At 72.8% G+C, this 57,438-nt stretch carries 49 protein-coding genes and 1 riboswitch (2 of these 50 only partly in view); of the genes, 28 read left to right on the top strand and 21 right to left on the bottom strand.

Going from position 1 to position 57,438, the window contains the following annotated elements:
* Positions 1-1,129, bottom strand: partial view of a dihydrolipoyl dehydrogenase gene (gene lpdA, locus ABZ576_RS01245; RefSeq protein WP_360734360.1) — the 5' portion only. Its footprint begins 260 nt before the window's first position; 1,129 of the gene's 1,389 nt are visible here — the first part of the coding sequence; it begins with the start codon at positions 1,127-1,129; its stop codon lies off the left edge, out of view.
* Positions 1,130-1,396: 267 nt separating this feature from the next.
* Positions 1,397-2,935: a leucyl aminopeptidase gene (locus ABZ576_RS01240; RefSeq protein ID WP_360734357.1), complete on the bottom strand. Its 1,539-nt coding sequence runs from the start codon at positions 2,933-2,935 to the stop codon at positions 1,397-1,399.
* Positions 2,936-3,278: 343 nt separating this feature from the next.
* Here ABZ576_RS01240 and ABZ576_RS01235 point away from each other — a divergent pair, with 343 nt between their 5' ends.
* Positions 3,279-5,315 carry a hypothetical protein gene (locus ABZ576_RS01235; RefSeq protein WP_360734355.1) on the top strand — a complete coding sequence of 679 codons (2,037 nt, stop codon included), beginning with the start codon at positions 3,279-3,281 and terminating at the stop codon, positions 5,313-5,315.
* 161 nt (positions 5,316-5,476) lie between these two features.
* On the opposite strand, the gene ABZ576_RS01230 is transcribed toward ABZ576_RS01235, so the two are convergent.
* Positions 5,477-6,274, bottom strand: coding sequence for an adenosylcobinamide-GDP ribazoletransferase (locus ABZ576_RS01230; RefSeq protein WP_360734353.1), 798 nt, complete (start codon positions 6,272-6,274; stop codon positions 5,477-5,479).
* A gap of 60 nt (positions 6,275-6,334) precedes the next feature.
* On the opposite strand from ABZ576_RS01230, the gene ABZ576_RS01225 reads away from it, so the two are divergent.
* On the top strand, positions 6,335-7,099 hold the full coding sequence (locus ABZ576_RS01225; RefSeq protein ID WP_360734350.1) for a hypothetical protein: 765 nt from the start codon (positions 6,335-6,337) through the stop codon (positions 7,097-7,099).
* Here the strand turns inward: ABZ576_RS01225 and ABZ576_RS01220 are convergent.
* From ABZ576_RS01220 to cobT, 3 genes are all read right to left on the bottom strand, one after another.
* Entirely contained in the window at positions 7,039-7,773 is a 735-nt protein-coding gene (locus tag ABZ576_RS01220) for a hypothetical protein (protein WP_360734347.1), read from the bottom strand. The genes ABZ576_RS01225 and ABZ576_RS01220 overlap by 61 nt on opposite strands.
* Before the next feature lie 24 nt (positions 7,774-7,797).
* The gene (locus tag ABZ576_RS01215) at positions 7,798-9,594 is read right to left on the bottom strand and encodes a phosphatidylglycerol lysyltransferase domain-containing protein (RefSeq protein ID WP_360734345.1); all 1,797 of its coding nucleotides are present in this window, start codon (positions 9,592-9,594) and stop codon (positions 7,798-7,800) included.
* Positions 9,595-10,105: 511 nt separating this feature from the next.
* Positions 10,106-11,260 (bottom strand): nicotinate-nucleotide--dimethylbenzimidazole phosphoribosyltransferase, encoded by a 1,155-nt coding sequence (cobT, locus tag ABZ576_RS01210; RefSeq protein ID WP_360734343.1) that lies wholly within the window; start codon positions 11,258-11,260, stop codon positions 10,106-10,108.
* Positions 11,261-11,393: 133 nt separating this feature from the next.
* Between cobT and ABZ576_RS01205 the strand changes: the two genes are divergently transcribed.
* On the top strand, positions 11,394-12,401 hold the full coding sequence (locus ABZ576_RS01205) for a class I SAM-dependent methyltransferase (protein WP_360734341.1): 1,008 nt from the start codon (positions 11,394-11,396) through the stop codon (positions 12,399-12,401).
* Here ABZ576_RS01205 and ABZ576_RS01200 read toward each other — a convergent pair whose 3' ends face one another.
* Positions 12,402-13,604: a bifunctional adenosylcobinamide kinase/adenosylcobinamide-phosphate guanylyltransferase gene (locus ABZ576_RS01200; RefSeq protein WP_360734338.1), complete on the bottom strand. Its 1,203-nt coding sequence runs from the start codon at positions 13,602-13,604 to the stop codon at positions 12,402-12,404.
* A 79-nt stretch (positions 13,605-13,683) separates the two neighbouring features.
* Between ABZ576_RS01200 and ABZ576_RS01195 the strand changes: the two genes are divergently transcribed.
* Positions 13,684-13,893, top strand: coding sequence for a hypothetical protein (locus ABZ576_RS01195; protein ID WP_360734335.1), 210 nt, complete (start codon positions 13,684-13,686; stop codon positions 13,891-13,893).
* Positions 13,894-13,931: 38 nt separating this feature from the next.
* On the opposite strand, the gene ABZ576_RS01190 is transcribed toward ABZ576_RS01195, so the two are convergent.
* From ABZ576_RS01190 to ABZ576_RS01180, 3 genes are all read right to left on the bottom strand, one after another.
* Positions 13,932-14,999 (bottom strand): trypsin-like peptidase domain-containing protein, encoded by a 1,068-nt coding sequence (locus ABZ576_RS01190; RefSeq protein ID WP_360734332.1) that lies wholly within the window; start codon positions 14,997-14,999, stop codon positions 13,932-13,934.
* A gap of 55 nt (positions 15,000-15,054) precedes the next feature.
* Positions 15,055-15,756, bottom strand: coding sequence for a methyltransferase domain-containing protein (locus ABZ576_RS01185; RefSeq protein ID WP_360734329.1), 702 nt, complete (start codon positions 15,754-15,756; stop codon positions 15,055-15,057).
* A gap of 83 nt (positions 15,757-15,839) precedes the next feature.
* Positions 15,840-16,466, bottom strand: coding sequence for a DUF3043 domain-containing protein (locus ABZ576_RS01180; protein ID WP_360734327.1), 627 nt, complete (start codon positions 16,464-16,466; stop codon positions 15,840-15,842).
* Between the two features lie 233 nt (positions 16,467-16,699).
* On the opposite strand from ABZ576_RS01180, the gene ABZ576_RS01175 reads away from it, so the two are divergent.
* Both ABZ576_RS01175 and ABZ576_RS01170 read left to right on the top strand, forming a co-directional pair.
* A complete protein-coding gene (locus tag ABZ576_RS01175; protein WP_360734325.1) occupies positions 16,700-17,491 on the top strand; it encodes a PspA/IM30 family protein in 792 nt (263 codons plus the stop codon).
* A 34-nt stretch (positions 17,492-17,525) separates the two neighbouring features.
* Positions 17,526-17,804 carry a hypothetical protein gene (locus ABZ576_RS01170; RefSeq protein WP_360734323.1) on the top strand — a complete coding sequence of 93 codons (279 nt, stop codon included), beginning with the start codon at positions 17,526-17,528 and terminating at the stop codon, positions 17,802-17,804.
* A gap of 19 nt (positions 17,805-17,823) precedes the next feature.
* Here the strand turns inward: ABZ576_RS01170 and ABZ576_RS01165 are convergent, their stop codons facing one another.
* On the bottom strand, positions 17,824-19,194 hold the full coding sequence (locus tag ABZ576_RS01165) for a hypothetical protein (protein ID WP_360734321.1): 1,371 nt from the start codon (positions 19,192-19,194) through the stop codon (positions 17,824-17,826).
* Positions 19,195-19,690: 496 nt separating this feature from the next.
* Here ABZ576_RS01165 and ABZ576_RS01160 point away from each other — a divergent pair, with 496 nt between their 5' ends.
* From ABZ576_RS01160 to ABZ576_RS01150, 3 genes are all read left to right on the top strand, one after another.
* Positions 19,691-21,043, top strand: coding sequence for a sensor histidine kinase (locus ABZ576_RS01160; RefSeq protein WP_360734319.1), 1,353 nt, complete (start codon positions 19,691-19,693; stop codon positions 21,041-21,043).
* Entirely contained in the window at positions 21,040-21,720 is a 681-nt protein-coding gene (locus ABZ576_RS01155) for a response regulator transcription factor (protein WP_360734317.1), read from the top strand. Before ABZ576_RS01160 ends, ABZ576_RS01155 begins: the two co-directional genes overlap by 4 nt.
* Before the next feature lie 157 nt (positions 21,721-21,877).
* Entirely contained in the window at positions 21,878-24,988 is a 3,111-nt protein-coding gene (locus ABZ576_RS01150) for an efflux RND transporter permease subunit (protein WP_360734315.1), read from the top strand.
* A gap of 120 nt (positions 24,989-25,108) precedes the next feature.
* Here ABZ576_RS01150 and nadA read toward each other — a convergent pair whose 3' ends face one another.
* The gene (nadA, locus tag ABZ576_RS01145; protein ID WP_358648253.1) at positions 25,109-26,293 is read right to left on the bottom strand and encodes a quinolinate synthase NadA; all 1,185 of its coding nucleotides are present in this window, start codon (positions 26,291-26,293) and stop codon (positions 25,109-25,111) included.
* A gap of 261 nt (positions 26,294-26,554) precedes the next feature.
* On the opposite strand from nadA, the gene ABZ576_RS01140 reads away from it, so the two are divergent.
* On the top strand, positions 26,555-26,911 hold the full coding sequence (locus ABZ576_RS01140) for an iron-sulfur cluster assembly accessory protein (RefSeq protein ID WP_028422454.1): 357 nt from the start codon (positions 26,555-26,557) through the stop codon (positions 26,909-26,911).
* Positions 26,912-27,056: 145 nt separating this feature from the next.
* On the opposite strand, the gene ABZ576_RS01135 is transcribed toward ABZ576_RS01140, so the two are convergent.
* Together ABZ576_RS01135 and ABZ576_RS01130 are read right to left on the bottom strand one after the other, a co-directional pair.
* Complete coding sequence (locus ABZ576_RS01135; protein WP_360734313.1) at positions 27,057-28,649, bottom strand: hypothetical protein; 1,593 nt, start codon at positions 28,647-28,649, stop codon at positions 27,057-27,059.
* 126 nt (positions 28,650-28,775) lie between these two features.
* A complete protein-coding gene (locus ABZ576_RS01130) occupies positions 28,776-28,985 on the bottom strand; it encodes a hypothetical protein (RefSeq protein ID WP_360734310.1) in 210 nt (69 codons plus the stop codon).
* Positions 28,986-29,115: 130 nt separating this feature from the next.
* Between ABZ576_RS01130 and ABZ576_RS01125 the strand changes: the two genes are divergently transcribed.
* Positions 29,116-30,090: a carbohydrate kinase family protein gene (locus ABZ576_RS01125; protein ID WP_360734307.1), complete on the top strand. Its 975-nt coding sequence runs from the start codon at positions 29,116-29,118 to the stop codon at positions 30,088-30,090.
* Positions 30,091-30,135: 45 nt separating this feature from the next.
* Here ABZ576_RS01125 and ABZ576_RS01120 read toward each other — a convergent pair whose 3' ends face one another.
* The gene (locus ABZ576_RS01120; RefSeq protein ID WP_360734304.1) at positions 30,136-31,518 is read right to left on the bottom strand and encodes an aminotransferase class V-fold PLP-dependent enzyme; all 1,383 of its coding nucleotides are present in this window, start codon (positions 31,516-31,518) and stop codon (positions 30,136-30,138) included.
* Positions 31,519-31,811: 293 nt separating this feature from the next.
* On the opposite strand from ABZ576_RS01120, the gene coxB reads away from it, so the two are divergent.
* The 4 genes from coxB to ABZ576_RS01100 all read left to right on the top strand — a co-directional run bounded on the left by coxB (position 31,812) and on the right by ABZ576_RS01100 (position 36,317).
* Entirely contained in the window at positions 31,812-32,771 is a 960-nt protein-coding gene (gene coxB / locus ABZ576_RS01115; protein ID WP_360734301.1) for a cytochrome c oxidase subunit II, read from the top strand.
* Positions 32,768-34,501 carry a cytochrome c oxidase subunit I gene (gene ctaD, locus ABZ576_RS01110; protein ID WP_360734300.1) on the top strand — a complete coding sequence of 578 codons (1,734 nt, stop codon included), beginning with the start codon at positions 32,768-32,770 and terminating at the stop codon, positions 34,499-34,501. Before coxB ends, ctaD begins: the two co-directional genes overlap by 4 nt.
* Entirely contained in the window at positions 34,498-34,896 is a 399-nt protein-coding gene (locus ABZ576_RS01105; protein WP_360734298.1) for a cytochrome c oxidase subunit 4, read from the top strand. Before ctaD ends, ABZ576_RS01105 begins: the two co-directional genes overlap by 4 nt.
* A 158-nt stretch (positions 34,897-35,054) precedes the next feature.
* Positions 35,055-36,317, top strand: a complete 1,263-nt coding sequence (locus ABZ576_RS01100; RefSeq protein ID WP_360734296.1) for an Ig-like domain-containing protein — start codon at positions 35,055-35,057, stop codon at positions 36,315-36,317.
* A gap of 80 nt (positions 36,318-36,397) precedes the next feature.
* Here the strand turns inward: ABZ576_RS01100 and ABZ576_RS01095 are convergent, their stop codons facing one another.
* Entirely contained in the window at positions 36,398-36,799 is a 402-nt protein-coding gene (locus ABZ576_RS01095; protein WP_360734293.1) for a hypothetical protein, read from the bottom strand.
* Positions 36,800-36,965: 166 nt separating this feature from the next.
* Here ABZ576_RS01095 and ABZ576_RS01090 point away from each other — a divergent pair, with 166 nt between their 5' ends.
* The 7 genes from ABZ576_RS01090 (at position 36,966) to ABZ576_RS01060 (ending at position 46,556) form a co-directional block, all read left to right on the top strand.
* The gene (locus ABZ576_RS01090) at positions 36,966-37,586 is read left to right on the top strand and encodes a heme-copper oxidase subunit III (RefSeq protein WP_360734291.1); all 621 of its coding nucleotides are present in this window, start codon (positions 36,966-36,968) and stop codon (positions 37,584-37,586) included.
* Between the two features lie 62 nt (positions 37,587-37,648).
* Positions 37,649-38,461 (top strand): c-type cytochrome, encoded by an 813-nt coding sequence (locus ABZ576_RS01085; RefSeq protein ID WP_360734289.1) that lies wholly within the window; start codon positions 37,649-37,651, stop codon positions 38,459-38,461.
* Positions 38,458-39,516: a Rieske 2Fe-2S domain-containing protein gene (locus ABZ576_RS01080; RefSeq protein WP_360734287.1), complete on the top strand. Its 1,059-nt coding sequence runs from the start codon at positions 38,458-38,460 to the stop codon at positions 39,514-39,516. The genes ABZ576_RS01085 and ABZ576_RS01080 overlap by 4 nt, the downstream gene beginning before the upstream one ends.
* Positions 39,513-41,150, top strand: coding sequence for a cytochrome bc complex cytochrome b subunit (locus ABZ576_RS01075; protein WP_360734285.1), 1,638 nt, complete (start codon positions 39,513-39,515; stop codon positions 41,148-41,150). The genes ABZ576_RS01080 and ABZ576_RS01075 overlap by 4 nt, the downstream gene beginning before the upstream one ends.
* 119 nt (positions 41,151-41,269) lie before the next feature.
* Positions 41,270-42,334 carry an anthranilate phosphoribosyltransferase gene (gene trpD / locus ABZ576_RS01070; RefSeq protein WP_360734282.1) on the top strand — a complete coding sequence of 355 codons (1,065 nt, stop codon included), beginning with the start codon at positions 41,270-41,272 and terminating at the stop codon, positions 42,332-42,334.
* A gap of 74 nt (positions 42,335-42,408) precedes the next feature.
* A riboswitch (SAM riboswitch) is annotated at positions 42,409-42,525 on the top strand.
* 129 nt (positions 42,526-42,654) lie between these two features.
* On the top strand, positions 42,655-44,016 hold the full coding sequence (locus ABZ576_RS01065) for an aminotransferase class V-fold PLP-dependent enzyme (RefSeq protein WP_360734279.1): 1,362 nt from the start codon (positions 42,655-42,657) through the stop codon (positions 44,014-44,016).
* Between the two features lie 86 nt (positions 44,017-44,102).
* A complete protein-coding gene (locus tag ABZ576_RS01060) occupies positions 44,103-46,556 on the top strand; it encodes a PQQ-binding-like beta-propeller repeat protein (RefSeq protein ID WP_360734276.1) in 2,454 nt (817 codons plus the stop codon).
* Here ABZ576_RS01060 and ABZ576_RS01055 read toward each other — a convergent pair.
* The gene (locus tag ABZ576_RS01055; RefSeq protein WP_360734273.1) at positions 46,553-46,834 is read right to left on the bottom strand and encodes an Lrp/AsnC ligand binding domain-containing protein; all 282 of its coding nucleotides are present in this window, start codon (positions 46,832-46,834) and stop codon (positions 46,553-46,555) included. The two genes, ABZ576_RS01060 and ABZ576_RS01055, sit on opposite strands and share 4 nt — an antisense overlap.
* A complete protein-coding gene (locus tag ABZ576_RS01050; protein ID WP_360734270.1) occupies positions 46,831-47,625 on the bottom strand; it encodes a rhomboid family intramembrane serine protease in 795 nt (264 codons plus the stop codon). Before ABZ576_RS01050 ends, ABZ576_RS01055 begins: the two co-directional genes overlap by 4 nt.
* A gap of 153 nt (positions 47,626-47,778) precedes the next feature.
* On the opposite strand from ABZ576_RS01050, the gene ABZ576_RS01045 reads away from it, so the two are divergent.
* From ABZ576_RS01045 to ABZ576_RS01025, 5 genes are all read left to right on the top strand, one after another.
* Positions 47,779-48,018 (top strand): hypothetical protein, encoded by a 240-nt coding sequence (locus ABZ576_RS01045; protein WP_360734267.1) that lies wholly within the window; start codon positions 47,779-47,781, stop codon positions 48,016-48,018.
* A gap of 44 nt (positions 48,019-48,062) precedes the next feature.
* Positions 48,063-49,406, top strand: coding sequence for an NYN domain-containing protein (locus tag ABZ576_RS01040; protein WP_360734264.1), 1,344 nt, complete (start codon positions 48,063-48,065; stop codon positions 49,404-49,406).
* Between the two features lie 212 nt (positions 49,407-49,618).
* Positions 49,619-50,662: an NlpC/P60 family protein gene (locus ABZ576_RS01035; RefSeq protein ID WP_360734261.1), complete on the top strand. Its 1,044-nt coding sequence runs from the start codon at positions 49,619-49,621 to the stop codon at positions 50,660-50,662.
* Between the two features lie 238 nt (positions 50,663-50,900).
* Positions 50,901-51,911, top strand: a complete 1,011-nt coding sequence (locus ABZ576_RS01030) for an NlpC/P60 family protein (protein WP_360734258.1) — start codon at positions 50,901-50,903, stop codon at positions 51,909-51,911.
* A gap of 27 nt (positions 51,912-51,938) precedes the next feature.
* Entirely contained in the window at positions 51,939-53,126 is a 1,188-nt protein-coding gene (locus ABZ576_RS01025; protein ID WP_360734256.1) for a hypothetical protein, read from the top strand.
* Here ABZ576_RS01025 and ABZ576_RS01020 read toward each other — a convergent pair.
* Positions 53,107-53,649, bottom strand: coding sequence for a PadR family transcriptional regulator (locus tag ABZ576_RS01020; protein WP_360734253.1), 543 nt, complete (start codon positions 53,647-53,649; stop codon positions 53,107-53,109). The genes ABZ576_RS01025 and ABZ576_RS01020 overlap by 20 nt on opposite strands.
* Positions 53,650-53,791: 142 nt before the next feature.
* Entirely contained in the window at positions 53,792-55,027 is a 1,236-nt protein-coding gene (locus tag ABZ576_RS01015; RefSeq protein ID WP_360734250.1) for a glycosyltransferase family 87 protein, read from the bottom strand.
* 119 nt (positions 55,028-55,146) lie between these two features.
* On the opposite strand from ABZ576_RS01015, the gene ABZ576_RS01010 reads away from it, so the two are divergent.
* Positions 55,147-56,289 carry a glycosyltransferase family 4 protein gene (locus ABZ576_RS01010; protein ID WP_360734247.1) on the top strand — a complete coding sequence of 381 codons (1,143 nt, stop codon included), beginning with the start codon at positions 55,147-55,149 and terminating at the stop codon, positions 56,287-56,289.
* 131 nt (positions 56,290-56,420) lie between these two features.
* Here ABZ576_RS01010 and ABZ576_RS01005 read toward each other — a convergent pair whose 3' ends face one another.
* Positions 56,421-57,438, bottom strand: the 3' portion of a protein-coding gene (locus tag ABZ576_RS01005; RefSeq protein ID WP_360734244.1) for an AMP-dependent synthetase/ligase. Its footprint extends 779 nt past the window's final position; only the last 1,018 of its 1,797 coding nucleotides appear in the window; the start codon falls outside the window, past its right edge; the stop codon is at positions 56,421-56,423.

Here is a 57,438-nt window from a genome sequence, read left to right as displayed (position 1 = left end):
GGTTGTACTTCAGGGCGACGACCTTGTCCGCGCCGTAGATCTCCTTGGCCTTGGCCTCGGTGATGCCGACGGAGGCGACCTCCGGGTGGCAGTACGTGACCCGCGGGACACCGTCGTAGTCGATCGGAACGACCTTCAGACCGGCCAGACGCTCCGCCACCAGGATGCCCTCGGCGAAGCCGACGTGCGCGAGCTGGAGCGTCGGGACGAGGTCGCCGACGGCGGAGATGGTCGGAACGTTGGTACGCATGTACTCGTCGACGAGGACGTAACCGCGGTCCATGGCGACCCCGGCCTCCTCGTAGCCCAGGCCCTGCGAGACCGGGCCGCGGCCGACGGCGACGAGGAGGACCTCGGCCTCGAACTCCTTGCCGTCCGCCAGGGTGACCTTGACACCGTCCTGGGTGTACTCGGCCTTCTGGAAGAAGGTGCCCAGGTTGAACTTGATGCCGCGCTTGCGGAACGCGCGCTCCAGCAGCTTCGAGGAGTTCTCGTCCTCGACCGGCACGAGGTGCTTCATGCCCTCGATGATCGTGACGTCCGAACCGAACGACTTCCACGCCGAGGCGAACTCGACACCGATGACACCGCCGCCCAGGATGATCGCGGACTTCGGCACGCGGTCCAGGACGAGGGCGTGGTCGGAGGAGATGACGCGGTCGCCGTCGATCTCCAGGCCCGGCAGCGACTTCGGCACGGAGCCGGTCGCCAGCAGGATGTGGCGGCCCTGGATGCGCTGGCCGTTCACGTCCACGGAGGTGGGGGAGGACAGGCGCCCCGCACCCTCGATGTACGTCACCTTCCGGGACGCGATGAGCCCCTGGAGACCCTTGTACAGGCCCGAGATCACGTCGTCCTTGTACTTGTGGACGGCCGGGACGTCGATGCCCTCGAAGGTCGCCTTGACGCCGAACTGCTCGCTCTCGCGGGCCTGGTCGGCGATCTCGCCCGCGTGCAGCAGGGCCTTGGTGGGGATGCAGCCCCGGTGCAGGCAGGTGCCGCCGACCTTGTCCTTCTCGATCAGGGCGACGTCCAGGCCCAGCTGCGCCCCGCGCAGGGCCGCGGCGTAACCACCGCTACCACCGCCGAGGATCACTAGGTCGAAAACGGTGCTGGCGTCGTTCGCCACGTCACGTCCTCCATGCATGTGCGCCGTACGCCGGTCTCCGATGACCGGCAGGCGGCTGGTGTCCGGCCGCTTGATGCTTCGGCCCTTCGGTGGGGGCCCTGTCCTGCCGGGCTCCATCTTTGCACTTGTTCGAGGCGGACGAGACGCCGGGCCTGAGTGTGAGACACCCCACTGGAGCGCCCGGAGGGGCGCGGGGAACCGCGCGGACGGTCCCCGCACCCCTCCAAGCCGCCGCACAACGGGCGGCGGTGGGCTCTCAGGCGGCCGTCAGCCCAGGTCACCCTCGGCGGTGAGCTCCGCGAGCCGCACCAGCGTGCGCACGGCCGAGCCCGTACCGCCCTTCGGCGTGTACCCGAACGGACCGCCCTCGTTGAACGCCGGCCCGGCGATGTCCAGGTGCGCCCAGGTGATCCCCTCGCCCACGAACTCGCGCAGGAACAGACCGGCGACCAGCCCGCCGCCCGCGCGCTCGCCCATGTTGGCGATGTCGGCCACGGGCGAGTCCATGCCCTTGCGCAGGTGCTCCGGCAGCGGCATCGGCCAGGCCGGCTCGCCGACCTCCTCCGCCGCCTCGTGCACCGCGGTGCGGAACGCGTCGTCGTTGCCCATGACGGCGAACGTCCGGGTGCCCAGCGCCAGCAGCATCGCGCCGGTCAGCGTGGCCACGTCCACGATCGCGTCCGGCTCCTCCTGCGAGGCCGCCCACAGCGCGTCGGCGAGCACCAGCCGGCCCTCGGCGTCGGTGTTGAGCACCTCGACGGTCTTGCCGCTGTACATGCGCAGCACGTCACCCGGGCGCACGGCCGAGCCGGACGGCATGTTCTCGGCCAGCGCAAGCCAGCCGGTGACGTTGACCTCCAGGCCCAGGCGCGCGGCCGCGACGACGGCGGCGAACACGGCGGCGGCGCCGCTCATGTCGCACTTCATGGTCTCGTTGTGACCGGCCGGCTTCAGCGAGATGCCGCCCGAGTCGTAGGTGATGCCCTTGCCGACGAAGGCGAGGTGCTTCTCCGCCTTCGGGTGCTTGTACGACAGCTTCACCAGGCGCGGGGTGGCCGCCGAGCCGCCGCCGACGCCGAGGATGCCGCCGTAGCCGCCCTTGGCCAGGGCCTTCTCGTCGAGCACCTGCACCTTCAGGCCGTGCTCCTTGGCCGCCGCCTGCGCGATGCCGGCGAAGGCCGCGGGGTCGAGGTCGTTCGGCGGCATGTTGATCAGGTCGCGGGCGCGGTTCAGTTCCTCGCAGACCGCGACCGCGCGGGCGAGCGCACCCTTGTGGGCGGCGTCGCGCGGCTTGCCGCCGAGCAGCGCGGCCTCGGCCAGCGGCGCCTTGCCGTTCTTCCCCTTGGCGTTCTGGGCGCCGCCCTTGTAGGCGTCGAAGGAGTAGGCGCCGAGCAGGATGCCCTCGCCGATCGCGCCGAGGGCGCCGGGGCCGTCGACCGGCAGCGCGAACGCGGCCTTCTTCGAGCCGGCGAGCGCGCGGGCGGCCACACCGGCCGCCGTGCGCAGCGCCTCGGCGTCGTAGCCGGCGGCCCCCTCGTCGGTGTCGTCGGGCTCGGCGCCCAGGCCCACCGCCACCACGAGCGGGGCCTTGAAGCCGGCCGGCGCGGGCAGCTTCGTCAGCTCGCCCTCGGCACCCGAGGCGCCGAGGGTCTCCAGAACGCCGGCCAGCTTGCCGTCGTACGCCTTGTCCACGGCCTCGGCGCCCGGCGCGACGACGGGCCCCTGGGCGCCCTTGGCGACACCGATCACGATCGCGTCGGCCCGCAGGCCCTGCGCCGCGGCGGTGCTGAGAGTCAGAGCAGTCACGGTGGTGAAATCTCGCTTCCGATGTGAAGTTGCTGTGGCCGAAATGGGGTGGGTCGACCGGGCCCGAGAGCCGACCCTAGGTCCAGGCCTGGGGACTGGTGGCAACCGGGGCCTTCACCCTGTCGGCGAACACCCGGGACGAGCCTACGCGCGTACGTGCGTTCGCTCATTCCTTCGGGTGTTCACCCGCGCGTGGCGTCATGGCCGCTTCTCTTCCTGTGCTCCGGTGACCTGGGCCACACTCGTCGGGTTCCGGTGGGGTACCTACCCCGCGGCTCGCATGCTTTTCCACGCATCCTCCGCGGCCCCACCGCGGTGGATCCTCTGGGGGGAGGACCCTGTCATGGCCCACCGCGCACACCGCTGGAGAGCGGCCGGTGTCACCGTCACGGCCGCGGGACTGATCGCGCTGGGGCTCGCCGCGCCCGGTGCCTCCGCGGTCACCGAGCCGCGCGTCGACCTGCGGGTGCTGGTCGTGGACGACGGCGGGGGTCCCGTCGGCGCGATCACCGCCCGGCTGCGCGGCGAGGGCGTCCCGTACACCATCGTCGACCTGGGCGATCCCGGCCGGCCCACCCTCACCGACGCCTTCCTCGGCGACACCGTCGGCGGCCGGCCCCGGGCGAAGTTCCAGGGCGTGGTGGTGCCGAACGAGGCCCCGTTCGGCGCGGGCTCGGCCGAACAGACGGCGCTGGAGTCCTACGAGCGGACGTACGGCATCCCGCAGCTCGACGCCTACACCTGGGCCCACCCCGGGGTCGGGCTCGACCCCATCGACCACGACGGCTACGTCGGCCCGCTGGACGGCCGTACGGCGAACGTCACCACGGCCGGCCGCTCCGGCCCCTTCGGCTACCTGCGGGGCTCCTTCTCCTTCGAGGACAACGCGCCCTCGGTGGACGAGAGTTACGGATTCGTCGCCCAGCCCCGCGCCGGCTTCACCAGCTACGTCGAGACGCCTGTGCCCGGCGGCGCCGGCAGCGGCACCCTGCTCGGCGAGTACGCCCACGACGGCCGCCGCGAGCTGGTGGTGACCTTCGCCTACAACCGGTACCAGCAGCAGTTCCAGGTGCTGGCCCGCGGCATGGTCGAGTGGCTGACCCAGGGCGTGCACCTCGGCCGGGCCCGCGACTACTTCGCCGTCCACGTCGACGACGTCTTCGCCCCGGACGCCCGCTGGGACACCGGGCGGAACTGCACCCCCGGCGACATCGACTGCGGCGACGGGGGCACCGACACCACCACGCCGATCCGGATGACCGCCGCCGACGCCCGGTACGCGGCCTCCTGGCAGCAGAGCCACGGCTTCACCCTGGACATGGTGTTCAACGCGGGCGCCGGCGAGGAGTGGAAGGAGGAGAACGGCGGCACGGACCCGCTGACCGACCAGCTGCTCGCGGACAGGGCGAAGTACCGCTGGGTGAACCACACGTACACCCACCTCTTCCTCGGCTGCGTCCAGGACGTCTCGGCCGTGCCGTGGTCCTGCGCGAAGAACGCCGACGGCTCCACCCGGTGGGTCAGCCGCTCCGACATCTCGGCGCAGATCTCCGACAACCACGACTGGGGCCTGCTGCACGGGCTCTCCCTGGACCGCGGCGAGCTGGTCACCGGCGAGCACTCGGGCCTGAAGACCCTGCCGCAGCAGCCGCAGGACAACCCCGAACTCGGTCCCGCCCTCGCCCTGAACGGCGTCAGGTGGACCGCCTCGGACAACTCCCGCGAGTCCGCGCAGCGGGCCGTCGGCAGCAGCACGCTCACCGTGCCGCGCCACCCGATGAACGTGTACTACAACGTCGGCACCAAGGCCGAGATGGCCGACGAGTACAACTGGATCTACACCGCGAAGGCGGACGGCGGCAGCGGGATCTGCGAGGACAACCCGGCCTCCACCTGCCTGGCCGAGCCGCTGGACACCGCCACCGGCTACACCGACCACATCGTCCCGGCCGAGGCGCGCACCGACCTCGGGCACGTGCTGGGCAACGACCCGCGCCCGCACTACGCCCACCAGTCCAACCTGGCCGAGGACCGTCTCCTCTACCCCGTGCTGGAGCGCGTCCTCGCCGGGCACCGGGCCCTCTTCGCCGACAACACCCCCGTGGTCAACCTGCGCCAGAGCGCCATCGGCACCGAGCTCCAGAACCGGGCCAGGTGGCAGGAGGCGCTCGATGCCGGCCGGGTCACCGCCTACCGGATCGGGAAGACCGTGACCGTCGGCGCACCGGCGGGCACCCGGATCCCGGTGACGGCGCCGGAGGGGACACGGCAGCAGTACCTGCTCACCTCCGGCACCTTCGGCACACCGTACGCGGGCGCCCGCTCGGCGTGGGCGGCACCGGGCACCGCCCAGACGGCCCTCACGCTGAGACTGCCGTAGAGCCACCCCGCCCGAGGCGCCGCCGACCGGGCCGCCCCGCGACGGGCCGCGGGGCGGTGCCATGCACCGGTCATCCGGTGGCGGTGGCGGTGCCGGTGGCGTTCGCGGCCGCCCGGTGCTGCCACCTCGGCGCGTCGGGGACCCTCCCGGTCCGTCCTCGGTTAGCGGCCGAGGGCGAGCACGACCAGCGCGGCCGTCGCGGCCGTCTCCGCGAGCGCGCCGAACACATCTCCGGTGACCCCGCCGAACCGGCGCACGCAGCGGCGCAGCAGCACGTCGGCGACGGCCACCGCGACGGCCACGGCCAGGGCGGTGCGCGCGCCGTCGTACCCGCCGAGGCCCGCGCCGGCCGCCCCGGCCGCCGCCACCACACCGGCCGCGAGCCCCAGCGCGGCCCCCGCCGGCACCACGCCGGCCACCGCCGCCCCCAGCCCTTCCGGGCGGGCGGCCGGCACCCCGGCCCGGGCGGCCAGGGTCAGCGCCAGCCGGGCCGTGGCCGCCGAGACCACGGCGGCCACGGCACCCCGCGCCCAGGAGTCGCCGTAGAGCTGGGCCAGCACGGCCACCTGGGCCAGCAGCACCAGCACGACGGTGAGCACCCCGAACGGCCCGATGTCCGACTGCTTCATGATCCTGAGCGCGTCCTCGGCGGGCTTGCCGCTGCCCAGCCCGTCGGCGGTGTCGGCGAGCCCGTCCAGATGCAGCCCGCGGGTCAGCGCGGCGGGTACGGCGACCGAGGCGACGGCCGCGAGCGGCGCACCGGCACCGAGGAGGAGCAGCAGCAGGCCGAGGCCGGCCGCGCAGCCGCCGACGACCAGTCCGGCCAGCGGGGCGCACAGCATGCCGCCGCGCGCGGCGTCCCGGTCCCAGCGGTGCACCCGGACGGGCAGCACGGTGAGCGTGCCGAAGGCGAAGCGGAGACCGTCGAACGGGGAGGACACCGAGGAGGACGTGGACACCGGCGCAGGGTACCCGGACGCCGCCGGGCCCTTCCCCGGAGGCCGGGATAAAGTGCGCACATGGGGCACTGGTGGGTGCGGAACATCGTCGAGCCGGGCAAACTCCCGCTGCTGCTGGCCCTCGCCTCGTTCGTCCTGACCTTCGTCGTCACCCGGGTCATCACCCGGCTGATCCGGGCGGGCAGGGGCCCGTTCGGCAACGTCCAGGCGGGCGGGGTGCACATCCACCACGTCGTCCCCGGGGTCGTCCTCACCCTCGCCGGCGGCTTCGGCGCGGTGGCCAGTGACCGGCACGGCGCCGGCGGGATCGTCTCGGCCGTCCTGTTCGGCATGGGCGCGGGCCTGGTCCTGGACGAGTTCGCGCTGATCCTGCACCTGGACGACGTCTACTGGAGCGAGGAGGGCCGCAAGAGCGTGGAGGTCGTCGTGGTCACCGCCGCCCTCGTCGGTCTGCTGCTGGCCGGCTTCGCCCCGTTCGGGGTCAACGACCTGTCCGAGGACGAGCTGGCCGACCGGGGCACGGTCATCTCCAACATCGCCGGCAACTTCCTCTTCTCCCTCGTCGCCCTGAGCAAGGGCAAGGCCCGCACCGCGGTGTTCGGGGTGATCGTGCCGCTGGTCGCGCTCGTGGGCGCGGTCCGGCTGGCCCGCCCCGGCTCCCCGTGGGCCCGCCGCTTCTACGACCGCCGTCCCCGCGCCCGCGCCCGGGCCGCCCTGCGCGCCTACCGCCACGACCGCCGCTGGGCCCGCCCGCGCCGCGCCCTTCAGGACTGGATCGGCGGCAAGCCCGACCCCCGCCCGGCGCGCCTGCCCGGCCACCGCTGACGCGGGGCCCGGCACGGCAGCGGCCGGTCGTGGTGGCGCAGCGCCGACAGCAGGCACAGCACCCCCACCGCCATCAGCGCGGCCAGGTGTTCCTTGCCCGCCAGGTTCTCCTTCACCAGTACCTCGACGACCATCGCCAGCGTCACCGCGCCCGCCGTCGCGTAGGCGCCGTACCGCCAGGACACGAACACCGCGAGCCCCACCACGGCCGCCGACGGACCGGTGTCCACCACCTGGGCGTCGGTCCACGGCAGCCCGAACGGGGCGTGCGCGCCGAGGGTGATGCCCAGGCGCGCGTACAGGGTTCCGGCGAGCGTGGCGACGTACGCGATGGCCAGCGTCCGCCACCAGCCCAGGCACAGCTCGGCGACGCCGAACACCAGCAGGATCTGCGCCAGCGCCCCCCACACCGGCAGGTCCAGCGCGGGCACGAACAGCGACAGGGGCGTGCGCAGCAGGGCCAGGGCCAACGGGTCCTCGGCGCGTACGGCGCCCACGAGCTGGACGGGGCGGTAGCCCCACGGCTGGTTCTGCACGTACTGCAGCAGGGCCGTCAGACCCACCGCGGCCACCGTCATCGGCAGCGCCGGCAGGCCCCGCTCGCGCAGGGGCTCGCGCACGGCGGCGTACAGCACTCCCCACTCCGCACGGGCCCAGCGGGCGTACGTCCTCATCAGGCGTTCCTCATCAGGCGTTCCTCATCGGTGTGTGTCCAGGTGCCTGCGGTGCAGCCACTTCGGCAGTCCCGGCGCCTCCAGGAAGCCCTCCGCGCGGGCCGCGGCGAGGCCGATGCGCGGCAGGTCCGCGCTCTTCTCGAAGAGCAGGAACCGCGGCTCCCAGATGGGCCGGTACTTCGCGTTGGCGCGGTACAGCGACTCGATCTGCCACCAGCGGGAGAAGAAGCTGAGCAGCGACCGCCACAGCCTCAGCACCGGACCGGCACCGAGGCGCGCGCCACGTTCGAAGACCGACCTGAACATCGCGAAGTTGAGTGAGACCTGCGTGATCCCGATCTCGCCGGCCCGCCGCAGCAGCTCGATGACCATGAACTCCATCAACCCGTTCTCGGAGTCGCGGTCCCGCCGCATGAGGTCCAGGGACAACCCGCGGGGCCCCCACGGCACGAAGGACAGCAGGGCCCGCAGCCGCCCCTCGGCGTCCGTGCACTCCAGCATCACGCACTGACCGTCCCCGGGGTCCGCGAGCCGCCCGAGCGCCATGCTGAAGCCGCGCTCGGTGGCGCCGTCCCGCCAGTCGTCCGCACTCCGGACGAGAGCCGCCATCTCGTCCGCCGGGATGTCCGCGTGCCGCCGGATGCGCACCCGGTACCCGGCCCGCCGCACCCGGTTGTACGCCTGCCGGACGGTCCGCATCGCCCGCCCCTCCAGGGTGAACTCGGCGGTCTCCACGACCGCCTCGTCCCCGAGCTCCAACGCGTCCAGCCCGTGCCGGGCGTACACGGTGCCCGCCTCCTCGCCCGCCCCCATCACGGCCGGGATCCAGCCGTGCGCCCGCGCCTCGGCCAGCCACGGCACGATCGCCCCCGGCCAGGCCTCCGGGTCCCCGAGCGGATCCCCGGAGGCGAGGCTCACGCCGCCGACCACCCGGTAGGCGACGGCCGCCTTGCCGGTCGGCGACCACACCACGCTCTTCTCCCGGCGCAGCGCGAAGTAGCCGAGCGAGTCCCGGTCGCCGTGCCGCTCCAGCAGGGCCCGCAGCCGCTTCTCGTCGTCCTCGGTGAGCGGATCGACCGCGCGCCGGGAGCGGAAGGCGGCGTAGAGCACGGCGAGGAGGAGGGCCGTGCTCAGCACGTTGATCACGACGTTGGCCCAGTTGGGCGGGGCGATGCCGGGGAAGCGGGATTCCTCGGCCGCCACCGACACCAGCCGCAGGGCGCCGTAGTGCCAGCGCTCCGGGAAGGTGGAGCGGGCCGCGTCCGGCGCCTGGTTGGTGACCGTCACCAGCAGACCGGCGAGCAGGCTCGCGGCCAGTCCGCCGCCGACGGCCACCGTGGCCGCGAGCCGGGGGTTGGACCGGTCGCCCTTGGCGTAGAACTCCCGGCGGCCGACCAGCAGCGCGGCCACGAAGGCGGCCGTCAGTGCCAGGGAGACCCAGTTCTGCGCGTACCGCCGGATCTCCGGGAACGTCATGGCGAACGCGAACAGCGCCAGGAAGAGCCCGCTCACCACCAGGTTCAGGATCCACGCGGCACGCTTGCGGCGGCGCATGGTGATCGCCAGGAAGGCGGTGAACACACCGGAGGCGAAGCCGGCCGTCAGCAGGTACGGCGTGAAGAAGTCGTCCTGGTTGTGCCGGCGTACGTCCTGGCCGAGCGAGACCCACACGGCGCTGAGGAAGTTGATGAAGGCGACGGTCCGCAGATACCAGACGGCGAAGGCGGCGCCCCTCCGCGAAGCCCTCCGGGAGACCCCGGCGGACCACCGCGCCCCCTCCCCCTCGACGCACCGCTCCACGGCAATTCGGGCATCTCCCATAGACCCGGATCATATGGCCGCACCCCCAACGAACCTCACCATTCAGCCCACCGCCGACACCGCTGCCCGCCGGGGCGGGTGGTCACCGGGGGCAGGTGAACGCCGGGGGGAGGGACGCCCGGGGGGGGGTGAGGCTCGCCGGGGGTCGGAGGAGGCCAGGGGGCGTGGGCTCGCCGGGGGTCGGGGAGCTGCCGGAAGCCGGCTGGCCGAAATGACCGGCGGAGACCGGGGCCGGCCGGGGGAGGGGTGGGAACGGGAAGGAAGGCCGGCCGGGAGCGGGATGGAAGGCCGGCCGGGAGCGGGATGGAAGGCCGGCCGTCCGTAGCCGCGAGACTCGCCCTCGTTCACCGGTCGTCTTTTTTCCGCCGCGACGGCGCTCGGCCGGAACGGTGCGGTCCGGCGGTGCCGGCCCGGCCGCACCGCGACGGCGCTCGGCCGGAACGGTGCGGTCCGGCGGTGCCGGCCCGGCCGCAGCCCCTGCCCCGCCTTTACCCCTGCCCCGCCTTCACCTCTACTCCGACTCCTTCTCCTCCGCGGCCTCCGCTCCCTCTGCGGCCTTCGCGGCCTCTGCGGCCTCTGCGGCCTCCGCGGTCTCCGCGGTCTCCCCGGTCTCCTCGGGCTCCGGCTTTTCCGGGAGGTCCGCGGCCAGGGCGGCGGCGCTGCGGACGATCGGCAGGGCCAGTAGCGCGCCCACGCCCTCGCCGACCTTCACGCCCTGCTCCAGCAGCGGTTCGAGGGCCATCCGGTCCAGCGCCTTGGCCTGCCCCGGCTCCCCGCTGCCGTGCCCGGCCAGCCACCAGTCCGGCGCCCGGAACGCGACCCGCTGGGCGACCAGCGCACACGCGGCGGCCACGACCCCGTCGAGAATCACCGGCAGCTTGCGCACCGCGCACTGGAGCAGGAACCCGGTCATCGCCGCGAGATCCGCCCCGCCCACGGTCGCCAGCACCTGGAGCTGGTCCCCGAGCACCGGCCGGGCCCGCCGCAGCGCGTCCCGGATCGCCGCGCACTTGCGCATCCACGCCAGGTCGTCGATGGCGAGTCCGCCCCGCCCGGTCACCACGGAGGCGTCGGTCCCGCACAGCGCGGCGATCAGCACCGCCGCCGCCGTGGTCCCGCCCACGCTGATGTCACCGAGCACCACGAGGTCGGTACCCGAGTCGGCCTCCTCGTCGGCGATCGCGACCCCCGCACGCAGGGCGGCCTCGGCCTCCTCGAGGGTGAGCGCGTCCTCGACGTCGATCCGGCCGCTGCCCCGCCGCACCCGGTGCCGCACCACGTCCGCGGGAAAGGCGTCCGGCGCGCAGTCCAGGGCCATGTCCACGACCCGCACGGGAACCTCCAGCCGGCGCGCGAGCACGCTCACCGGGCTCGCGCCCTCCAGCACCGCCCGCACCAGCTGCTCCGCGCCGCCCGCGGGCCGTGCCGAGACACCCAGCTCGGCGACGCCGTGGTCACCGGCGAAGAGCACCACCCGGGGCCGCTCGACCGGCCGTACCGGTACGGCGCCCTGCGCGGCGGCCAGCCATTCGCCCAGCTCGTCCAGGCGGCCCAGCGCCCCCGGCGGCACGATCTGGCGCTCCCGCCGGCTCTCGGCGTCACGGCGCACGCCCCCGTCCGGGCGCTCGATCAGATCGGTGAAGTCGTCCAGATTAAGGCTGCTCATTCGCCGAACAGTACCGCCAGCGAGCGAACGCTCACGCGGCACGTCGCCAGCACACTCCAACGGCGTCTATGCACCTCGGACAGGCATCCCATACGTTCCGGTTTGCCGCGGAATGTCGCACAGGGAGCCGCCCATGCCGACCTCGTCCCTCACCCCGCAGACCACCACCCCCTTCGACCCCTTCCAGGAGCCCCGCCGCGCGGACTGCCCCTGGTGCGGCTCCCGGAGCCTGCGCACCCGGGTGCGCGCGCCCGACCCGCTGCGCCACCGGGCGGGCACCTTCGTCGTCGACGAGTGCGGCGACTGCGCCCACGCCTTCCAGAATCCCCGGCTCACCGCGGAGGGACTCGCCTTCTTCCACCGGGACTTCTACGAGCGGCACCTGGAGCAGTTCGCCGCCCGCCTCCTGTCCGCCCGCGCGGTCCGCGACCGGCACCGCGACACCGCCCGGCGGCTGTCGGCGCTGCGCGAACCGGAGAGCTGGCTGGACGTCGGCACCGGCCACGCCCGCTTCCCCGAGGCGGCGAAGGAGTTCTTCCCCTACACCAGTTTCGACGGGCTGGACCCGACGGCGCGGGTGGAACAGGCGCTGCTGGAGGGCCGCGTGGAGGAGGCGCACCGCGGCTACCTGGCGACCCCCGGCCTCGCAACCCGGCTGCGCGCCCGCTACGACGTGGTCACCATGTTCCACCACCTGGAACACGCCCCCGACCCGCGCGCCGAACTCCGCGCCGCGCTCACGGTGCTGCGGCCCGGCGGCCACCTGGTCGTGGAAGTCCCCGATCCGCGCTGCGCGTTCGCCGTACTGCTCGGCCGGTGGTGGCTGCCCTACGGCCAGCCCCGCCACCTGCACCTGCTGCCCCTGGCCAACCTCCGCGCCGAACTGGAGGGCCTGGGCTGCACGGTCCTCGTCACGGACCGCAAGGCGCCGCACGTCCCCTACGACCTGTCCGCGGCCGTCACCCTGGCCCTGGCCCACGCCCACCCGGCGCTCCAGCTGGCGGCGACGCCCGTGCTGGCGCTGGCCTCGGCCCTGGACCACGGGTTCGCCCCGCTGCTGCGCCGGACGCGGTTCTCCAACGCCTACCGAGTCGTGGCCCGCAAGGAGGCCCGCCGGCCACGGGCCGTGCCGCGCGGCTGATCAGCCCCGCAGCACCAGCGCCTGCCCCGCCACCACCAGCAGCACCTGCTCGCACTCCGTCCCGAACGCCGCGTTCAGCCGTCCGAGTTCGTCCCGGTACCGGCGCCCGGAGGCGGTCGCCGGGACGATGCCGGACCCGACCTCGTTGGACACCGCCACCACGGTCCGCCGCGTGGCCCGCACCGCGCGGGTCAGCTCCGCCACGCGCTCGCGCAGCGCCTTCTCGCCGCCGCCCGCCCACTCCGCGTCGTCCCACGCCCCCACGCGGTCCATCGCGTCCGTCAGCCACAGCGACAGGCAGTCGATCAGCAGCGGCGGGCCGTCCCCGGCCAGCAGCGGGACCAGGTCCGTCGTCTCCGCCGTACGCCAGGAACCCGGCCGCCGGTCCCGGTGCAGGGCCACCCGGGCCGCCCACTCGGTGTCCCCGCCGCGCGTGCCGCCCGTCGCCACGTACAGCACGTCCGGGAAGGACTCCAGCCGCCGCTCCGCCTCCACCGACTTGCCCGAGCGCGCCCCGCCCAGCACCAGCGTCCGGCGCGGCACGTCCGGCACGTCCTCGTACGCCCCGACCACCAGCGTCGTACCGTCCGGCACCGCCCGGGCCCCGGCCGCCGCGAGCCGGCGCCGCGACTCCGCGCCGGGCGGCACGTCGTGGTCCAGGTGGACGGCGAGCACATCCGTCGTCGGGCCCACCGAACCGACGCCCCGGAGCCGGGCGAGCGCGTCCGGCCGGCCCACCACGTCCGCGAGGACCATGTCGTACGACTCCGCCCTCGCCTCTTCCAGACCGGCCGGCGCCCCGCCGGGCGGCAGGTACAGCAGCCGCTGTCCGTCCGGCCCGGTCACCGCGTACCCGGTGCCGCCCGCGTCCATCGCCACCGCCCGCACCCGATGCCCCGTCAGCAGCGCCAACTCCCGCCCGTCCGGCACCCGGCCGGGCTGCGGCAGCCCGGCCGGCACCTCCACCGCCGGCCCGTTGTGCGGGTGCGACAGCAGCACCTGCCGCACCCCGCCCAGCGAACGCCCGGCGCGCGCCGCGGCGAAGGCCGCACCCGGCGTCAGGTCCAGCAGCAGCGTGCCGTCCACGAGCACCGCGGTCGCGGCCCGTGCGTCCGGCCCCAGCGCGGCCGCGCAGGCGGCACAGGGACAGTCGGGGCGAGGCAGTCCCGCGGGGGCACCGGTACCGAGCAGAGTCACTTCCACGGACTGATTTTCGCCTGTACCGGCAGGTCTTGCGCTTCCGGCTAGGCTGCCAGCAGGTGTTGGATCAAAGGAGGCCCACATGACGGCATGGACGTGGCGGTTCGAGAAGGCCGACGGGACGGAGGTCCAGCCCGCGGTGCAGCCCGAGGAGTTCACCACCCAGGGGGATGCCGAGTCCTGGATCGGTGAGCACTGGAAGGCGCTGGCGGAAGGCGGGGCCGACCAGGTGCGGCTGTTCGAGGAGAACAGCGAGATCTACGGGCCGATGAGCCTGCACGCCGACGCCTGACCGGACCGGGGCGACGTGAGGAGGGGCCGCCGCCCTCCTCACTGTTCGCCGAGCGTCACCTCCACCGTCTTCTCGACGCCGTCGCGCAGGTACGTCACCGACGTCCGCCGGCCCGGCTCGGATGCCGCCAGCGCCTCCGACAGCGAGGTGATGGTGGTGATCGGACGGTCGCCCACCGCGGTGACGATGTCGCCCGCGCGCAGGCCCGCCCGGTCGGCGGCGCCGCCCCGGCGGACGGTGACCACCGCGACCCCGATGGGCTGGTAGCGGTCGTCCACGACCGTCCGCGCGGTGATCTCCAAGGCCGCCCGCCCGGAGTCGACGACCTTGCCCTCCCTGACGATCTGGTCGGCGACCGTCCGCACCATCGACACCGGGATCGCGAACCCGATGCCCGGTGCCGTACTGCCCCCGAGGCTCGGGTCGGCCGCGGCGAGCGTCGGGATGCCGATCACCCGCCCGTCGAGATCGACCAGGGCGCCACCGCTGTTGCCCGGGTTGATCGCGGCCGACGTCTGCACCATGTTCGCGATGGTCGCGCCCGTACCGCCGCCCTCGTCGCCCTCGCTGACGGTCCGTCCGGTCGCCGACACGATGCCCTGGGTCACGCTCGACGACAGCCCCAGCGGCGACCCCATGGCCAGCACGATCTGGCCGACCTCCACCTTCTCGGAGTCGCCGAGCACCGCCGGCCTCAGCCCGGCCGGCACCCGGTCCAGCCTGATCACGGCGAGGTCCTGCTCGGGGTAGGAGTACACCAGGCTCGCGGTGAGCGGCTCCTCGCTGTTGGCCGTGGTCACCTGGAAGGTCTTCTCGGACCCGACCACGTGCGCGTTGGTGACGATGTGCCCCTTGCCGTCGTACACCACCCCCGAGCCCAGGTCGTGGCGCGCCTGGATCTGCACGACCGACGGCAGGACGTCCTTGATGACCCGCTGGTACCGGCTCTGGAGGTCCTCCGCCGTCCTCGGTACGGCCGCCCGGGTGGTCGCCGGCGCCGCCCGGCCGGCCGGGGCGGCGGGGACGGTGCAGCCGGCGGCGAGGGCGGCGCAGCAGACCAGCACGGCGCCGGCCGTGCGCGGGGCGCGGGTGGGGGAAGCGTCCATGCCCCGAGTCTCACCGCACGGTCACCGACCGGCCCGCGCTGTCACCCGACCGGGCTCAGCCGCGTACTCCGCACAGATGCAGCAGTGCCGCCACCCCGCGGTAGGGGTCCGTGCGGCCGGCCCGCTCTTCGACCGCGAGCAGCGTCTCCAGGTCGTCCGGCATCGCCACGTCGTCCGCCGCCGTGTCCGTGAAGACCCGGACGCCGTACCAGGCGTGCAGCGGGGCGGCGATGCCGGCCAGGGTGGCGGTGAGGGCCGCCAGCCGGTCGGCCCTCACGTCCAGGCCGAGGCGGTTGCGGTAGGCGGTGGTGTCGAAGGCGGTCAGGGCGCCCGCCCAGTCACCGCTCAGGCCCGGGCGCATGGCGAGCGCGTCGCCGTTGCGGACCAGGAGGGAGAGGAGACCGCCGGGGGCCAGCATCCGGGCCAGACCCGCCACCAGCGGGTCGGGCTCCTCGACGTACATCAGGACGGCGTGGCACAGCACCACGTCGAAGCTGCCCGGCAGGAAGTGCACGCCGGTGTCCCGCCCGTCCCCCTGCACCAGCCGCACCCGCTCCCGGATGCCCTCGGGCTCCCGGGCCACGGCCGCCCGAGCGGCGGCGATCATCGCCGCGTCCTGCTCGACCCCGGTGACCTGGTGGCCGAGCCGGGCCAGCCGCAGCGCCTGCGCGCCCCGGCCCATCCCCACGTCGAGCACCCGCAGGCGCCGTCCGACCGGGAACCGCCCGGCTATCTGCTCGTCCAGCTGCCGGGCCACCAGCTCCTGGCTGACGACATCGCGCAGGAAGCCCGGCCCGCCCGGCCGGGACTCGGCCGCACCCCCGGCACCAACGTCAGCGCTCAGGGCCGCTCTCCGCGCTTGACCTGCGGCTTGGGCAGCCGGAGCCGGCGCATCTGCAGGGAACGCATCAGGGCGTAGGCGACCGCGCCACGGGTGTTCTCGTCGGGGAAGCGCTCCTTGAGGCGCTTCTTCAGACGGAAACCACTGACCGCCGAGTCCAGCACGATCAGCACGATCACGATCAGCCACAGCAGCAGCGCGACGCTCTGGATCGCCGGCACCCGCACCACGCTCAGCACCAGGATGACCACGGCGAGCGGCAGGAAGAACTCCGCCACGTTGAACCGCGAGTCCACCCAGTCCCGGGCGAACCGGCGGACCGGGCCCTTGTCCCGGACGGGCAGGTAGCGCTCGTCGCCGCCCGCCAGCGCCTTGCGCTGGCGCTCCAGCGCCTGACGCCGCTCCTCGCGCTGGCGCCTGGCGGCCTCCTTGCGGTTCGTCGGGGTGTGGGCGACGCTGCGGCGCTGGGACCGGGCCTCACTGCGCTTGGGCGTGGGCCTTCCCTTGGGGGCCTGCGGGTCACGGGGCTGATGGGAGTCGGTCACCGCCGCCTTGTCGGCGGGGGCCTTCTCTTCCTTGGCGCGGCTACGGAACACAAAACCCAAGGGTAAGGGCTCCACCGGCATGGACCCCAGTCCGGCGGGGAACGATCCGGCAACGCCGGACGTCCTCAGTAGGACACGGGGGCGTTCCGGTGGGATCACCTACTCCTCACGCCGGAGCGGTACGGCCCGCAGTCGTCCTCGGGGATGAGCGCATCACCCCGCGAACAGTGCGGTAATGGAGACAGGGCCCGTACTGTGGGTTCTGTCGCAGGATCGGTGAGCTGGAGTCCGTCAGAAGGGGGCGCGCGAAGCCCATGAGCGGTGTGATGAAGCGTATGGGGATGATCTTCCGCGCGAAGGCGAACAAGGCCCTTGACCGGGCCGAGGACCCGCGCGAGACCCTCGATTACTCGTACCAGAAGCAGCTGGAGCTGCTGCAGAAGGTGCGCCGTGGCGTCGCCGACGTGGCCACCAGCCGCAAGCGTCTGGAGCTCCAGCTCAACCAGTTGCAGCAGCAGTCCGCCAAGCTCGAGGACCAGGGCCGCAAGGCGCTCGCGCTAGGCCGCGAGGACCTGGCCCGCGAGGCGCTGTCCCGCCGCGCCGCCCTCCAGCAGCAGGTGACCGACCTCGAGACGCAGCACGCCACCCTGCAGGGCGAGGAGGAGAAGCTCACCCTCGCGGCCCAGCGCCTCCAGGCCAAGGTGGACGCCTTCCGCACGAAGAAGGAGACCATCAAGGCCACCTACACCGCGGCCCAGGCGCAGACCCGCATCGGCGAGGCGTTCTCCGGCATCTCCGAGGAGATGGGCGACGTCGGCCTGGCCATCCAGCGCGCCGAGGACAAGACCGCCCAGCTCCAGGCCCGGGCCGGCGCGATCGACGAACTGCTCGCCTCCGGGGCCCTGGAGGACTCCTCCGGCATGCACAAGGACGACATCCAGGCCGAGCTGGACCGGCTCTCCGGTGGTACGGATGTAGAGCTGGAACTGCAGCGCATGAAGGCCGAGCTGGCCGGGGGCTCCCCGCAGCAGGCCATCGAGGGCGGCACCGGTCAGGGACAGTCCCAGCAGCAGCCGCAGGACACCCCGCGCTTCGACAAGCAGTAGCGCCGGCGCCGGGGCCCGAGCCGAGGAGGCCGACGTGATCGTACGGATCATGGGGGAGGGCCAGGTCAGGCTGGACGACTCCCACTTCGTCGAGCTGAACAAGCTGGACGACGAGCTCCTGGAGGAGATGGAGAGCGGCGACGAGGAGGGCTTCCGCCGCACCTTCGGCACGCTCCTCGCATGCGTCCGCCGGCTCGGCACCCCGCTGCCGGACGACGCGCTCGAACCCTCGGAGCTGATCCTCCCGTCGCCGGACGCGACCCTGGCGGAGGTCCGGGAGCTGCTCGGCGACGACGGGCTGATCCCCGGCTGACCCCTGCGGCCGTGCGTGCTCAGCCCAGGGTGAACCAGGTGGTGCGGGACTTCCGCCACTCCGGGTGGGGGAGGTCCTTGGCGGTGGTGCCGTCGCCGTAGAGGTCGGCGGACCCGTTGTCGGTGATCAGCCGCACCCGGGCGCCCGCGGCGACCGGGCCGGGCACGGACGCCACGCACTCCCAGCCGCCCGCGTCCGCCGTCGGCAGGTCCAGCGTCTTCACCGGCCGGTGCCCGGCGTGCCCGTCCCAGGAGTAGAGGGCGTACGGGTCGCTGTTGTCGTCGGCGCCCCAGGAACCGGCGAGGATCAGGAACCGCCCCCGCTCGTCGCGGCGCAGATCCCGGACCGACAGCCCGCCGAGGTCCAGCTCGACCGGGGTGCCGAAGGCGGCCCGCGTCCCGCGTGCCACCTGGTCCATGTTGGTGACCGGCACGATCAGCGCCTTCCCGCCGGCCCGCGGCGGCACCAGCGGGGCACGGAAGCCGACGTAGGCGGTGGTGGAGGAGCCGGGGGCGAACTCCAGGCCCTCGACGTTGAAGCCGTCGGCCCGCTTCGGTGGCCGCCCGGTGGCCGTGCCGGCGGCGAAGCCGTACCGGTCGCCGTTGGCCTCGTCCCAGGCCACCAGGTCCTCGCGCAGCCGGTGCCCGGCGGTGCCGAAGGCGAGCCGGGTGGCGGCGCCCGAGCCGGAGACGGTGGTGGTGAAGACGGTGTTCCGGTCGGCCCGGTACACGCCGTCCTTGTTGTTGCCCAGCGAGCCGATCCAGTAGACCGTGTCGCCGACCCGGGCCGCGCCCTCGACGTCGGCTTCCCTCTCGGCGCCCAGCGCACCGTCCAGGTCCCACTCGCGCAGCGGCGCGCCGGAGACGGAGCCGTCGTAGAGGCGCAGGGTGTTGTCCTCGTCGTTGGCGACGAGGAGGTGACCGCCGCCGACGTCGACGGCCGCCGAGGCGTCCGCGGCGCCGGTCAGGTAGCGGGTGCCGGCACTGTCCCGGACGGCGGCGGAGGCCGCGTAGTGCAGGGTCGTGGTGGCCGTTGCGCCGCCGGGCCCGGCCACCTGCAAAGTCAGGTCGGCATAGCCGCGGGCGTGCGCGGTGACGGCGACGGTACGGGTGCCGGCGGTGCCGGTGACGCGGACGTCGGCGGTGCCGGCCACGTCGCCTGCGGTGCTCTTCACCGCCGTGACCGTCAGCGCGGAGGCGTCGGCGCCGCTCTGCGCGACGGTGACGGTGACCGTGGGGTCCCCGGTGCCGCCGACGGAGCCGGACAGGTGGGTGGCCGAGAGCTTGATCGTCGGGGGGCCGGGGGCGGCGGACCGCGCGGCCGCGGCCGTGCCGGCGGCCGACAGCAGGGCGAGCGCGGCGACGGCCCGGAGCGGTGGGTGGCTGCGCATGGGGTGCCTTTCATCGGCGGGGCGCGGACGCCGGGAGGCGCGGACGCCGGGGCGAAGGCCGTTCCGGCCCGGTCCGTTCCGGTGCGTTCCGGCCCGGTCCGGTCCGTTCCCGCCCGGTTCCGCGGAGCCTGACGGCGGAGCGAGCGTGACGGCGAACGGCCGACCGACCGCCGGCGGCCCGGGGCCCGACGAGCCCCGGCGGCTGCGCTCCTGGCCGGACGAGCCCCGATGGCTACGCTCCTGACCGGGGGAGCCGGGCGCGATCCGGTGGCCGGAGCCTTCCGGTCGGCGTCCCGGAGTGATGCGGTCGCTGCGGCTTCACGACCCGGGAACCCGGGTTTTTCCAGTTGCCGGGGCCGCCCGGTGCGGGGCCGGGCGTGACCCGGCGGACACAGTTCCATTGTCGGCGCCCGCGCGCTTCCGCGCGCCCCCGGAGGGCACCGGCTCCGCCGGGCATCTTGCTCCCGGCCCGTGTCCGAACCGTACTGTTCACACCGTGACCACTCTCGAACGCGCCCGGTGCCGCCTGAGGGCCCACCCTCTGGCGCTGGACGCGGCCCTCGCGACGGCCGTGCTGGTCTGCATGGTCGTCGGCTCCTTCGTCGTACCGCGCGGACACGACGGCGTCACCTGGGGCGTGCGCACCCCCGCCGTCCTCAGCCTCCTGCTCATGCTGGCCGGCGCGGTGGCGCTCGTCTTCCGCCGCCGCAACCCCAGGACGGTCCTGGCCGTCACCGGCACGGTCTCCCTGGTCGAGTGCGTCACCGGCGACCCGCGCGCCCCGGTCGCTATGTCCGCCGTCATCGCCCTGTACACCGTCGCCTCGGCCACCGACCGTCCCACCACCTGGCGCCTCGGCCTGCTCACCATGACCGTGCTGACGGCCGCCGCCATGCTCGCCGGCCCGCTGCCCTGGTACGCGCAGGAGAACCTGGGCGTCCTCGCCTGGACCGGCATCGGCGCCACCGCGGGCGACGCGGTCCGCAGCCGCCGCGCGGTCGTGCAGGCCATCCGGGACCGCGCCGAACGCGCCGAACGCACCCGCGAGGAGGAGGCCCGCCGCCGGGTCGCCGAGGAACGGCTGCGCATCGCCCGCGATCTGCACGACGTCGTGGCGCATCACATCGCCCTGGTGAACGTGCAGGCCGGCGTCGCCGCCCATGTCATGGACAAGCGGCCCGACCAGGCCAAGGAGGCCCTCGCGCACGTCCGCGAGGCCAGCCGCAGCGCACTCGACGAACTGCGCGCCACGGTCGGCCTGCTCCGCCAGTCCGGCGACCCCGCGGCGCCCACCGAGCCCGCGCCGGGCCTGAGCCGCCTGGAGGAGCTGGCCGACACCTTCCGCAGCGCCGGCCTGCCGGTGGCGGTGGCCCGCGCCGACGAGGGCACCGACCTGCCCGCTGCGGTCGACCTGGCCGCCTACCGGATCGTGCAGGAGGCCCTGACGAACGTGCGCAAGCACGCGGGGCAGGGCGCCAGGGCCGAGGTCAGCGTGGTCCGGGTGGGACCGGGCATCGAGGTCACCGTCCTGGACGACGGCCCGGGCGGGACCGCCGCCCCGGAGGCCGGCGGCGGGCACGGGCTGCTCGGCATGCGCGAGCGGGTCACCGCCCTCGGCGGCACGCTGACCACCGGACCCCGCTACGGCGGCGGCTTCCGCGTCCATGCGATCCTGCCGGTCGACACCCGCACCGAGATCCGCACCGAGATCCGCGACGACAGCTGTACCGACACCCGTACCGACAGCCGCACCGAGATCCGTACCGACAGCTGTACCGAGATCCGCACCGACACCCGCACCGGCGGCTGTGCCGACAGCCGTACGACGGCCCCGGGGGAGCCCGTATGACCATCCGTGTCCTGCTCGCCGACGACCAGGCACTGCTGCGCAGCGCGTTCCGGGTGCTGGTCGACTCCGAGCCCGACATGGAAGTGGTGGGGGAGGCGTCCGACGGCGCGGAGGCGGTCCGGCTGGCCGGGGAGCACACGCCCGACGTCGTCCTCATGGACATCCGCATGCCCGGCACCGACGGCCTCGCCGCCACCCGCCTGATCAGCGCCGACCCGGCCCTCGCGCAGGTCCGGGTGGTCATCCTGACCACCTTCGAGGTGGACGACTACGTCGTCCAGGCCCTGCGGGCCGGCGCCTCCGGCTTCCTCGGCAAGGGGAGCGAGCCGGAGGAACTGCTGAACGCCATCCGGGTCGCGGCGGGCGGCGAGGCGCTGCTGTCGCCCGCCGCCACCAAGGGCCTGATCGCCCGCTTCCTCGCCCGGGGCGACGACGGCGACGGCCCCGGCTCGGCCCGTGCGGAGCGGCTCGGCGCGCTCACCGGACGGGAGCGGGAGGTCCTCGTCCAGGTCGCCGGCGGCCACTCCAACGACGAGATCGCCGAACGCCTGGAAGTCAGCCCGCTGACGGTGAAGACGCACGTCAACCGGGCCATGGCCAAGCTGGGCGCCCGCGACCGGGCCCAGCTGGTCGTGATCGCCTACGAGTCCGGGCTGGTACGTCCGAGGATGGACTGACCTCCGCCCGCGTGTACTGCGCGCGGAGTAGAGGGCCGGACGAGGAAGGGACCTGGGGCCTACGGATCGGCCCTCCGGCATGGCTCAGGGTGTGGAGTGGGCGCTCACCCGCGTCCCTCCGCCGCTTCTGCCGCTCACAGAAGAGAGACCCAGATCCATGTCCTGGCTGTCGAGATTCAGCCTCGCGCAACGGGCCCTCGTCGGGCTCGTGTCGCTCGTCGCGCTCGCCTTCGGGCTGATCGCGATACCCCAGATCAAGCAGCAACTGCTGCCCACCATAGAACTGCCCATGGTCTCGGTGATCGCGCCGTACCAGGGCGCCTCGCCCGACGTGGTCGAGAAGCAGGTCGTCGAGCCCATCGAGGACAACCTCCAGGGCGTCGACGGCGTCACCGGTGTCACCTCCACCGCGAGCGAGGGCAACGCCGTGATCATGGCGTCCTTCGACTACGGCAACGACACCGAGCGGATCGTCGCCGACGTCCAGCAGGCCGTGAACCGGGCCCGCAACCGGCTCCCCGACGACGTCGACCCGCAGGTCGTCTCCGGGTCCACGGACGACATGCCGACCGTCGTCCTCGCCGTCACCTCGGACAAGGACCAGCAGGCCCTCGCCGACCAGCTCGACACCACCGTCGTACCGGCCCTGAAGGACATCGACGGCGTCGGCCGCGTCCAGGTCATGGGCGTCCGCGACCTCCAGGTCACCGTCACCCCCGACGACGCGAAGCTGGCGCGGGCGGGCCTCACCCCGGCGGCTCTCGGCCAGGCGCTCCAGGCGGGCGGCGCCACCGTCCCGGCCGGCTCCTTCGACGAGGACGGCGCCAACCGCACCGTCCAGGTCGGCGGCGGCTTCACCTCGCTGCGGCAGATCAAGGACCTGATGGTCACCGGCGGGGGCGCCGAGCGGCCCATGCGGCTGGGTTCGGTGGCCACCGTGAAGGAGCAGCCGGCCCCGGCCGACTCCCTCACCCGCACCGACGGCAGGCCCAGCCTCGCCGTCAACGTCACCATGGACCACGACGGCAGCGCGGTCACCATCTCGAACGCGGTCGAGGACAAGCTGCCCGGCCTGCGCGCGGACCTCGGCTCCGGCGCGAAGCTCACGGTCGTCAGCGACCAGGGCCCGGCCGTGTCCAAGTCGATCAAGGGCCTGACCACGGAGGGCGCGCTCGGCCTGCTCTTCGCGGTGCTGGTGATCCTGGTCTTCCTGGCGTCCGTCCGCTCGACCCTGGTCACGGCGGTGTCCATCCCGCTCTCCGTGGTCCTCGCCCTGCTCGTGCTGTGGACGCGCGGCCTGTCGCTCAACATGCTCACGCTGGGCGCGCTGACCATCGCCGTCGGCCGGGTGGTGGACGACTCGATCGTCGTCCTGGAGAACATCAAGCGGCACCTCGGCTACGGCGAGGAGCGCCGGGAGGCGATCCTCACCGCGGTGCGCGAGGTGGCCGGCGCGGTCACCTCCTCCACCCTCACCACGGTCGCCGTGTTCCTGCCGATCGGCCTGGTCGGCGGCATGGTGGGCGCCCTGTTCGGCTCGTTCAGCATCACGGTCACGGCGGCCCTGCTGGCCTCCCTCCTCGTGTCGCTGACGGTCGTGCCGGTGCTGTCGTACTGGTTCCTGCGCGCCCCGAAGGGCACCCCCGAGGACGCGGCGGAGGCCCGCCGCAAGGCCGAGGAGAAGGAGGCGAACAGCCGCCTCCAGCGCGCCTACGTCCCCGTCCTGCGGTTCGCGACCCGCCGCCGCCTCACCAGCGTGGTCATCGCGGTCGCCGTCCTGGTCGTCACCTTCGGCATGTCCGGCCTGCTGAAGACGAACTTCTTCGACCAGGGCGAGCAGGAGGTCCTCACCGTCAAGCAGGAGCTGAAGCCCGGCACCAGCCTGGCGGCCACCGACGCGCAGGCGAGGAAGGTGGAGAAGCTGCTGGCCTCCACCGAGGGCGTGAAGGACTACCAGGTCACCGTCGGCTCCTCCGGCTTCATGGCGGCCTTCGGCGGCGGCACGGACACCAACCAGGCGTCGTACCAGGTGATGCTGGAGGACTCCGCGTCCCACGACGACGTGCAGAAGCACATCGAGGACGGGCTGGAGAAGCTCGGCGGCGGCATCGGTACGACGACCGTGTCGGCCGGTGACGGCTTCGGCAACCAGGACCTGAGCGTGGTGGTGAAGGCGTCCGACCCGAAGGTGCTGCGGACGGCGGCGGAACAGGTCCGCTCCACGGTCGCCGGCCTCGACCACGTCACCGACGTCACCAGCGACCTCGCGCAGAGCGTGCCCCGGATCTCGGTCAAGGCGAACGCCAAGGCCGCGGCCGCCGGGTTCGACGACCAGAAGCTGGGCGCGGCGGTCGCCCAGGCCGTGCGCGGGACGACGGCGGCCAAGGCGGTCCTCGACGACACCGAGCGGGACGTCGTCGTACGGTCGGCGAAGCCCGCGACCACCCTGGCCCAGCTGAAGAAGCTGCGCCTCGGCCCGCTGAAGCTGGGCGACATCGCCACGGTGAAGCTGGTGGACGGCCCGGTGTCCATGACCCGTATCGACGGGCAGCGCGCCGCGACGGTCACCGCCAGGCCGACCGGCGACAACACCGGTGCCATCAGCAGCAGGCTCCAGTCGAAGATCAAGGCCCTGGACCTCCCGGCGGGCGCCACGGCCGAGATCGGCGGTGTCTCCTCCGACCAGGACGACGCCTTCAAGAACCTGGGCCTGGCCATGCTGGCGGCCATCGCGATCGTCTTCATGCTGCTGGTGGCGACCTTCCGCTCGCTGGCCCAGCCGCTGATCCTGCTGGTCTCCGTGCCCTTCGCGGCGACGGGCGCGATCGGTCTGCTGGTCGCCACCGGCACCCCGATGGGCGTGCCCGCGATGATCGGCATGCTGATGCTGATCGGCATCGTGGTGACCAACGCGATCGTGCTGATCGACCTGATCAACCAGTACCGCGCACAGGGCCACGGGGTGGTGGAGGCCGTGATCGAGGGCGGCCGGCACCGTCTGCGCCCGATCCTGATGACGGCCCTGGCCACCATCTTCGCCCTGCTGCCGATGGCCCTGGGCATCACCGGCGAGGGCGGCTTCATCGCCCAGCCGCTGGCGGTGGTCGTCATCGGCGGCCTGATCACCTCCACGCTGCTCACCCTGCTCCTCGTCCCGACGCTCTACGCGATGCTGGAGCTCCGCAAGGAGCGCCGGGCGAAGAAGCGGGCGGCCAGGCGGGCCGCCCCCGGGGAGCCGGCCACCGAGCGGACACCGGCGAGCGTGTGACACCCGGCCCGCACCCGCGGGCCCTGCACACACGACCGGAGCCCCCGCGGGCGGTGACACCGCCCGCGGGGGCTCCGTGATGCGAGGGCGCCGCCCGAAGAGGCGGCACTCGTAGGCCGGTTACGGCAGGGCGAGCATCCGTTCCAGGGCCAGCTTGGCGAACGCCTCCGTCTCCTTGTCGACCTCGATCCGGTTGACCAGGTTGCCCTCGGCCAGGGACTCCAGGGCCCAGACCAGGTGGGGCAGGTCGATCCGGTTCATGGTCGAGCAGAAGCAGACCGTCTTGTCGAGGAAGACGATCTCCTTGCCCTCGGGCGCGAAACGGTTCGCCAGGCGGCGGACCAGGTTGAGCTCGGTGCCGATGGCCCACTTGGAGCCGGCCGGGGCCGCCTCCAGCGCCTTGATGATGTACTCGGTCGAGCCGACGTAGTCGGCCGCGGCCACCACCTCGTGCTTGCACTCGGGGTGGACGAGGACGTTCACGCCCGGGATGCGCTCCCGGACGTCGTTGACCGAGTCGAGGCTGAAGCGGCCGTGCACCGAGCAGTGGCCGCGCCACAGGATCATCTTCGCGGCGCGCAGCTCCTCCGCGGTCAGCCCGCCGTTCGGCTTGTGCGGGTTGTAGACCACGCAGTCGTCCAGGGACATGCCCATGTCGCGGACGGCGGTGTTGCGGCCCAGGTGCTGGTCCGGCAGGAACAGCACCTTCTCGCCCTGCTCGAAGGCCCAGTCCAGGGCGCGCTTGGCGTTGGACGAGGTGCAGATGGTGCCGCCGTGCTTGCCGGTGAACGCCTTGATGTCGGCCGAGGAGTTCATGTACGACACGGGGACCACCTGCTCGGCTATCCCGGCCTCGGTCAGCACGTCCCAGCACTCCGCGACCTGCTCGGCCGTCGCCATGTCGGCCATGGAGCAGCCGGCGGCGAGGTCGGGCAGGACGACCTTCTGGTCGTCGGAGGTCAGGATGTCCGCCGACTCGGCCATGAAGTGCACACCGCAGAAGACGATGTACTCGGCCTCCGGGCGGGCGGCCGCGTCCCGGGCCAGCTTGAAGGAGTCGCCCGTGACGTCGGCGAACTGGATGACCTCGTCGCGCTGGTAGTGGTGGCCGAGCACGAAGACCTTGTCGCCCAGCTTCTCCTTGGCCGCGCGGGCGCGCTCGACCAGGTCCGGGTCGGACGGCGACGGCAGGTCGCCGGGGCACTCGACGCCCCGCTCGCTCTTCGGGTCGGCCTCACGGCCGAGCAGCAGCAGGGCGAGCGGAGTCGGCTGTACGTCGAGTTCCGGGGTCTGGGCGGTGGTCACGTCACGCACCCTTTCTACTTTTCGTCTAACTGACGCTATCTATCATAACCGGTTCACGTCACTTTGACGATGGCCATAGCGTCTATGTGACGTGAATCCCGCCGGGCTCCCTCTCCGGGTCCTGTCCGGCTTCCCGGGCATGTGCGAGCATGAGGAAGAAGAAAAAAGCGACAACGTGACTGCCCGGCCCGGAATGAATCCGCGGAAGCGCCGGTTGCACTCGTCGGCAAGCAGTCTCCGTACAACCCGGGAGAGATGTAGATGTCCGTATCGGACGAGACCACCACCGTCACCGACGGCATCATCCTGACCGACGCCGCCGCGGCCAAGGTCAAGGCCCTGCTCGACCAGGAAGGCCGCGACGACCTCGCGCTGCGCGTCGCCGTCCAGCCCGGCGGCTGCTCCGGCCTGCGCTACCAGCTCTTCTTCGACGAGCGCTCGCTCGACGGTGACGTCGAGAAGGACTTCGGCGGGGTGAAGGTCGTCACGGACCGCATGAGCGCTCCGTACCTGGGCGGCGCCACCATCGACTTCGTCGACACGATCGAGAAGCAGGGCTTCACGATCGACAACCCGAACGCGACCGGTTCCTGCGCCTGCGGCGATTCCTTCAGCTAAAGCCGGCGGCAGAGCCCGACGGCACGAGACGAGGCGGCGGTCCCCTGGGGGGCCGCCGCCTCGTCGTCGCGCGCTCCGGCCGCTCCGGCCGCGCCGCATGCCCTGCTCCGGCCGGCGCGCCCGCGCGTGTCGGCAACGCTCGTGGTCAATACGCCTTGCGCGGCTGCGAGGAGGAGTCGGGCCGCAGGGAGCCCGGCTTCGCCTTCGGGATCGCGTGGCCGTCGGTGCCGACCACCGTCCGCCCGTCCAGCGGCGCGTCCAGCCGCACGGTCTTCACGTACTCCCTGGCGATCAGTACGCACACCTTGCCCGGCCACGGCTTCTCGGTGACCGTCACCGTGACCCGGCCGCCGCTCTCCCGCGCCGACGTCCTGTAGTCGGCGCACACCCCGCCGTAGAAGGCGAGGTTCAGCGTCCGGCCGTCCGCCGTGTACGCGTGCACCTTCACGCTCCGGCTCTTCCCGGGCGCCCCCGGCGTCTGCGGCGCCGACGAAGGAGACGACGGAGACGAGGGAGACGCCGGGGACGCGGGGGACGAGAGTGAGGGAGGAGACGAGGGGGACGGTGATGTGAGGTACCGGGGGTCGACCGCCGGGTACGTCACCGTGAACGTCTCCGGTGCCGTGGAGCCCCGCACCCGGAACAGCCACGACGGCACCAGCGTCTGCCGCCCGCCGACGGAGTGCGCGGCCAGCCCGAACACGGCCTTCTCGACCGCGACGGTGTCCGCCGCCGGCTTCGGCGCCCCCGTGGACGCGCCGCACGGCTGCTCCAGCCGGTCCTTCAGCGGCACCGGGCGGGCGCAGCCGCCGATCCCCTTCCGGTGGCCGCCCTTCGCCGTCCCGTTCAGCAGCTCCAGCGTCTTCCCCGCGCCCAGCACCGGATACGTGTCGCCCTTCACCGGGGCGCTCAGCAGCCCGTGCCCGCCGACCAGTTCCCCCGTGCGGTCGACGGTCAGACCGGTCGTCCAGCCGTAGGTGGGCAGCCCGCCGACCACCGGGTCGGCGTCGACCACCCGCCGGGCGCCCATGACCCGGCTCGCGTCGGTCTCCGCGCCGTCCAGCCCGGCCGCCTCCAGCACCGGCGCCGCCGCCTTCTCGGCCACCGCCACGCTCACCGGGTCGCCGGCCGGGGCGGCCGGGTCCTGCGCGCAGACGGTCACCTTCCGGCAGTTGTCGGTGCCCGGCGCGTACCGGTGGAAGGTCCAGCCGCCCGGCGCGTCCCGGCTCACCCGCAGACTCGGTCCGGAGCCGTCCTGCCCGCCGACCCGCCAGGTCCGGCCCTCGGCCACCGGGGCGCCGTCCATCCCGAGCGCCTTCGCCAGCCGGGCCACCCGGTCCCGGCCGACCTCGGCCCCCGGCTCGTACACCGGCGCCGAACCGGGCCCGTCCGGCAGCTCGCCGCGCGCGACGTACCGGGTGCCGTACGGATTCGGCTCGCCGGGCGCTATGCCGCCGGTGCCCTCGTTCGCCCAGCCGTCCAGGGCGAGCGGCGCGGGAGCGTCCCCGCCGGACGCGGCCGGACCGCCGGTGCCCCGGCCGGGGCCGCCGCCCGCGGCGAGGTAGGCCCCGCCACCGCCGACCAGCAGCACGGCCGCGGCGGCGACGGACACGACGGCGGCGGACGAGCGCCGCCGTCCCTCCCGGCCGCCCGCGTCCGGGGCCGCCCGTTCTTCGGACGCCTCCGGAACCTCGGCGTTCCCGGCGTTCCCGGACTCCTCAGGCCGCTCGGTGTTCACCGCATCCCTCCTCGCTGGCTCGTCGCCGCATCCCCTGCGCGGGGTACGGCGATGGGACGCGGGAGGGGAGCGTGCGGTTCCCGGCGCACACCCGGGGGAGCGCGCGCCGCGGGTCGCCCCCGCGGATCAGTCGCCGTAGTCCGACATCGCGTCCAGCAGCCGGGCGGACCGGGCCGGCACGCGCACCCCGTGGATGCGGGACGGCGGCACCGGCCGCGGCTCGGCGTGCTCCGGGACCGCCCAGCGCGGAGCCATCCGGGCGCAGTCGCCGCGCAGCGCGGCGAGATCGCCGTCGAGGTCGGCCGGAGCGGGGGAGAAGCCCTCGAAGTTGGTCATGACGGCACCGTAGACACGGCAGGCGCCGCGAAGAAAGCTCTACTATCGGGTAGTTTCTCCAACTACAGCGGTGGCCTGCGACCGGGTAGCGTGAACTGTCAATCCCGCCTCCCGCAGGAGAATTCGCGTCGTGCGCATCGCAGTCACCGGCTCCATCGCCACCGACCACCTCATGACCTTCCCCGGCCGCTTCGCCGATCAGTTCGTGGCGGACCAGCTGCACACGGTTTCCCTCTCCTTCCTGGTCGACAACCTCGACGTACGCCGTGGAGGTGTGGGCGCCAACATCGCCTTCGGCATGGGACAGCTCGGCACCCGGCCGATCCTCGTCGGCGCCGCCGGCTTCGACTTCGACGAGTACCGGGCCTGGCTCGACCGCCACGGCGTGGACACCGACTCGGTCCGCATCTCCGAGACCCTGCACACCGCCCGGTTCGTCTGCACCACCGACGCCGACCACAACCAGATCGGCTCCTTCTACACCGGTGCCATGAGCGAGGCGCGCCTGATCGAGCTGAAGACCGTCGCCGACCGCGTGGGCGGCCTCGACCTGGTCCTCATCGGGGCCGACGACCCCGAGGCGATGCTCCGCCACACCGAGGAGTGCCGCACCCGGGACATCCCGTTCGCCGCCGACTTCTCCCAGCAGATCGCCCGCATGGAGGGCGAGGAGATCCGCGTCCTGCTCGACGGCGCGACGTACCTGTTCTCCAACGAGTACGAGAAGGGCCTGATCGAGTCCAAGACCGGCTGGACCGACGCGGAGATCCTGGCCAGGGTCGGCCACCGCGTGACCACGCTCGGCTCGCGCGGCGTGCGCATCGAGCGGGCCGGCGAGGACCCGATCGAGGTCGGCTGCCCGGAGGAGGACCGCAAGGCCGACCCCACGGGCGTCGGCGACGCCTTCCGCGCGGGCTTCCTGTCCGGCCTGGTCTGGGGCGTCTCCCTGGAGCGCGCGGCGCAGATCGGCTGCATGCTGGCGACCCTCGTCATCGAGACGGTGGGGACGCAGGAGTACCAGCTGCGGCGCGCGCACTTCATGGAGCGGTTCACCAAGGCGTACGGGGACGAGGCGGCCGAGGAGGTCCGCGCACACCTCGGCTGACCCGGCCCCGCGCCCCGTTCCGGGGCGCGGCCCGCAAAACGGCGCTCAGCTCACCCGGCGCACCACGTACGCCGTCCCCCGTTCCGCCGGCTCCTCTCCGACGTACTCCTGCCCGCGCATCCCGCACCACGCGGGGATGTCCAGCCGGGCCGCCTCGTCGTCGGAGAGGACCCGGACGGTGCCGCCCACCGGCACCTGCCCGAACACCTTCGCCAGCTCGATGACGGGGATCGGGCAGCGCTTGCCGAGGGAGTCGACGACCAGCTCACCCGGGCCCGCCTGCGCGGCCGGTGCCGCCGCCGGCGCGCCCAGCTTCTCCCGCACCCCCGTGACGGCGCCCGGCAGCACCTCCAGGAACCGCTCCACGTCCTCCTCGGCCGCGCCCGCCGGCAGGGACACCCGTACGTTCCCCTCGCTCAGCACCCCCATCGCCTTCAGCACGTGGCTGGGCGTCAGCGTGCTGCTCGTGCAGGAGGAGCCGGAGGAGACCGAGAAGCCCGCCCGGTCCAGCTCGTGCAGCAGCGCCTCGCCGTCGACGTACAGGCAGGAGAAGGTGACGATGCCGGGCAGCCGGCGCTCGGCGTCACCGACCACCTCCACGTCCGCCACCAGCCCCGGCACCCGGGTGCGGATCCGTCCCGTCAGCTCCCGCAGCCGTTCCGCCTCCCGGGCCGCCTCGGCCCGTACGGCGCGCAGCGAGGCCACGGCCGCCACGATCGCCGGGATGTTCTCGAAGCCGGGCGCCCGGCCCGACTCCCGCTCGTCCACCGGCCCCCGGGCGGCGAACCGCACCCCCTTGCGCACGACGAGCAGCCCGACCCCGGACGGCCCGCCCCACTTGTGCGCGCTGGCCGCGAGCAGCGACCAGCCGCCCGGGACCGGCCCCCACCCCAGCGACTGCGCCGCGTCCACCAGCAGCGGCACACCGGCCGCCCGGCAGACCTCGGCGACCTCGGCCACCGGCTGCACGGTGCCCACCTCGTGGTTGGCCGACTGGAGACAGGCCAGCGCGGTGCCGGGCCGCAGCGCGGCCTCGTACCCGGCCGCGGTGACGGCCCCGGTCCGGTCCACGGCCACCCGGGTCACCTCGCCGCCGTCCCTTTCGAACACCTCCGCCGAATGGAGTACGGAGGAGTGTTCGACGGACGACACGATCAGGTGGCGTCCGACCCGCCGCCGCCCGGCCAACGCCCCCGCGATCCCCGTGTGTACGGCCTGGGTGCCGGAGGAGGTGAAGACCACCTCGTCCGGCCGGCACCCGACGGCCTCGGCGGCCGCCTCCCGGGCGGCGTCCAGCAGGATGCGGGCCTTCCGGCCCTCCCGGTAGAGCCGGGCGGGATCGGCCCACCCCTCGTCCAGGGAGGCCAACAGGGCCTGGCGGGCGACCGGGTGGAGCGGGGCGGCGGAGGCGGCGTCGAAGTAGGACACAGGTCCACGTTAAAGCGCAGGTGGGAGTAGTGGGGCGCGGAGAGCGGAGGGGGCTCCCGGCAGCCGTCCGCGGCCGCCCGCCAAACCCCCACAACCCGAGCTATTGGGTACCCGTCTCCACCCCAACAGGGTGACAGGCGACGCGTATGCCCCCCTCCCCGCGAACCCCCGGAGAGCGTCGGCTAGGGTTTGGTCCGCATAAACATCCAAACCCCTGCCCGACGCAGGGCGGCGACCGACCAGCGAGAAGGCCGCAGCCGACCGCGCGGGCGAGACTCTCGGGAAGGCGCTACGTGAGTCCCAACGGCTCCGACCGCTCGCCGCGGCGCCCGATGCGGCGGAAGCTGCTGCAGGCACTGACCGCGGGCCTGGTCCTGGCGACCGCAACCGGTTGCACATACAAGGACTTCCCCCGCCTTGGCATGCCCACCCCGACCACGGAAGAGGCTCCGCGGATCCTCTCCCTGTGGCAGGGCTCCTGGGCTGCCGCGCTCGCCGTCGGCGTGCTGGTGTGGGGCCTGATCCTGTGGAGTGCTTTCTTCCACCGGCGCAGCCGCACCAAGGTCGAGGTTCCTCCGCAGACCCGGTACAACATGCCGATCGAGGCCCTGTACACGGTGGTCCCGATCATCATCATCTCGGTGCTCTTCTACTTCACGGCCCGGGACGAGTCGAAGCTCCTGGACACCTCGAAGAAGCCCGACGTCACGGTCAACGTGGTCGGCTTCCAGTGGAGCTGGGGCTTCAACTACATCGAGAACGTCCCCGGTTCCAAGGGCGACGCCAGGACCGACAAGAACCTGGACGCCATCCCGGACCGGTTCAGGGACCAGTTCCCGGCGAACGCCGGCGGTGTCTACGACGTCGGTACCCCCGGCACGCGGAACCCGCAGACGGACAACCCCGGTCCGACGCTCTGGCTGCCCAAGGGCAAGACGGTCCGCTTCGTCCTCACCTCGCGTGACGTCATCCACTCCTTCTGGGTGGTGCCGTTCCTGATGAAGCAGGACGTCATCCCGGGCCGGACCAACGCCTTCCAGGTGACCCCCAACAAGGAGGGCACCTTCCTCGGCAAGTGCGCCGAGCTGTGCGGCGTGGACCACTCCCGGATGCTGTTCAACGTGAAGGTCGTTTCCCCCGAGCGCTATGAGCAGCACCTGAAGGAGCTCGCGGAGAAGGGGCAGACCGGTTACATTCCGGCCGGCATCGCGCAGACGAGCCACGAGAAGAACCAGAGGACGAACATCCTGTGAGCATCCTCAACGAACCCCAGGGTGCCGCGGCAGCTGAGGACTCGTACGAGAACGAGCTGCCGGTCCGGCGCAAGCAGCCCGGCAATGTCGTGGTCAAGTGGCTGACGACCACCGACCACAAGACGATCGGCACGCTTTATCTGGCGACGTCGTTCGCGTTCTTCCTGATCGGCGGCGTGATGGCGCTGCTCATGCGCGCCGAGCTGGCCCGTCCGGGCCTGCAGGTCATGTCGAACGAGCAGTTCAACCAGGCGTTCACGATGCACGGCACCGTGATGCTGCTGATGTTCGCGACCCCGCTGTTCGCCGGTTTCGCGAACTGGATCATGCCGCTCCAGATCGGTGCGCCGGACGTGGCGTTCCCGCGGCTGAACATGTTCGCCTACTGGCTCTACCTGTTCGGCTCGCTCATCGCGGTCGGTGGCTTCCTCACCCCGGACGGCGCGGCGGACTTCGGCTGGTTCGCCTACTCCCCGCTGTCGGACGCGGTCCGCTCGCCGGGCATCGGCGCCGACATGTGGATCATGGGTCTGGCCTTCTCCGGCTTCGGTACGATCCTCGGCTCGGTCAACTTCATCACCACGATCATCTGCATGCGTGCCCCGGGCATGACCATGTTCCGCATGCCGATCTTCGTGTGGAACGTGCTGCTGACCGGTGTCCTGGTCCTGCTGGCCTTCCCGGTGCTGGCCGCCGCGCTGTTCGCCCTGGAGGCGGACCGCAAGTTCGGCGCCCACATCTTCGACGCGGCCAACGGCGGCGCCCTGCTGTGGCAGCACCTCTTCTGGTTCTTCGGCCATCCAGAGGTGTACATCATCGCCCTGCCGTTCTTCGGCATCATCTCCGAGGTCATCCCGGTCTTCAGCCGTAAGCCGATGTTCGGCTACATGGGCCTGATCGCCGCGACCGTCGCGATCGCCGGCCTGTCCGTGACCGTGTGGGCCCACCACATGTACGTCACCGGCGGGGTGCTGCTGCCGTTCTTCTCCTTCATGACCTTCCTGATCGCGGTACCGACCGGTGTGAAGTTCTTCAACTGGATCGGCACCATGTGGAAGGGCTCGCTGTCCTTCGAGACGCCGATGCTCTGGGCGACCGGCTTCCTGATCACCTTCACGTTCGGTGGTCTGACCGGTGTCATCCTGGCCTCGCCGCCCATGGACTTCCACGTCTCCGACTCGTACTTCGTGGTGGCGCACTTCCACTACGTGGTCTTCGGTACGGTCGTCTTCGCCATGTTCTCCGGCTTCCACTTCTGGTGGCCGAAGTGGACCGGCAAGATGCTGGACGAGCGTCTCGGCAAGATCACCTTCTGGACGCTGTTCATCGGCTTCCACGGCACCTTCCTGGTGCAGCACTGGCTGGGTGCCGAGGGCATGCCGCGCCGGTACGCCGACTACCTGGCGGCCGACGGCTTCACCGCCCTGAACACGGTGTCGACCATCAGCTCCTTCCTGCTCGGCCTGTCGGTCCTGCCGTTCATGTACAACGTCTGGAAGACCGCCAAGTACGGCAAGCCGGTCGGCGTGGACGACCCGTGGGGCTACGGCCGCTCGCTGGAGTGGGCGACGTCCTGCCCGCCGCCGCGGCACAACTTCCTCACCCTGCCGCGGATCCGCAGCGAATCCCCGGCGTTCGACCTGCACCACCCTGAGATCGCCGCGCTCGAGCAGCTCGAGCACGCCGGTCACGGCACCGCCGTCGCGGGCAGCAAGGAGGCCGGCAAGTGAAGATCCAGGGTCGGATGTTCATCTGGCTGAGCGTCTTCATCCTGATCATGGCCATCGTGTATGGCGTGTGGTCGAAGGAGCCGGCCGGTACCACCGCGCTCTTCCTGGCCTTCGGCCTGGCCGTCATGATCGGCTTCTACCTGGGCTTCACCGCCCGGCGGGTCGACGCGGGCGCCCAGGACGACAAGGAGGCCGACGTCGCGGACGACGCGGGCGAGCTGGGCTTCTTCAGCCCGCACAGCTGGCAGCCGCTCGCCCTCGGCGCCGGCGGCGCGATCGCCTTCCTCGGTGTCGCGGTCGGCTGGTGGCTGCTCTACTTCGCCGCTCCGATCATCCTGATCGGCATCTTCGGCTGGGTGTTCGAGTACTACCACGGTGAAAACCGCACGCAGTAAGACGCAGCACGCGCCGGGAGCCCGGGCCCTCCGTCAGGAGGGGCCGGGCTCCCGCCGTTTCCCCGGGGCCCCGGCGTGTCCTTCCGTTGCCGCAGTGTCGTTCCCTCGTAAGGATTACCTGCCGTGCCGGTACGGTCACCGTCTCATAGCGTGATCATATGAACCACACTCCGCGGACCCGCACCGTCGTCAGCTGCACCCTGCTGGTGACCGCCCTCGGCGCGGGCGTCACCGCTTGCGGTTCGGACGGCAACCCCCTGTCGGCCAGGCCGTACGACGCAGCGGGCCTGATCTCCTTCAACGGCCCCTCCGAGGCGCACAAGCGGGCCGACCCGGACAAGCCCCTGGAGGTCACCGCCAAGAGCGGTGAGGGCCGCATCACGGACGTCGTCGCCCAGGACTCCACGGGGCGCTACGTGGCGGGCGAACTGGCCGCCGACGGCAGCCGCTGGCACAGCACCTCCCCGCTGGCCGCCAACGCCCACTACACGGTCACGGTGAGCACCGAGGACGAGGACGGCGCACCCGGCCGGAAGGTCCTGGCGTTCGACACCAGGGGTCCCTCCAGCAAGAAGCGGCTGGGCGTCACCTTCGGGCCGGAGAAGGGCACCTACGGCGTCGGGCAGCCCATCACGGCCCAGCTCGACCACGAGATCAAGGACAAGGCGCAGCGCGCCGTCGTGGAACGCGCCCTGCGGGTCAGGTCCACGCCGGCCGTGCCGGGCGCCTGGCACTGGGTGGGCGACAAGGAACTCCACTACCGGCCCAAGGAGTACTGGCCCGTGCACGCCACCATCCAGGTGCACAGCAACCTGGACGGCGTGAAGATCGGCGACCGGCTGTGGGGCGGTCCGTCCAAGCCGCTGACGCTCACCACGGGCGACCGGATCGAGGCCGTCACGGACGCCTCGTCGCACCAGATGACGGTCTACCGCAACGGCGAGGCGATCAACGAGATCCCGGTCACCACCGGCAAGCCCGGCTTCGAGACCCGCAACGGTGTCAAGGTCGTACTGGCCAAGCAGTACTTCGTACGGATGCGCGGCACCACGGTGGGCATCGCCGAGGGCAGCGCCGACTCCTACGACCTGCCGGTCTACTACGCCACCCGGGTCACCTGGTCCGGCGAGTACGTCCACGCCGCCCCCTGGTCCGTGGGCTCCCAGGGGTACGCCAACGTCAGCCACGGCTGCACCGGTATGAGCACGTCCAACGCGGAGTGGTTCTTCGACACCGTCAAGGAGGGCGACATCGTGAAGGTCGTCAACTCCAACGGCAACGACATGGAGCCCTTCGGCAACGGCTTCGGCGACTGGAACGTCGACTGGCAGAAGTGGCGCGAGGGCAGCGCCCTCTTCAACGGCAAACCGGAGGGTCCGGCACCGGGAGACGCGCTGAGGATCCAGCCAGCGGCCCTGTGAACGTCCTCAGGGGGTGCGGGGCACCGCGCGGGAGGAGACCACCGGTCCGCCCCCGCGCACCCGTCCCGCGCCCCGGGCCGCTAGGCGCCCACCAGCCGCCTGCGGCGCAGCAGGGAAGCCAGCGAGGAGGCGAACTCCACCGGATCCACCGGCAGGGTCACCGCGGCGTCGGCGCGGCTCCAGGTGGCCAGCCACGCGTCCTGCGGCCGCCCCATCAGCAGCAGCACCGGCGGGCAGTCGAACACCTCGTCCTTGATCTGCCGGCACACCCCCATGCCGCCCATCGGCACGGCCTCGCCGTCCAGCACGCAGAGGTCGACGCCGCCCTTGCCCAGCTCCCGCAGCACCGCCTCGGGAGTCGCGCACTCCACGAACTCCACCAGGGGGACGTCCGGAGCCGGCCGGCGCCCGGCGGCCAGCCGTACTTGCTCGCGGGTGGTGGAGTCGTCGCTGTAGACCAGCACCGTGGCGGTCGGCTGCATTGTTCCTCCGAGACGTCAGCGTCGTACGGACAGGACGGGCAGGCCCGTTCCGGCGGATGTTACTCCCGTCGTCGTCCCCGTGAACACCACGTCAACACCGGTCCGGCGGGCGGCAACACTCCGAACGGCACCCCCCGGAGTGAGCGCGAGATAAGCGACCGACATAATGTCGGTCGTGGCGACAGCAACGACAGTAGAAACCGGGCACGCGCACCCGTCGGTCAACCGGCCGAACCTCACCAGCGTCGGAACCATCATCTGGCTGAGTTCCGAGCTGATGTTCTTCGCGGCCCTCTTCGCGATGTACTTCACCCTCCGGTCGGTGACCGGACCGGCTCACTGGAAGGAGCAGGCGCACGCGCTCAACGTGCCCTTCTCCGCGACGAACACCACGATCCTGGTGCTCTCCTCCCTCACCTGCCAGCTCGGCGTGTTCGCGGCCGAGCGCGGCGACGTGAAGAAGCTCCGTGGCTGGTTCATCCTCACCTTCATCATGGGTGCGATCTTCATCGGCGGTCAGATCTACGAGTACACGGAGCTGGTGAAGAAGGACGGCATCTCGCTGTCCTCCGACCCGTACGGCTCGGTGTTCTACCTGACCACCGGCTTCCACGGCCTGCACGTGACGGGCGGCCTCATCGCCTTCCTGCTGGTCCTCGGCCGTACGTACATGGCCAAGAGGTTCACTCACGAGCAGGCGACCGCCGCCATCGTCGTGTCCTACTACTGGCACTTCGTCGATGTCGTCTGGATCGGCCTTTTCGCCACGATCTACTTGATCAAGTAGCCGGGACCGCTCCCGCACATCCAGAAGCACCGACGCAGAAGATCCTGACACCGGGGTAATCCGTGAAAAAGCTCTCCGCACGACGACGCCATCCGCTGGCGGCGGTCGTCGTCCTACTCCTCGCGCTGGCGGCCACTGGGGGGCTGTACGCCGCGTTCGCACCCGCGGGCAAGGCGCAGGCCGATGAAACCTCCCAGTCCCTGACCATCAAGGAGGGCAAGAAGCTCTACGAGGTCGGCTGCGCCAGCTGCCACGGCACCGGTGGCCAGGGCTCCTCCGACGGCCCCAGCCTCGTCGGCGTGGGCGCCGCGGCCGTCGACTTCCAGGTCGGCACCGGCCGTATGCCCGCCGCCACCTCGCAGGGCGCCCAGGTCCCGCGCAAGAAGAACATCTACACGCAGGCCCAGATCGACCAGCTCGCCGCGTACATCGCCTCCCTGGGCGCCGGCCCGAGCGTGCCGACCGAGGAGCAGTACGGACCGGGCGGCGCGGACATCGCCAAGGGTGGCGAACTGTTCCGCACCAACTGCGCGCAGTGCCACAACTTCACCGGCAAGGGCGGCGCCCTGACCAAGGGCAAGTACGCGCCGAGCCTGGAGGGTGTCGCTCCCAAGCACATCTACGAGGCCATGCAGACGGGCCCGCAGAACATGCCGTCCTTCCCCGACACCACGATGTCGGAGAAGAACAAGAAGGACATCATCGCGTACCTGAACGCGGTCAACGGCGACAAGACGGAGAACCCCGGCGGTCTGGAGCTGGGCGGCCTCGGGCCGGTCAGTGAGGGTCTGTTCGCCTGGATCTTCGGCCTCGGCGCGCTGATCGCGGTCGCCGTCTGGGTCGCCGCTCGGACCGCAAAGGCCAAGAAGTCATGAGTAGCCAAGACATTCCAGAAGAGAACCTGCCCGCTGAGCAGGACCACGCACACGGCGCGGTGGGCGTCGCGGACGAGGAGAACCCGTTCGCGGACCCGGGGCTGCCGCCGCACGAGCACCGGATCCAGGACATCGACGAGCGGGCCGCCAAGCGGTCCGAGCGCGCGGTCGCCCTGCTGTTCACGGTCTCGATGCTGGCCACCATCGGCTTCATCGTCGCGTACCTGGCCATCCCGACCGACAAGTCGATCTTCGTCTTCCCGATCGGGCACACCAGCGCGATGAACCTCGCGCTGGGCCTGACCCTGGGCGTGGCCCTGTTCTGCATCGGCGCGGGCGCGGTCCACTGGGCCCGCACCCTGATGTCCGACGTCGAGGTCGCCGACGACCGGCACCCGATCGAGGCCTCCCCCGAGGTGCGGGCCAAGGTCCACGAGGACTTCCGCCTGGGCGCCAAGGAGTCGGCCATCGGCCGCCGCAAGCTGGTCCGCAACACGATGTTCGGCGCGCTGGCCCTGGTGCCGCTCTCCGGCGTCATGCTGCTCGGCGGTCTCGGCCCCGCCCCCGGGACCAAGCTCCGCCACACCATGTGGGCCAAGGGCAAGCGCCTGGTCAACATGAACACCAACCAGCCGCTGCGCCCCGAGGACGTCGCCGTCGGCTCCCTCACGTTCGCCAAGCCGGACGGCCTGGAGGAGCACGACGAGGAGTTCCAGAACGAGATCGCCAAGGCGGCCCTGATGATCGTCCGGATCCAGCCGGGCAACATCAAGGACAAGCGCGAGCTCGAGTGGTCGCACGAGGGCATCGTCGCGTACTCGAAGATCTGCACCCACGTCGGCTGCCCGATCTCCCTGTACGAGCAGCAGACGCACCACGTGCTGTGCCCGTGCCACCAGTCCACCTTCGACCTCTCCGACGGTGCCCGAGTGATCTTCGGCCCCGCCGGCCACGCCCTGCCCCAGCTGCGCATCGGTGTGGACAGTGAGGGTTACCTCCAGGCGCTCGGCGACTTCGAGGAGCCCGTCGGTCCTGCATTCTGGGAGCGCGGATGAGCACTACACCCAACGAAGCACCCCGCTCTCGCGGGAAGGCACCGGCCGGCGAGCGCGTCGCCGACTGGGCCGACGGCCGGCTCGGGATCTACTCCCTGGCCAAGGCCAACATGCGCAAGATCTTCCCCGACCACTGGTCGTTCATGCTGGGTGAGGTCTGCCTCTACAGCTTCATCATCATCATCCTGACGGGTGTCTACCTGACGCTGTTCTTCCACCCGTCGATGAACGAGGTGGAGTACCACGGCTCCTACGTCCCGCTCCAGGGACAGCTGATGTCCGAGGCGTTCAGCTCGACCCTGCACATCTCCTTCGACGTGCGCGGTGGTCTGCTCATCCGGCAGATCCACCACTGGGCCGCCCTGATCTTCCTCGCCGGCATGTTCGTGCACATGATGCGCGTGTTCTTCACCGGCGCGTTCCGCAAGCCGCGTGAGATCAACTGGCTGTTCGGCTTCCTGCTGTTCGTCCTCGGCATGTTCACCGGTTTCACCGGTTACTCGCTCCCGGACGACCTGCTCTCCGGCACCGGTGTCCGCTTCACCCAGGGCGCGATCCTGTCCGTGCCGATCGTCGGCACGTACATCTCGATGTTCCTCTTCGGCGGCGAGTTCCCCGGCCACGACTTCGTCGCCCGGTTCTACTCGATCCACATCCTGCTGCTGCCGGGCATCATGCTCGGCCTGGTCGTGGGCCACCTGATCCTGGTCTTCTACCACAAGCACACGCAGTTCGCGGGTCCCGGCAAGACCGAGAAGAACGTCGTCGGCATGCCGCTGCTGCCGGTCTACATGGCCAAGGCCGGAGGCTTCTTCTTCCTGGTCTTCGGTGTCATCGCGGCCATCGCGGCGGTCGCCCAGATCAACCCGATCTGGGCCATGGGCCCCTACCGTCCGGACCAGGTGTCCACCGGCGCCCAGCCCGACTGGTACATGGGCTTCGCCGAGGGTCTCGTCCGCTACATGCCGGGCTGGGAGATCAACTTCTGGGGTCACACGCTCGTCCTGGGCGTGTTCATCCCGCTGGTGCTCTTCGGTCTGGTCCTGGTGGCGATCGCGGTCTACCCGTTCATCGAGTCCTGGGTCACCGGCGACAAGAGCGAGCACCACATCCTGGACCGCCCGCGCAACGCCCCGACCCGCACCGCCTTCGGTGTGGCCTGGGTGACGGTCTACATGATCGGCCTGGTCGGTGGTGGCAACGACCTCATCGCCACCCACTTCCACCTGTCGATCAACGCCGTGACCTGGTTCGTCCGGATCTTCTTCTTCGCCGGACCGGTGATCGCGTTCATCGTCACCAAGCGGATCTGCCTGGGTCTCCAGCGCCGCGACCGGGACAAGGTGCTGCACGGCCGGGAGACCGGCATCATCAAGCGGCTCCCGCACGGTGAGTTCATCGAGGTGCACGAGCCGCTCAGCCAGGAGCAGCTGCACACCCTCACGGCCCACCACCAGTACGAGCCGGCCCAGATCGGCCCGAAGGTCGACGAGAACGGTGTCGAGCGCAAGGTGACGGCTTCGGAGAAGCTGCGCGCCAAGCTCTCCAACGCCTACTACGGCGAGGACAACCAGATCCCGAAGCCGACCGTCGAGGAGTACAAGGAGATCACGAGCGGCCACGGCCACCACTGATCCCCGCGTCGCCACGCCACGCAGAAGGGCCCCGTCCGCGAGCCGGACGGGGCCCTTCGCCGTGTCCCGGGCTGGATAGGGTGGGAGCACCCTGTTCTCACGACACCCAGGAGCGGCTGATGAGCGCTGTGACCCCCGCTGGAGGCGACACCGCGGCGGGCCGCTCCTGGCCCGTCCTGCTGAACGGTCTGCTGGACGGCCGGGACCTGTCCGCCGACGACACCGCCTGGGCGATGGACCTGATCATGCGCGGGGAGGCGACCGACGCGCAGATCGCCGGGTTCATGGTGGCGCTGCGCGCCAAGGGCGAGACGGTGCAGGAGATCGCCGGACTCGTCCGCACCATGTACGCGCACGCGAACGTGATCGAGGTGCCCGGCCCGGCCGTCGACATCGTCGGCACCGGCGGCGACGGCGCCAAGACGGTGAACATCTCCACCATGTCCTCGATCGTCGTCGCGGGCACCGGCGCGAAGGTGGTCAAGCACGGCAACCGCGCCGCGTCCTCCGCCTCCGGCTCCTCCGACGTCCTGGAGAAGCTCGGCATCAACCTGAACCTGACCCCGCGGCGGGTCGCGGAGGTCGCCGAGGAAGCCGGCATCACCATCTGCTTCGCGGTGCGCTTCCACCCGTCCCTGCGCCATGTCGCGGGCGCGCGTTCCCAGCTGGGCATCCGGACCACCTTCAACGTGCTCGGTCCGCTGACCAACCCGGCGCGGGTGCGCGCCCAGGCGGTCGGGGTCGCCGACCCGCGCATGGCGCCGATCGTGGCCGGTGTGCTCGCCGAGCGCGGCAACTCGGCGCTGGTCTTCCGCGGTGACGACGGCCTGGACGAGCTGACCGTCACCGCCACCTCCCGGGTGTGGGTGGTCCGGGACGGCAAGGTCGCGGAGGAGACCTTCGACCCGCGGGACGTCGGCATCGACCTCGTCCCCGTGGACGCCCTGCGCGGCGCCGACGCGGCCTACAACGCGGAGGTCGCCCGCCGCCTGCTGGACGGCGAGCGGGGAGCCGTACGGGACGCCGTGCTGCTGAACTCGGCGGCGGCGCTGGTGGCCCTCCGGCCGACACAGGCGCCGCTCGCCGACCAGCTGCGCGCCGGCATGGCGCTGGCCGCGGAGTCGATCGACTCGGGCGCGGCCAGGCGCACGCTGGACCGCTGGGTGGCCGTCAGCAACGCCTGACGCCATCGGAAGCCGTCCCGCGATCCGGACACGGGTTGCGGGACGCCGATCTTCTCGCGTACGTTTCCTGACCAGGTCATGAGTGACAGTCATGAGGCCCCGGCCGACTGTCCGGCAACCCTCCGTCCGTGGCGGGGTGCCCCGGGTGAAGACCAGGCCGTGCACAGCAAGGTGCACGGCAAGCGCGGATCCCTCACGCAACCAGGGATCCTGGTCGTCGAGGAGTCTCCCGTGAGCAAGCGAATGCGTTAGGGCCGCAGAGCCCCGCCTCCGCACACCCTTCTTCCTTCCTTCTCGCGTTCCTGTCACGGGAGTTCGCCATGTCTGTCTTCAGCACTGCCGCCGACCAGTCCGTTTGCGCCCCGCTGCCCGTTCTGGGACGGGATGTCACCGTCCCGCTGGTCACCGGCGGCGAAGTCACCTACGCCGCCCTCGACTACGCGGCCAGCGCCCCCGCCCTCCAGCGCGTCTGGGACGACGTCGCCGCCTACGCGCCGTACTACGGCAGCGTCCACCGCGGCGCCGGCTACCTCTCCCAGCTCTCCACCGACCTGTTCGAGAAGGCCCGCGAGACGGTCGCCGCGTTCCTCGGCTGCCGCCCGGCCGACCAGGTCGTCTTCACCCGCTCGACCACCGACTCCCTGAACCTGCTGGCCCGCGCCCTGCCCGCCGGCTGCCGGGTCTTCGTCTTCGAGACCGAGCACCACGCCTCCCTGCTGCCCTGGCAGGACGCGCAGGTCACCTACCTCGACGCCCCGCGCACCCCGGGGCAGGCCGTACGGACCCTGGAGCGGGCCCTGGCCGACCGGGACCCCCACGGCCCGGCCCTGGTCTGCGTCACCGGCGCCTCCAACGTCACCGGGGAGCTGTGGCCGGTGCGGGAACTGGCCGCCGCCGCGCACGCCCACGGCGCCCGGATCGTGCTGGACGCCGCCCAGCTGGCCCCGCACCACCCCCTCGACATCGGCGACCTGGACGTCGACTGGGTCGCCTTCTCCGGGCACAAGCTGTACGCCCCCTTCGGCTCCGGCGTCCTGGCCGGCCGCGCCGACTGGCTCCAGGCGGCCGAGCCGTACCTCGCGGGCGGCGGCGCCAGCCGCAAGGTCACCCGGCGCGAGGACGGCGGCGTGGCCGTCGAGTGGCACGAGACCGCGGCCCGGCACGAGGCCGGCTCCCCGAACGTCATCGGCGCCTACGCCGTCGCGTCGGCCTGCAAGGCCCTGACGGAGGCGGGCTGGGACACCCTCGTCGCCCGCGAACAGCACCTCGTCCGCACGGTCCGCGAGGGCCTCGCCGAGGTGCCCGAGGTACGGATCCTCTCCCTCTTCGGCGACGACGCCCCGCGCGTCGGCGTCATCTCCTTCGTGGTCGAGGGCTGGAACAGCTCCCACTTCGCCGCCGCCCTCTCCGCCGAGTACGGCATCGGCGTACGCGACGGCCTCTTCTGCGCCCACCCCCTGGTGCGCACCCTGCTCGGCAGCGACCCGCAGTCCCAGGGCGAGTGCGGGGCGCCGGAGGCGGCGCCGGGGGAGAAGTCCCTCAACGCCATCCGCGTCAGCTTCGGCGCGGGCACCCCCGACGAACACGTCGAGCGCTTCGTCGCGGCGGTGAAGGAACTGGTGCGGGACGGCGCCAAGTGGCGGTACCGCACGGAGGGGGGCCGCTGCGTGCCGGCGGTGTGAGCGGCGCCGGCACACCTGCGCGGCCGGCGGCCGGGCGGGCGCGTATAACCTCCCCCTGAGACCACGTTGGACAGGGGGAGCCCGGAGTGCAGCCGCTGCGCGCAACCGACCCGCGCCACATCGGCCCGTACGAGGTCACGCACCGGCTCGGCGCCGGCGGCATGGGGGAGGTCTACCTCGCCCGTTCCCGCACGGGGCTCGCGCTCGCGGTGAAGGTCGTACGGGCCGAGCACGCCGAGGACCGCACCTTCCGCGCCCGCTTCCGCCACGAGGTGCGCGCCGCGCAGACCGTCGGCGGCGCGGGCACGTACACCGCGCGGGTGGTGGACGCCGACACCGAGGCCGAACGGCCCTGGATGGCCACGGAGTTCGTGTCCGGTCCGAACCTGCGGGACGCGGTCCTGGACCACGGCGCGCTGCCCGAGTCCGCGGTCCGCCTGCTCGCCGCCGCGCTCGGCGAGGCGCTGGCCGCCATCCACGCCAAGGGCCTGGTCCACCGCGACCTGAAGCCGTCGAACATCCTGCTGGGCCCGGACGGGCCCCGGGTCATCGACTTCGGGATCGTCCGGGCCCTGGAGGCCACCGCGCTGACCCGCACCGGCGCGGTCGTCGGCTCGGTGGGCTACGTCTCGCCGGAGCAGATCCGCAACGGCGGACAGGTCGGCCCGCCCAGCGACGTGTTCTCCCTCGGCGCGGTCCTCGCCTACGCGGCGGCCGGCCGCGAGCCCTTCGGCGAGGGCCAGGACTCGGTGGTGCTGCTGCGCATCCTGACCCGCGACTTCGACCTGACCGGCGTACCGGACGGGCTGCGCCCGCTGGTGACGGCCTGTCTGCGGGAGGACCCGCTGGAGCGCCCGGAGCCGCCGGAGGTGGTGGCGGGCGCCGGCTTCACCCCCGCGACGCTGCGCGCCGCCGTGCGCCCCGGCTGGTACGGTCCCGCGGCCGCCCCGGGCCGGACCCCCGACGACCGCCCGAGCGGCGTGGAATACCTGTCACCCGCCACGCCGTCCCCGGCCGGCCCGTCCCCGGCCGGGGAGACTCCCGCCCCGGCCGCCCCGTCACCCGTCACCCCGGCCCCGGCCGATCCTTCTTCGGCCCTCGCCGGTCCGACGCCTGCCGCGGCCGGTCCGACGCCTGCCGCGGCCGGTCCGACGCCTGCCGCGGCCGGTCCGGCTCCCGCCGCGGCCGGTCCCGCCCCCGCCCGGCCGGCCGCTCCCGCGCCTGAGGCGCCCGGCGTCCCGGCCGGCGACCCGCCCCGCACCGCCCCGGCGTCCGTGCCCGCCACCGCCACCGCCACCGCACCCGACAGCCCGTCCCCCGCGTCCGCGCCGCCGACGCCGCGTGCCGCCGGGGACGGCTCGACCGCCGCACCCACCACCGTCGGCCGTCTCGGCCCCGTCGCCCCCGGGCGCCGCCGGCTCCTGAAGGCCCTCGCCGGGGGAGCCGTGGCCGTGGCCGGGGCCGGAGCCGGCGGCTGGCTGTGGGAGTACGGGTTCCGCACCGAGAGCGAGGGCCACAGCTCCCCTTCGCCCGCGCGGTCGGCCTCCGGTGCGGCCGGGCCCGCGGCCCTGCGCTGGCAGTACGACCTCGGCGCCCTCGGCGGCCTGGACGGGGCCTGCTGCGCGCTCTCCCCGGACGGTTCCGTCGTCTACGCCGGCACCTCCGGCGGCGTGCTGCACGCGATCTCCGCGGACGGCTCCGGGCACTGGAAGGTCCGGCTCGGCGACGACGTCTCCACCCCCGTGGCCACGCGGGACGCCGTGTACTGCGTGGTGGGCCTCGACAGCGAGGACGTGCGCCGGCTGACCGCGGTGAGTCCGTCCGGCAGTCCGCTGTGGACCCGCACCCTCGGCGACCGGGCGTACGCCGTCCCGGTGCCGCTCGGCGAGGACGTGCTCGTCCCTGTCGGCGGCACGGACGCGGGCGGGCTGCGCCGCTACGCTCCCGACGGCAGCGAGAAGTGGACCGCCAAGACCCCGGCCGGCCCCACCGGCACGCCCCTGGTCTCGGCCGGCGTGATCTACACGGGCAGCTACGGGGACACCCTGCTGGCGCTGGACGCGGCGGACGGCACGCCCAAGTGGCAGATCTCCGGGGGCACCGACATCACGGCCCTCGCCCTCGCGGGCACCACCCTGTTCGCGGACGCCGGCGCCGCCCGCCAGGGCTTCCGGACCACGGACGGCCGGCGGCTGTGGCGCAGGGAGGACGAGAGCGGGGCGCTGACCGCGGGGAACCGCGCGCTGGCGGTCGGCACGGAACAGGCGACGGTGTTCGGCGTCCGCGCGGCCGACGGCTCGCGCGCCTGGACGTACGACCTCCCCGGGAGCACGGCCCAGCCGTGGACGGTGGTGGCCGGCGACACCGTGTACGTCCGTGCGGGCGACCGGGTCTGGGCGCTGGACCTGAACGGGAAGCGACGCTGGAGCGCCACCCTCGGCCGCGACGCGGGCGACGACCAGCACACCCCGGTCGTCACCGGCAAGCGTCTCTACATCCCCTCGGGCACCGGCATCGCCGCGGTGGAGCTGAGCGGCTAGTTGTCGAGGCCGATCGCGAACGCCGCCTCCAGGTCGTGCTGGGAGTAGGTGCGGAACGCGACGTGCGTGTCGGTGCCCTCCACGCCGGGGATCTTGCTGATCCGGCCCGGGATGACCTCGGCGAGGTCCTCGTGCTGCCGGACCCGGACCATGGCGATCAGGTCGTAGGTGCCGGTGACCGAGAAGACCTCGCTGACGCTGTCCAGCGCGGCGATCCGCTCCGCGATCTCGGGGATCCGGTCCACGCTGGTCTTGATCAGAACGATCGCGGTGATCACGGCTGTCTCTCTCCCTCGGTGACCGGAGCTCGGGTGGCTTTCACTCTAGTCGCCCGCCCGTCGCCCACGACCGCCCCGCCCGGGCCGTCCTCCGGGCCCCTCCTCCTGCCGTACCGCGCCCACGCGTAACCGAACCCGAGGCCGAACCCCACCAGGTGCGCGAGGTACGCCACCCCCGGCCCGTCGGAGGCGCGTCCCGCCGCCAGCCACTGGAGGGCCGCCCAGAACGGCAGCACGACCCACGCCGGGAAACGCAGCGGCAGGAAGAACAGGAAGGGGAGGAGACTGGTCACGCGCGCGCGGGGGAACAGGAAGAGGAACGCTCCGAGGACCGCCGAGACCGCCCCGGAGGCGCCGACCAGCGACTGCTCGGAGGTGGCGTTGGCGGCCGCGTAGCCGAGCAGGGCGAGGTAGCCGCAGCCGACGTAGAACAGGGTGAACTCCACGCGGCCCATCCGTTCCTCCGTCATCGCCCCGAAGACGAAGAGGAAGAGCATGTTCCCGAGCAGATGGACCCAGCTGCCGTGCACGAACAGCGCGGTGGCCGGGGTGAGCACCGCTCCGGCCGGTCCGCGGAACAGCTCGGCCGGGACCACGCCCCACTGCCGGAAGTACGCCCGCTGCGCGGCCGGCAGGGCCTCCCCGGAGCCGTACCCGGGGACCAGACCCGAGGCCGGGCCGAGGACGAAGATCAGAGCGCACAGGACGATGAGGCCGTACGTCACGGGCGCCGAGGTCCCCCGGACCGCTCTCAGGGTCCTGCCGGCCGCCGTGCTCCAGGTGCTGATCATGACTACAGAGCATGACGTAACGGGACGCAGCCTGACAGACCGCCTCGCCGCCGTGGACGGACGGGCGGCGAGTACCCGCCAGGCCGTAGGGTTACGAGCCACACGCGTCGGGGAGCGGCGCGGACGGACACGAGAAGGAAGCGGACAGTCACGATGACGGTTCCCCTGCCGACGGCCACCACGCGATGGCGCTGCACCCTGTGCGGCAACCTCACCCGGTTCGACGTGACCCGCTCGTCGAAGGTCGTCGAGTACGTGCACCTCGACCTCGCCGGTGAGCCGGCCGTGGAGGAGCGCCAGGTGGTCAGTGAGACCATCGAGTCGGTGCGCTGCCGCTGGTGCAACGCGGTGGACCAGGTGGAACTCGTGGACAGGCCGGGCGCCGGCTCCTGAGCGGAGCGGGCCCCGTGAGACATGCGTGTATTGGGGTGTGACGGATGGTGGAGAGCGCAGGCGGGGGGCCGGACGACGGCACCGCCGAGGTGCTTGACCGTCCGCTGCCCGACGGCGTGCGCCGACGGGTCGTACAGATCGTCTCGGACGGCTTCGGCGGGCTGACCATGGCGGAACTGCCCGCTCAGCTGAGGCAGTACGCCCGGTTCGCCCCCAATCGCCGGGCGAAGTTCGCCGGGAACGCGATGGCGGCGGCACTGGAGACCGACGCGCTGTTCCGGCAGCGGATCGGGGAGAAGTTCAGAGTGGCGCAGCCGGAACTCGCCGGCGCCCTGGACTCCGGCTCCCCGCCCCCGGCCGCGGACCCGCTCGACGTGGCGGCCGCGGCCTACGTACTGCGCCCGGCGGGCTGGGTGAAGCTGGTCACCGCGGCCGGCGAGGAGGCGCAGCGCGCGGACGCCGAGCGGGCCGGCGAGGAGAGCCGGGCCGAGCTGGAGCGGCTGCGCGCGGAGCTGGCGCAGGCCCGTGACCACACCCGCGCCGAGACCGAACGGCTGCGCGCGGAACTGGAGTCGGCCCGGAAGGAATCCGAATCGCTCCACCGCAAGCTGCGGGCCGCCCTCAGCGACGTCAAGCGGGGCGAGGCCGCGCTGCGCAAGGCGCAGGGCGAGATCGACGCCGTGCGCGCCGAGGCGCATGCGCACGTGTCGGCCGCGGAGAGCGAGTCCCGGCGGCTCAAGGCCCGCCTGGGCGAGGCCGAGGCCGCGCTGGAGGCCACCCGCCGGGCTGCCCGGGAGGGCCGCAGCGTGGAGGACATGCGGGTACGGCTGCTGCTCGACACCCTGCTGGACGCGACCCAGGGGCTGCGGCGCGAACTGGCCCTGCCGCCGGTGTCGGTGCGTCCGGCCGAGACGGTGGACGCGGTCGAACCGGGACGGATGACCCCGAAGGACATCGCGGCCCGGGCCCTGTCCGAGAACGACCCGGCCATCCTCGACCAGCTCCTGGCGCTGCCGCAGGCACACCTGGTCGTCGACGGCTACAACGTGACCAAGACCGGCTATCCGCAGATGCCGCTGGAGAAGCAGCGGCTCCGGCTGCTGGGCCAGCTCTCCGCGCTCGCCGCGCAGACCGGGGCCGAGGTGACGTGTGTCTTCGACGGTGCCGAACTGGCCGCGCCGGTGCTGCTGGCACCGCCGCGCGGTGTGCGGGTGCTGTTCTCCAAGCCGGGCGTCACGGCCGACGAGCTGATCCGCCAGCTGGTGCGCGCCGAGCCGCCGGGACGCCCGGTCATCGTCGCCTCCACCGACCGGGAGGTGGCCGACGGGGTCGCCAGGGCGGGTGCCCGACCGGTGGCCTCTGCGGTACTTCTCAAGCGACTGTCCTGAAGGTCCAACGGGCGCAGGCAATGCCCGAATTGGCCGTAACGTCACGCAACGTAGCGTCAACCGCATCTCACTGCATGTGAGTTGTGTGCAAAGAATGCATTGCGTGACGTGGTTTTTGGCTGCGAGGATTTGAACTGATCACAACCGGGTCACTAGGGTCTGGGCTCGAACCTCCGAACGGGTGAACACTCACAAGAAGGAGTTCGTCCTCCGTGGCGTCCCACCGTCGACCCAAGCAGCCGAGCCGCACCCGCGTGACCGTGCTCACCACCGCTGCCGCAGCTGCCGTCGCGCTCAGCGCCAACGCCGCCAACGCCGCGCCGAGCGAGAAGCTCGGCAAGGACGAGGTCAAGGCCAAGGTCGACAAGCTCTACGAGCAGGCGGAGCAGGCGACCGAGAAGTACAACGGCGCCAAGGAGAGGCAGCAGAAGCTGCAGAAGGAAATCTCCACGATCCAGGACAATGTCGCCCGCGGCCAGGAGGAGCTCAACAAGCTGCGCGACGGCCTGGGTTCGCTGGCCACCGCCCAGTACCGCTCCGGCGGTATCGACGCCTCGGTCCAGCTCTTCCTGTCCTCGGACCCGGACGACTTCCTCGACAAGGCCTCCACGCTCGACCAGTTGAGCAGCCAGCAGGTCGACGCGCTGAAGAAGATCCAGGACAAACAGCGCGAACTGGCCCAGGAGCGTGCCGAGGCGACGGAGAAGCTCAAGGACCTCTCCGCCACCCGCACCGAGCTGGGCAACAAGAAGAAGGAAGTCCAGGCGAAGCTCGCCGAGGCGCAGAAGCTCCTCAACACGCTGACCGCCAAGGAGAAGGCCCAGCTCGCCGAGGAACAGCAGCGCGCCAACCGCTCCTCCACCGAGCGCGTCGAACTCGGCGACGACGCCCCGCCGGCCTCCGGCCGAGCCCAGGCGGCCTTCTCCGCCGCCCAGACCCGGCTCGGCTCGCCCTACGTCTACGGCGCCACCGGCCCCTCCTCCTTCGACTGCTCGGGCCTGACCTCCTGGGCCTACGCCCAGGCCGGGGTCTCCATCCCGCGCACCTCCGAGGCGCAGGCCCAGATCGGCACGAGGATCTACAGCCAGAGCGACCTCAAGGTCGGCGACCTGGTCTTCTTCTTCAACGACCTGCACCACGTGGGCCTCTACGCGGGCAACGGCCAGGTCCTGCACGCCCCGCGCACCGGCACCGTCGTCCGGTACGAGTCGATGACGACCATCGGCGGCCCCTTCATGTTCGGCGTCCGGGTCTGACACCCGGCGACACACGGACACGGGTGGCGCCCGAACGAGCGAATCCCCGGAACCGGAACTGACTCCACGCCCCGCCGGTGACCTGCGTCAGCGGCGGGGCGTCACCGTGTGTTGACCGCGAGGTCTTTGGCCCCGGCCCCTCCGCGCGGCTACTGTCTGGCGCGTTTCCCCGGCGCCGGGGCCTCCCCGTCCCCAGGCGCCGGGAAAACGGTCTACGTCCGCCAGCAGAAGGACTGCCGTGGGGTCCCATCGCCGCCTTGCCCCGTCCGGATTCGACCGGGGCTCCCTCGCCCTGTGCGTGCTGTCGGCCGCGGCCGCCGCGCTCGGCGCCGTACCGGCGCACGCGGCCCCGGGCGCCGACACCCGCGCCCAGGTGGACCGCCTGTACGAGGAGGCGGAGAAGGCGACGCAGGCGTACGACGAGGCCGACGAGCGGGCCGGCCGGCTGCGCCGGGAGGTCCGGGACGCCCAGGACCACATCGCCCGGCAGCAGCAGCGCGTCAACGGTCTGCGCGAGCAGCTCGGTTCGCTGGCCGGCGCCCAGTACCGCGCGGGCGGCATCGACCCGGCCGTCGCCCTGCTCTTCTCCGCCGACCCCGACGACTACCTGGAGAAGGCGTCCACGCTGGACCGCATCGGCGCCCGGCAGGCCGCCCGGCTCAAGGAACTGCGGTCCGCGCTGCGCGAACTCGCCCAGGAGCGGGCGGAGGCCGCCGGGACCCTCGCCGAGCTGGAGCGCAGCCGCGCGGCCGTGGCCGCTCACAAGCGCAGCGTGGAGCGGAAGCTCGCCCGGGCCCGGCAGCTGATCAACGCCCTGCCGCCCGCCGAACGCGCCGCCTGGGACCGGGCCTCCCGGGGCGGCCGCGCGGACCTGCCCGACCCGGCCGGCGCCGTCGCCCCCGACGGCCGCGCCGCCGCGGCCCTGGCCGCCGCCCGCTCCGCGCTCGGCCGCCCCTACGTGTGGGGCGCCAACGGTCCGTCCGGCTTCGACTGTTCGGGCCTGATGCAGTGGTCGTACGCGCACGCCGGCGTCCAGCTGCCGCGCACCTCGCAGGCACAGCGGTTCGCCGGCCGGCAGGTCCCGCTCTCCCAGGCCCGCCCCGGCGACCTGGTCGTCTACCGCTCGGACGCCAGCCACGTGGCGATGTACGCCGGCAACGGCCAGGTCATCCACGCGCCCTACCCCGGCGCCCCGGTGCGCTACGACCCGGTCGGGATGATGCCGGTCTCCTCGGTCACCCGGCCCTGACCGCGCTGCGCGCCGTACGATCGGGAAGTGGCTGGGCGCAGGCGGACGTGGGGGACCGGGGCCGTGGGGCTCGTGCTGCTGCTGCCCCTCGCCGGGTGCGGCGGGCAGCCGGCGACCGACCGGGCCCGGGCCGAGGTGCAGCAGGTCCTCGACCGGCGCTCGGCCGCGCTGCTCGGCCACGACGAGAGGGCGTACGCGGCGACGGGCACCGGCGCGCAGTACACCCGGCTGCGCGCCCTGCCGCTGGCCGCCTGGAGCTACCGGGTCACCGGCCTGCGCCGCACGTCCTCCGGCGCCACCGCCGACGCCGACCTGCGCTACCGCGTCGCGGGCTACGACAAGGCCCCGGTCGACGCCCGCCGCACCCTCACCCTCGGCCGCACCGCCGACGGCACCTGGTACGTCACCGCCGACCGGCCCGCCGGGAAGGGCGGGCAGCAGCTGTGGGACCAGGGCACGGTGACCGCCGTGCGGGGCGCGCACAGCCTGGTGCTCGGCACCGGCCGGTCCGCCGCGGGCCTGAGGCCGTTCGCCCGGCTCGCCGACCGCGCGGTCCCGGCCGTCTCCCGGGCCTGGGGCACGGAGTGGACCGGCCGGGTCGTGATCCTCGTGCCGCGGTCCCTGGCCGGCATGGCGGCCCTGCTCGGCTCACCCGCCGCCGACTACCGGGGCATCGCCGCCGTCACCACGGGCGAGGCGGGGGGCCCGGGCCGGGCGCCCGCCGACCGGGTGGTGGTCAACCCGGAGGCGTACGAGGTCCTCGGCGACGTCGGCAGGCAGGTCGTCCTCACGCACGAGACGACCCATGTCGCCACCCGCGCGCACACCACCGCCGCAACCCCGCTGTGGCTCTCCGAGGGCTACGCCGACTGGGTCGGCTACCTCGGCACCGGCCGCACCCCCGCCGACGCCGCCCCCGAACTCGCCCGTGCCGTCCGCGACGGGGAGGTGCCCGAGGCGCTCCCCGCCGACGAGGAGTTCGGCTTCACCGGCGAGCCCGCGAAGCTGGCCCGGGCCTACGAGGGCGGCTGGCTGGCCTGCCGGATGATCGCCGAACAGTGGGGCACGGCCCGGCTCGGCGCCTTCTACCGGGCCGTCGGCCCCCACGGCGAGCGGGCGGGTGCGGTCGAGGAGGCGCTCGGCACGGTGCTCGGGACGACCCTGGAGGAGTTCACCGCGCGCTGGCGCGCGTACGTCACGACCGAGCTCGGCTGAGGGTGGCGATGGCCTCCCGCAGCCATTCCCGCTCGGCGTCCCCGGCGGCCCGCGCGACCCGCAGCAGGCCCTCCCGGAACAGGTCCCCGGCCTCCGGGGCCCGCCCCGGCCCGCCCGCGCGCCGGGAGGAGCCCGCCGGGGCCGCGAGGAAGTCCAGGCGGCGCCGGAGCACGGCGGCCTGCTCGGCCGGGTCGTCCAGGTGCCGCAGGAAGGCCAGCACCGTGTGGAAGCGGACGGGGTCGGTGATCTCCGCCTGTCTGGGGCCGCGCAGCCGCCGCAGCAGCTCCGCCCTGCCCTCTTCCGTCAGGACCAGCACCCGGCGCGGGGCGGCGCTCGGGCCCTGGCCGGACCGCTGGTCGAGCAGACCGGCGGCGAGCAGCCGGTTGATGGCCGGGTAGAGCGCGCCGTCGCTGACCGGGCGGACATGGCCGCTCAGGCCGCTCAGCGCCGTGATGCGCTCCTTCAGCTCGTACCCGTGCAGCGCTTCCTCGGCGAGGAAGCCGAGGATCGACAGCTCCAGCACCCGCGTCCTCCCCGCGGTCCGTCCCGGCGGCCCCCGTTCCCGGCTCGCCGCACCCGGCGGGCCCGGCGGCCATGCTAGTTCTCCCCGCGCCACCTCGAAACGAGGCAGCCCGCCGCGAGAGACCGCCGCGGCGGGCCGGCCGTCAGGAGGAGACCGGTGTCTGCGGGGCGCGGGTGGCCTGCGGCGGGAAGGGGGCGGTCGCGGCCGGGGGCACGGTCGAGCGCCACAGCCGCCGGGCCGCCGTGAGCGTGGCGGCGAGCAGCAGGCCGTTGCGCACCACCAGCAGCGTGATGCCGTACCCGTCGCTCGCCACCACGTGCGAGAAGCCGAGCGGGAACTCCAGGACCGTCACGAAGGAGGCGAGGACGACCAGCAGCGCGGGCCTGCCCATGCGGCTCGCCCGGTGCGAGACGCAGACGGCGGCCAGGCCGACCAGCCACACCAGGTACTGCGGGCTGATCACCCGGCTGGTCACCGTGAACAGCAGCACCGCCGTGAAGGCCGCCTCGGCGACCGTGTGCGGCGCCGTGCGGGTCGCGCGCAGCCGCCACAGCAGCAGCCAGCCGAAGCCGGTCCCGGTCAGCACCAGCGCGGCCGTGCTGACCCGGTCCACGTGCGGGCCCAGGAACTCGATCGACCCGTAGTTCAGCAGCACCTCGCCCTGCCAGCCGAAGTGCCGGCCCACGTGGAAGACCAGGGCGCCCAGCGACTCCACCTCGGTGCCCCGGTCCCGCTGGAAGGTCAGGAACGCGAAGGCGCCCGGCATGGACACCGCGAACAGCGCCGCGAGGCCGGCCGCGGTCGCCGCCGCCGACAGCCACACCCGCCGGGTCGCCGCGCCGGCCAGCAGCAGCGCCGGCCACACCTTCAGCAGCGCCCCGAGTGCCGTCAGCGCGCCCATCGCGCGCGGGTGCCGGGCCCCGGCGAGCAGCGCGCCCACGGCCACCGCGGTGACCATCACGTCGTAGCGGGCGTACACCGTCGGCCCGAGCAGCGGGACGCCCGCCACCCACACCCAGGCCCCGCGCGAGGTCCGGCCGGAGCGCCGGCCCGCGGCCCACAGCAGGGCCAGGACGACGGCGTCGGCCAGGCAGGCCAGCACGAAGAAGGCGTGCGTGTACGACAGGAAGGGCAGGGCGGCGGGGGAGAGGATCGCGAGGGCGGCGGCGGGCGGGTACTGCCAGGTCACGTCGTCCAGCGGAAACGTTCCTTGGCGCAGGACCTCGTACCAGCCGCGGTAGATCACCGACACGTCGGAGGTGACGTCCGGGCCCGGGAAGGCGTACACCCGGAAGACGAAGAGCAGCAGCACCGCACGGGTGAGGCCCCAGGTCGCGAGCAGCCATGCCGAGGACCGCCCGGCACCCTTCGTCTCCACCTGATCCCCTGCCGTTCGATTCCGTGTCGGGCGACCATGATGTCCCGCGATCCTGTGCGCGTGCCACAGACCCGGCCGGGCCCGGCCGGGGGACAGCCCATTCGGTAGGGTCGGCGGCGATGCACAAGACCCTGATCGTGACCAACGACTTCCCGCCCCGGCCGGGCGGTATCCAGGCCTTCCTGCACAACATGGCCCTGCGTCTGGACCCCGGCCGGCTGGTCGTCTACGCCTCCACCTGGAAGCGCGGCCGGGAGGGCGCCGAGGCCACCGCCGCCTTCGACGCCGAGCAGCCCTTCACCGTCGTACGGGACCGTACGACCATGCTGCTGCCCACCCCGCAGACGACCCGGCGGGCGGTCGGGCTGCTCCGCGAGCACGGCTGCACCTCGGTGTGGTTCGGGGCGGCGGCCCCGCTCGGCCTCATGGCTCCCGCGCTCCGCAGGGCCGGTGCCGAGCGGCTGGTGGCCACCACCCACGGGCACGAGGCCGGCTGGGCCCAGCTGCCCGCCGCCCGGCAGCTGCTGCGCCGGATCGGCGAGTCCACGGACACGATCACCTACCTGGGCGAGTACACCCGCTCCCGGATCGCCACCGCCCTGACCCCCGAGGCGGCCGGCCGCATGGTGCAGCTGCCGCCGGGGGTGGACGAGAAGACCTTCCACCCGGCCTCCGGCGGCGACGAGGTCCGCGCGCGGCTCGGGCTCACCGACCGTCCGGTCGTGGTCTGCGTCTCCCGTCTGGTGCCGCGCAAGGGCCAGGACACCCTGATCCGGGCCATGCCGCGCGTCCTCGCCGCCGAGCCGGACGCCGTCCTGCTGATCGTCGGCGGCGGCCCCTACGAGCGGGACCTGCGCCGCCTGGCCCGGGAGACCGGGGTCGCCGGCTCGGTGCGCTTCACCGGCGCCGTGCCCTGGTCCGAGCTGCCCGCCCACTACGGAGCCGGTGACGTCTTCGCCATGCCCTGCCGCACCCGCCGCGGCGGCCTGGACGTGGAGGGCCTCGGCATCGTCTACCTGGAGGCGTCCGCCACCGGGCTGCCGGTCGTCGCGGGCGACTCCGGCGGCGCACCGGACGCGGTCCTGGAGGGCGAGACCGGCTGGGTGGTGCGGGGCGGCTCGGCCGAGCAGACGGCCGAGCGGATCGTGGTCCTGCTCGGGGACCCGGAGCTGCGGCGCAGGATGGGCGAGCGGGGCCGCCGGTGGGTCGAGGAGAAGTGGCGCTGGGACCTGCTGGCGGAGCGGCTGAGAACCCTGCTGTAGGGGTGTCTCACCCCGCCGGGCGCCGGGCCGCGACCGGACCGGCGCACCCGGCCGGCGGTCGGTGCACCCCTACGGACGCACCATGGCGCGGGTCCTCGCCGAGGACACCGCGCCATGAGGCCGCCGGGGGATCACTTGGCGTAGATCGCCTCGATCTCCTCCGCGTAGTCCTTCGCCACCACGTTCCGCTTCAGCTTCAGCGACGGGGTGAGGTGGCCCGACTCCTCGGAGAACTGGGAGGACAGGATGCGGAACTTCCGCACCGATTCCGCCTTCGACACCGCGGCGTTGCCGTCGTCGACCGCCGCCTGGACCGCGGCGAGCAGGTCCGGGTCCTCGCGCAGCGACGCCGCGGTGGAGCCGGCCGGCTTGCCGTGCTCGGCGCACCAGCGGCCCAGGAACTCCTCGTCCACGGTGACCAGGGCACCGACAAAGGGCCGCCCGTCGCCGACCACCATGCACTCCGCGACCAGCGCGTGCGCCCGGATGCGGTCCTCGATCACGGCCGGCGCCACGTTCTTCCCGCCCGCCGTGACGATGATCTCCTTCTTCCGGCCGGTGATCCTCAGGTAGCCGTCCTCGTCGAGGGTGCCGATGTCACCGGTGTGGAACCAGCCGTCGGCGAGCGCCTCCGCGGTGGCGCCCGGGTTGTTCCAGTACTCCTTGAACAGGTGCTCGCCGTGCAGCAGCACCTCGCCGTCGTCCGCGATCCGCACCACCGAGCCCGGCAGCGGCTGCCCGACCGTGCCGATCTTCTGCCGGTCCCACGGGTTGAACGCGGTCGCCGCGCAGGACTCCGTCAGGCCGTAGCCCTCCAGCACCGTGAAGCCGATGCCCCGGAAGAAGTGCCCGAGCCGCTCGCCGAGCGGGGCACCGCCGGAGATGGCGTACTCGCCCCGGCCGCCCAGGACCGCGCGCAGCTTGCCGTAGACCAGCTTGTCGAAGACCTTGTGCTTGAGCTTCAGGCCGAACGACGGGCCCGAGGGGGTGTCCAGCGCCTTGCTGTACGCGATCGCGGTGTCCGCCGCCTTGTCGAAGATCGCGCCCTTGCCGTCCGCCTGCGCCTTGGCACGCGCCGAGTTGTACACCTTCTCGAAGACGCGCGGGACACCGAGGATGAGCGTCGGCCGGAAGGCGGCCAGCTCGTCG

The sequence above is a fragment of the Streptomyces sp. NPDC013455 genome, assembly GCF_040632975.1.
In the GTDB taxonomy this organism is placed as follows: Bacteria; Actinomycetota; Actinomycetes; order Streptomycetales; family Streptomycetaceae; genus Streptomyces.
This window is presented reverse-complemented; position numbering and strand designations above follow the sequence as displayed.

Excerpts from the sequence above, each read along its gene's own strand:
- ABZ576_RS01235 (WP_360734355.1), top strand. The coding sequence starts at position 3,279 with ATGGCCCACCGCGCACACCGCTGGAGAGCGGCCGGTGTCACCGTCACG.
- ABZ576_RS01225 (WP_360734350.1), top strand. The coding sequence starts at position 6,335 with ATGGGGCACTGGTGGGTGCGGAACATCGTCGAGCCGGGCAAACTCCCG.
- ABZ576_RS01220 (WP_360734347.1), bottom strand. The coding sequence starts at position 7,773 with ATGAGGACGTACGCCCGCTGGGCCCGTGCGGAGTGGGGAGTGCTGTAC.
- ABZ576_RS01215 (WP_360734345.1), bottom strand. The coding sequence starts at position 9,594 with ATGGGAGATGCCCGAATTGCCGTGGAGCGGTGCGTCGAGGGGGAGGGG.
- cobT (WP_360734343.1), bottom strand. The coding sequence starts at position 11,260 with ATGAGCAGCCTTAATCTGGACGACTTCACCGATCTGATCGAGCGCCCG.
- ABZ576_RS01205 (WP_360734341.1), top strand. The coding sequence starts at position 11,394 with ATGCCGACCTCGTCCCTCACCCCGCAGACCACCACCCCCTTCGACCCC.
- ABZ576_RS01195 (WP_360734335.1), top strand. The coding sequence starts at position 13,684 with ATGACGGCATGGACGTGGCGGTTCGAGAAGGCCGACGGGACGGAGGTC.
- ABZ576_RS01190 (WP_360734332.1), bottom strand. The coding sequence starts at position 14,999 with ATGGACGCTTCCCCCACCCGCGCCCCGCGCACGGCCGGCGCCGTGCTG.
- ABZ576_RS01180 (WP_360734327.1), bottom strand. The coding sequence starts at position 16,466 with ATGCCGGTGGAGCCCTTACCCTTGGGTTTTGTGTTCCGTAGCCGCGCC.
- ABZ576_RS01175 (WP_360734325.1), top strand. The coding sequence starts at position 16,700 with ATGAGCGGTGTGATGAAGCGTATGGGGATGATCTTCCGCGCGAAGGCG.
- ABZ576_RS01165 (WP_360734321.1), bottom strand. The coding sequence starts at position 19,194 with ATGCGCAGCCACCCACCGCTCCGGGCCGTCGCCGCGCTCGCCCTGCTG.
- ABZ576_RS01155 (WP_360734317.1), top strand. The coding sequence starts at position 21,040 with ATGACCATCCGTGTCCTGCTCGCCGACGACCAGGCACTGCTGCGCAGC.
- ABZ576_RS01150 (WP_360734315.1), top strand. The coding sequence starts at position 21,878 with ATGTCCTGGCTGTCGAGATTCAGCCTCGCGCAACGGGCCCTCGTCGGG.
- ABZ576_RS01140 (WP_028422454.1), top strand. The coding sequence starts at position 26,555 with ATGTCCGTATCGGACGAGACCACCACCGTCACCGACGGCATCATCCTG.
- ABZ576_RS01130 (WP_360734310.1), bottom strand. The coding sequence starts at position 28,985 with ATGACCAACTTCGAGGGCTTCTCCCCCGCTCCGGCCGACCTCGACGGC.
- ABZ576_RS01100 (WP_360734296.1), top strand. The coding sequence starts at position 35,055 with ATGAACCACACTCCGCGGACCCGCACCGTCGTCAGCTGCACCCTGCTG.
- ABZ576_RS01095 (WP_360734293.1), bottom strand. The coding sequence starts at position 36,799 with ATGCAGCCGACCGCCACGGTGCTGGTCTACAGCGACGACTCCACCACC.
- ABZ576_RS01090 (WP_360734291.1), top strand. The coding sequence starts at position 36,966 with ATGTCGGTCGTGGCGACAGCAACGACAGTAGAAACCGGGCACGCGCAC.
- ABZ576_RS01080 (WP_360734287.1), top strand. The coding sequence starts at position 38,458 with ATGAGTAGCCAAGACATTCCAGAAGAGAACCTGCCCGCTGAGCAGGAC.
- ABZ576_RS01075 (WP_360734285.1), top strand. The coding sequence starts at position 39,513 with ATGAGCACTACACCCAACGAAGCACCCCGCTCTCGCGGGAAGGCACCG.
- trpD (WP_360734282.1), top strand. The coding sequence starts at position 41,270 with ATGAGCGCTGTGACCCCCGCTGGAGGCGACACCGCGGCGGGCCGCTCC.
- ABZ576_RS01065 (WP_360734279.1), top strand. The coding sequence starts at position 42,655 with ATGTCTGTCTTCAGCACTGCCGCCGACCAGTCCGTTTGCGCCCCGCTG.
- ABZ576_RS01050 (WP_360734270.1), bottom strand. The coding sequence starts at position 47,625 with ATGATCAGCACCTGGAGCACGGCGGCCGGCAGGACCCTGAGAGCGGTC.
- ABZ576_RS01045 (WP_360734267.1), top strand. The coding sequence starts at position 47,779 with ATGACGGTTCCCCTGCCGACGGCCACCACGCGATGGCGCTGCACCCTG.
- ABZ576_RS01040 (WP_360734264.1), top strand. The coding sequence starts at position 48,063 with ATGGTGGAGAGCGCAGGCGGGGGGCCGGACGACGGCACCGCCGAGGTG.
- ABZ576_RS01010 (WP_360734247.1), top strand. The coding sequence starts at position 55,147 with ATGCACAAGACCCTGATCGTGACCAACGACTTCCCGCCCCGGCCGGGC.